The organism is Kosakonia sp. LAM2021, from assembly GCF_016620385.1.
Lineage (GTDB): Bacteria > Pseudomonadota > Gammaproteobacteria > Enterobacterales > Enterobacteriaceae > Kosakonia > Kosakonia sacchari.
On the sequence record NZ_JAENHT010000001.1, the window covers coordinates 1035260 to 1091920 of the forward strand.

Annotated in this window: 53 protein-coding genes, 2 tRNA genes, 6 other RNA genes and 1 pseudogene (2 of these 62 only partly in view); 30 read left to right on the forward strand and 32 right to left on the reverse strand. The window is 53.2% G+C overall.

Translation table 11 applies throughout. The features are described 5' to 3' along the window. Positions 1-387, reverse strand: partial view of a lipoprotein insertase outer membrane protein LolB gene (lolB, locus tag JKP81_RS04910; protein ID WP_200550798.1) — the 5' portion only. Its footprint begins 234 nt before the window's first position; only the first 387 of its 621 coding nucleotides appear in the window; the start codon lies at positions 385-387; the stop codon falls past the left edge of the window. A 198-nt stretch (positions 388-585) separates the two neighbouring features. Here lolB and hemA point away from each other — a divergent pair, with 198 nt between their 5' ends. From hemA to kdsA, 6 genes are read left to right on the forward strand one after another with little or no spacing between them, the layout of a single operon-like run. After that, on the forward strand, positions 586-1842 hold the full coding sequence (gene hemA / locus JKP81_RS04915) for a glutamyl-tRNA reductase (protein WP_200551069.1): 1257 nt from the start codon (positions 586-588) through the stop codon (positions 1840-1842). Between the two features lie 39 nt (positions 1843-1881). Continuing rightward, the gene (gene prfA, locus JKP81_RS04920; protein ID WP_200550799.1) at positions 1882-2964 is read left to right on the forward strand and encodes a peptide chain release factor 1; all 1083 of its coding nucleotides are present in this window, start codon (positions 1882-1884) and stop codon (positions 2962-2964) included. Then, a complete protein-coding gene (prmC, locus tag JKP81_RS04925) occupies positions 2964-3803 on the forward strand; it encodes a peptide chain release factor N(5)-glutamine methyltransferase (protein ID WP_200550800.1) in 840 nt (279 codons plus the stop codon). The genes prfA and prmC overlap by 1 nt, the downstream gene beginning before the upstream one ends. Before the next feature lie 6 nt (positions 3804-3809). Further along, positions 3810-4202 carry an invasion regulator SirB2 gene (gene sirB2 / locus JKP81_RS04930; protein WP_200550801.1) on the forward strand — a complete coding sequence of 131 codons (393 nt, stop codon included), beginning with the start codon at positions 3810-3812 and terminating at the stop codon, positions 4200-4202. A 3-nt stretch (positions 4203-4205) separates the two neighbouring features. Further along, positions 4206-5015, forward strand: coding sequence for an invasion regulator SirB1 (gene sirB1, locus JKP81_RS04935; RefSeq protein WP_016495810.1), 810 nt, complete (start codon positions 4206-4208; stop codon positions 5013-5015). 36 nt (positions 5016-5051) lie between these two features. Next, on the forward strand, positions 5052-5903 hold the full coding sequence (kdsA, locus tag JKP81_RS04940) for a 3-deoxy-8-phosphooctulonate synthase (protein ID WP_200550802.1): 852 nt from the start codon (positions 5052-5054) through the stop codon (positions 5901-5903). Between the two features lie 44 nt (positions 5904-5947). Here kdsA and chaA read toward each other — a convergent pair whose 3' ends face one another. After that, positions 5948-7048: a sodium-potassium/proton antiporter ChaA gene (gene chaA / locus JKP81_RS04945; RefSeq protein ID WP_200550803.1), complete on the reverse strand. Its 1101-nt coding sequence runs from the start codon at positions 7046-7048 to the stop codon at positions 5948-5950. 276 nt (positions 7049-7324) lie between these two features. On the opposite strand from chaA, the gene chaB reads away from it, so the two are divergent. Further along, a complete protein-coding gene (gene chaB / locus JKP81_RS04950) occupies positions 7325-7555 on the forward strand; it encodes a putative cation transport regulator ChaB (protein WP_200550804.1) in 231 nt (76 codons plus the stop codon). 171 nt (positions 7556-7726) lie between these two features. Further along, positions 7727-8415: pseudogene (locus JKP81_RS04955) on the forward strand (gamma-glutamylcyclotransferase). 9 nt (positions 8416-8424) lie between these two features. Here JKP81_RS04955 and JKP81_RS04960 read toward each other — a convergent pair. The 4 genes from JKP81_RS04960 to JKP81_RS04975 all read right to left on the reverse strand — a co-directional run bounded on the left by JKP81_RS04960 (position 8425) and on the right by JKP81_RS04975 (position 11757). Next, positions 8425-8670 (reverse strand): DUF1883 domain-containing protein, encoded by a 246-nt coding sequence (locus JKP81_RS04960; protein WP_016495815.1) that lies wholly within the window; start codon positions 8668-8670, stop codon positions 8425-8427. Between the two features lie 215 nt (positions 8671-8885). Then, a complete protein-coding gene (locus JKP81_RS04965; protein WP_200550805.1) occupies positions 8886-10670 on the reverse strand; it encodes a methyl-accepting chemotaxis protein in 1785 nt (594 codons plus the stop codon). 107 nt (positions 10671-10777) lie between these two features. Continuing rightward, positions 10778-11131, reverse strand: coding sequence for a DsrE/DsrF/TusD sulfur relay family protein (locus tag JKP81_RS04970; RefSeq protein ID WP_200550806.1), 354 nt, complete (start codon positions 11129-11131; stop codon positions 10778-10780). Between the two features lie 77 nt (positions 11132-11208). After that, positions 11209-11757, reverse strand: coding sequence for a YbhB/YbcL family Raf kinase inhibitor-like protein (locus tag JKP81_RS04975; RefSeq protein ID WP_200550807.1), 549 nt, complete (start codon positions 11755-11757; stop codon positions 11209-11211). A 145-nt stretch (positions 11758-11902) separates the two neighbouring features. On the opposite strand from JKP81_RS04975, the gene JKP81_RS04980 reads away from it, so the two are divergent. Continuing rightward, the gene (locus JKP81_RS04980; RefSeq protein ID WP_234455532.1) at positions 11903-13273 is read left to right on the forward strand and encodes a YchO/YchP family invasin; all 1371 of its coding nucleotides are present in this window, start codon (positions 11903-11905) and stop codon (positions 13271-13273) included. A 4-nt stretch (positions 13274-13277) separates the two neighbouring features. On the opposite strand, the gene narL is transcribed toward JKP81_RS04980, so the two are convergent. Beyond that, entirely contained in the window at positions 13278-13928 is a 651-nt protein-coding gene (gene narL, locus JKP81_RS04985) for a two-component system response regulator NarL (RefSeq protein ID WP_016495820.1), read from the reverse strand. Then, entirely contained in the window at positions 13921-15723 is a 1803-nt protein-coding gene (gene narX / locus JKP81_RS04990) for a nitrate/nitrite two-component system sensor histidine kinase NarX (protein ID WP_200550809.1), read from the reverse strand. Before narX ends, narL begins: the two co-directional genes overlap by 8 nt. A gap of 308 nt (positions 15724-16031) precedes the next feature. Between narX and JKP81_RS04995 the strand changes: the two genes are divergently transcribed. The 5 genes from JKP81_RS04995 to narI all read left to right on the forward strand — a co-directional run bounded on the left by JKP81_RS04995 (position 16032) and on the right by narI (position 24479). Beyond that, on the forward strand, positions 16032-17423 hold the full coding sequence (locus tag JKP81_RS04995) for a NarK family nitrate/nitrite MFS transporter (protein WP_200550810.1): 1392 nt from the start codon (positions 16032-16034) through the stop codon (positions 17421-17423). A gap of 396 nt (positions 17424-17819) precedes the next feature. Then, on the forward strand, positions 17820-21563 hold the full coding sequence (locus JKP81_RS05000) for a nitrate reductase subunit alpha (RefSeq protein ID WP_200550811.1): 3744 nt from the start codon (positions 17820-17822) through the stop codon (positions 21561-21563). Then, positions 21560-23095, forward strand: a complete 1536-nt coding sequence (narH, locus tag JKP81_RS05005) for a nitrate reductase subunit beta (RefSeq protein WP_045513502.1) — start codon at positions 21560-21562, stop codon at positions 23093-23095. The genes JKP81_RS05000 and narH overlap by 4 nt, the downstream gene beginning before the upstream one ends. Then, positions 23092-23802 carry a nitrate reductase molybdenum cofactor assembly chaperone gene (gene narJ / locus JKP81_RS05010; protein WP_200550812.1) on the forward strand — a complete coding sequence of 237 codons (711 nt, stop codon included), beginning with the start codon at positions 23092-23094 and terminating at the stop codon, positions 23800-23802. Before narH ends, narJ begins: the two co-directional genes overlap by 4 nt. Then, a complete protein-coding gene (narI, locus tag JKP81_RS05015) occupies positions 23802-24479 on the forward strand; it encodes a respiratory nitrate reductase subunit gamma (protein WP_097405890.1) in 678 nt (225 codons plus the stop codon). The genes narJ and narI overlap by 1 nt, the downstream gene beginning before the upstream one ends. 31 nt (positions 24480-24510) lie before the next feature. Here the strand turns inward: narI and JKP81_RS05020 are convergent, their stop codons facing one another. Next, positions 24511-25398 (reverse strand): DMT family transporter, encoded by an 888-nt coding sequence (locus JKP81_RS05020; RefSeq protein ID WP_200550813.1) that lies wholly within the window; start codon positions 25396-25398, stop codon positions 24511-24513. A gap of 109 nt (positions 25399-25507) precedes the next feature. On the opposite strand from JKP81_RS05020, the gene JKP81_RS05025 reads away from it, so the two are divergent. Then, complete coding sequence (locus JKP81_RS05025) at positions 25508-25951, forward strand: Lrp/AsnC family transcriptional regulator (RefSeq protein WP_200551070.1); 444 nt, start codon at positions 25508-25510, stop codon at positions 25949-25951. A gap of 148 nt (positions 25952-26099) precedes the next feature. Here the strand turns inward: JKP81_RS05025 and JKP81_RS05030 are convergent. From JKP81_RS05030 to JKP81_RS05075, 10 genes are all read right to left on the reverse strand, one after another. After that, positions 26100-26231, reverse strand: a non-coding RNA gene (locus JKP81_RS05030) — RtT sRNA. 44 nt (positions 26232-26275) lie between these two features. Continuing rightward, positions 26276-26407: non-coding RNA, RtT sRNA (locus tag JKP81_RS05035), on the reverse strand. Between the two features lie 43 nt (positions 26408-26450). Continuing rightward, positions 26451-26582, reverse strand: a non-coding RNA gene (locus tag JKP81_RS05040) — RtT sRNA. 43 nt (positions 26583-26625) lie between these two features. Further along, a non-coding RNA gene (locus JKP81_RS05045) (RtT sRNA) lies at positions 26626-26757 on the reverse strand. 45 nt (positions 26758-26802) lie between these two features. Continuing rightward, positions 26803-26887: transfer RNA gene (locus JKP81_RS05050), tRNA-Tyr, on the reverse strand. A 34-nt stretch (positions 26888-26921) separates the two neighbouring features. Further along, positions 26922-27053, reverse strand: a non-coding RNA gene (locus JKP81_RS05055) — RtT sRNA. 43 nt (positions 27054-27096) lie between these two features. After that, positions 27097-27181 (reverse strand) — tRNA-Tyr (locus JKP81_RS05060). Between the two features lie 26 nt (positions 27182-27207). After that, a non-coding RNA gene (locus JKP81_RS05065) (RtT sRNA) lies at positions 27208-27349 on the reverse strand. A 173-nt stretch (positions 27350-27522) separates the two neighbouring features. Beyond that, complete coding sequence (gene purU, locus JKP81_RS05070) at positions 27523-28365, reverse strand: formyltetrahydrofolate deformylase (RefSeq protein ID WP_016495830.1); 843 nt, start codon at positions 28363-28365, stop codon at positions 27523-27525. Between the two features lie 48 nt (positions 28366-28413). Continuing rightward, complete coding sequence (locus JKP81_RS05075) at positions 28414-28872, reverse strand: YchJ family protein (RefSeq protein ID WP_200550814.1); 459 nt, start codon at positions 28870-28872, stop codon at positions 28414-28416. Positions 28873-28982: 110 nt separating this feature from the next. On the opposite strand from JKP81_RS05075, the gene rssA reads away from it, so the two are divergent. From rssA to galU, 3 genes are all read left to right on the forward strand, one after another. Further along, the gene (gene rssA / locus JKP81_RS05080) at positions 28983-29891 is read left to right on the forward strand and encodes a patatin-like phospholipase RssA (RefSeq protein ID WP_200550815.1); all 909 of its coding nucleotides are present in this window, start codon (positions 28983-28985) and stop codon (positions 29889-29891) included. A gap of 90 nt (positions 29892-29981) precedes the next feature. Further along, on the forward strand, positions 29982-30995 hold the full coding sequence (gene rssB / locus JKP81_RS05085) for a two-component system response regulator RssB (protein WP_200550816.1): 1014 nt from the start codon (positions 29982-29984) through the stop codon (positions 30993-30995). Between the two features lie 198 nt (positions 30996-31193). Then, positions 31194-32105 (forward strand): UTP--glucose-1-phosphate uridylyltransferase GalU, encoded by a 912-nt coding sequence (gene galU / locus JKP81_RS05090; RefSeq protein WP_200550817.1) that lies wholly within the window; start codon positions 31194-31196, stop codon positions 32103-32105. Between the two features lie 275 nt (positions 32106-32380). Here galU and hns read toward each other — a convergent pair whose 3' ends face one another. Beyond that, complete coding sequence (hns, locus tag JKP81_RS05095; RefSeq protein WP_017457162.1) at positions 32381-32794, reverse strand: histone-like nucleoid-structuring protein H-NS; 414 nt, start codon at positions 32792-32794, stop codon at positions 32381-32383. A gap of 546 nt (positions 32795-33340) precedes the next feature. Here hns and tdk point away from each other — a divergent pair. Continuing rightward, a complete protein-coding gene (gene tdk / locus JKP81_RS05100; protein WP_200550818.1) occupies positions 33341-33955 on the forward strand; it encodes a thymidine kinase in 615 nt (204 codons plus the stop codon). Positions 33956-34020: 65 nt separating this feature from the next. On the opposite strand, the gene adhE is transcribed toward tdk, so the two are convergent. Further along, the gene (gene adhE, locus JKP81_RS05105; RefSeq protein ID WP_200550819.1) at positions 34021-36699 is read right to left on the reverse strand and encodes a bifunctional acetaldehyde-CoA/alcohol dehydrogenase; all 2679 of its coding nucleotides are present in this window, start codon (positions 36697-36699) and stop codon (positions 34021-34023) included. A 486-nt stretch (positions 36700-37185) separates the two neighbouring features. Between adhE and JKP81_RS05110 the strand changes: the two genes are divergently transcribed. The 6 genes from JKP81_RS05110 (at position 37186) to oppF (ending at position 44298) form a co-directional block, all read left to right on the forward strand. After that, positions 37186-37824: a YchE family NAAT transporter gene (locus JKP81_RS05110; protein ID WP_370447798.1), complete on the forward strand. Its 639-nt coding sequence runs from the start codon at positions 37186-37188 to the stop codon at positions 37822-37824. Positions 37825-38668: 844 nt separating this feature from the next. Beyond that, positions 38669-40300, forward strand: coding sequence for an oligopeptide ABC transporter substrate-binding protein OppA (gene oppA / locus JKP81_RS05115; protein ID WP_200550820.1), 1632 nt, complete (start codon positions 38669-38671; stop codon positions 40298-40300). 128 nt (positions 40301-40428) lie between these two features. Continuing rightward, positions 40429-41349, forward strand: coding sequence for an oligopeptide ABC transporter permease OppB (gene oppB / locus JKP81_RS05120; protein ID WP_200550821.1), 921 nt, complete (start codon positions 40429-40431; stop codon positions 41347-41349). A gap of 14 nt (positions 41350-41363) precedes the next feature. Next, positions 41364-42272: an oligopeptide ABC transporter permease OppC gene (gene oppC / locus JKP81_RS05125; protein WP_200550822.1), complete on the forward strand. Its 909-nt coding sequence runs from the start codon at positions 41364-41366 to the stop codon at positions 42270-42272. Between the two features lie 11 nt (positions 42273-42283). Next, positions 42284-43297, forward strand: coding sequence for an ABC transporter ATP-binding protein (locus JKP81_RS05130; protein WP_200550823.1), 1014 nt, complete (start codon positions 42284-42286; stop codon positions 43295-43297). Continuing rightward, positions 43294-44298, forward strand: coding sequence for a murein tripeptide/oligopeptide ABC transporter ATP-binding protein OppF (gene oppF / locus JKP81_RS05135; RefSeq protein ID WP_200550824.1), 1005 nt, complete (start codon positions 43294-43296; stop codon positions 44296-44298). Before JKP81_RS05130 ends, oppF begins: the two co-directional genes overlap by 4 nt. A 58-nt stretch (positions 44299-44356) precedes the next feature. Here oppF and JKP81_RS05140 read toward each other — a convergent pair whose 3' ends face one another. Continuing rightward, positions 44357-44686 (reverse strand): HI1450 family dsDNA-mimic protein, encoded by a 330-nt coding sequence (locus JKP81_RS05140; RefSeq protein ID WP_016495844.1) that lies wholly within the window; start codon positions 44684-44686, stop codon positions 44357-44359. A gap of 30 nt (positions 44687-44716) precedes the next feature. After that, the gene (gene cls / locus JKP81_RS05145) at positions 44717-46177 is read right to left on the reverse strand and encodes a cardiolipin synthase (RefSeq protein ID WP_200550825.1); all 1461 of its coding nucleotides are present in this window, start codon (positions 46175-46177) and stop codon (positions 44717-44719) included. Between the two features lie 140 nt (positions 46178-46317). Between cls and JKP81_RS05150 the strand changes: the two genes are divergently transcribed. The 3 genes from JKP81_RS05150 to JKP81_RS05160 all read left to right on the forward strand — a co-directional run bounded on the left by JKP81_RS05150 (position 46318) and on the right by JKP81_RS05160 (position 47533). After that, entirely contained in the window at positions 46318-46491 is a 174-nt protein-coding gene (locus JKP81_RS05150; protein ID WP_017457170.1) for a YciY family protein, read from the forward strand. Positions 46492-46556: 65 nt separating this feature from the next. Beyond that, positions 46557-47177: a LysE family translocator gene (locus JKP81_RS05155; protein WP_200550826.1), complete on the forward strand. Its 621-nt coding sequence runs from the start codon at positions 46557-46559 to the stop codon at positions 47175-47177. Between the two features lie 17 nt (positions 47178-47194). Further along, entirely contained in the window at positions 47195-47533 is a 339-nt protein-coding gene (locus JKP81_RS05160) for an SMR family transporter (RefSeq protein ID WP_200550827.1), read from the forward strand. Between the two features lie 200 nt (positions 47534-47733). Here the strand turns inward: JKP81_RS05160 and JKP81_RS05165 are convergent, their stop codons facing one another. After that, positions 47734-48030 carry a YciI family protein gene (locus JKP81_RS05165; RefSeq protein WP_016495849.1) on the reverse strand — a complete coding sequence of 99 codons (297 nt, stop codon included), beginning with the start codon at positions 48028-48030 and terminating at the stop codon, positions 47734-47736. 220 nt (positions 48031-48250) lie between these two features. Here JKP81_RS05165 and tonB point away from each other — a divergent pair, with 220 nt between their 5' ends. After that, positions 48251-48970, forward strand: a complete 720-nt coding sequence (gene tonB, locus JKP81_RS05170; RefSeq protein ID WP_200551071.1) for a TonB system transport protein TonB — start codon at positions 48251-48253, stop codon at positions 48968-48970. A 28-nt stretch (positions 48971-48998) separates the two neighbouring features. On the opposite strand, the gene yciA is transcribed toward tonB, so the two are convergent. From yciA to JKP81_RS05190, 4 genes are all read right to left on the reverse strand, one after another. After that, complete coding sequence (gene yciA, locus JKP81_RS05175) at positions 48999-49397, reverse strand: acyl-CoA thioester hydrolase YciA (RefSeq protein ID WP_017457174.1); 399 nt, start codon at positions 49395-49397, stop codon at positions 48999-49001. A 100-nt stretch (positions 49398-49497) separates the two neighbouring features. Beyond that, positions 49498-50040: a septation protein A gene (locus JKP81_RS05180; protein ID WP_200550828.1), complete on the reverse strand. Its 543-nt coding sequence runs from the start codon at positions 50038-50040 to the stop codon at positions 49498-49500. Between the two features lie 51 nt (positions 50041-50091). Beyond that, positions 50092-50835, reverse strand: coding sequence for a YciC family protein (locus JKP81_RS05185; protein ID WP_200550829.1), 744 nt, complete (start codon positions 50833-50835; stop codon positions 50092-50094). Positions 50836-50859: 24 nt separating this feature from the next. Further along, positions 50860-51264, reverse strand: coding sequence for a YkgJ family cysteine cluster protein (locus JKP81_RS05190; RefSeq protein WP_200550830.1), 405 nt, complete (start codon positions 51262-51264; stop codon positions 50860-50862). Between the two features lie 281 nt (positions 51265-51545). On the opposite strand from JKP81_RS05190, the gene ompW reads away from it, so the two are divergent. After that, positions 51546-52181, forward strand: coding sequence for an outer membrane protein OmpW (gene ompW / locus JKP81_RS05195; RefSeq protein ID WP_200550831.1), 636 nt, complete (start codon positions 51546-51548; stop codon positions 52179-52181). A 288-nt stretch (positions 52182-52469) separates the two neighbouring features. Here ompW and JKP81_RS05200 read toward each other — a convergent pair whose 3' ends face one another. From JKP81_RS05200 to trpCF, 4 genes are all read right to left on the reverse strand, one after another. Beyond that, positions 52470-53711 carry a chloride channel protein gene (locus JKP81_RS05200; RefSeq protein ID WP_234455475.1) on the reverse strand — a complete coding sequence of 414 codons (1242 nt, stop codon included), beginning with the start codon at positions 53709-53711 and terminating at the stop codon, positions 52470-52472. A gap of 133 nt (positions 53712-53844) precedes the next feature. Beyond that, entirely contained in the window at positions 53845-54654 is an 810-nt protein-coding gene (gene trpA, locus JKP81_RS05205; protein WP_200550833.1) for a tryptophan synthase subunit alpha, read from the reverse strand. Continuing rightward, a complete protein-coding gene (trpB, locus tag JKP81_RS05210; protein ID WP_086868667.1) occupies positions 54654-55847 on the reverse strand; it encodes a tryptophan synthase subunit beta in 1194 nt (397 codons plus the stop codon). Before trpB ends, trpA begins: the two co-directional genes overlap by 1 nt. A 12-nt stretch (positions 55848-55859) precedes the next feature. Further along, positions 55860-56661, reverse strand: partial view of a bifunctional indole-3-glycerol-phosphate synthase TrpC/phosphoribosylanthranilate isomerase TrpF gene (gene trpCF / locus JKP81_RS05215; protein ID WP_200550834.1) — the 3' portion only. It continues 557 nt past the right edge of the window; only the last 802 of its 1359 coding nucleotides appear in the window; its start codon lies off the right edge, out of view; the stop codon is at positions 55860-55862.

Sequence of the window (56661 nt, forward strand, 5' to 3'; positions counted from 1 at the left end):
CGGCATGCCGGTCAGTTTGCCAATCATCTCTTCGGCATCATCGGCGGTGTAGCGTTTGCCTTTGTTGTCCACCAGTTGCACGTTACCCGGCTGAGCGTTCAGTTCCAGTTCGGTGCTGCCCAGCGGGTTGGTCAGCAACAGACGATAGCGATCCTGACCGGTTTGCTGCCAGAAGAAACGGGCATATACTTTTTGCTCGTCGGAGATATAAGCGAATGCGCCGCGCGTTTGATACTGATTTAAGCTGCGCACCTGTTGCTGGTGTTCGCGCCACTGCGGCGAATCCGGGCTTTGTCCCGGCCCTTTTGGCGCATTGAGCGTACAAGCGGTTAATACGAGGCTTGCCAGCGGCAGCAGGCGAATAAAGCGAAAGTCTGGCAGAGTCATAACGAGGGGAAATCCTTGCGAGGTTGCAGTATTACGCTTAATGCTAGCGCCGCTCTGAAACAGCGTCTACGTTCAAGTTGTCTTAAATCATTAAATTACCAATTACTCCGAAAGGGTAGTGTCTCTTTTATTGACCTCACTCATCCTGTATGATGCGTGCAGTCTAACCTTATCAACGTTGGTACTATTCCCGCGCTCATGACCCTTTTAGCTCTTGGCATCAATCACAAAACGGCTCCCGTTTCGTTGCGAGAACGCATTGCATTTTCGCCGGAAACGCTTGACCAGGCGTTAGAAAGCCTGCTGTCGCAGCCGATGGTGCAAGGCGGAGTGGTGCTGTCAACCTGTAACCGCACCGAGCTCTATCTGAGTGTTGAAGAGCGGGACAACCTGCAAGAAGCGCTGGTGCGCTGGCTGTGCGATTATCACCATTTGCGTGAAGAAGAAGTGCGCCAGAGCCTCTACTGGCACCAGGATAATGATGCCGTCAGCCATTTAATGCGCGTGGCGAGCGGGCTGGATTCGCTGGTTCTCGGCGAGCCGCAAATCTTAGGCCAGGTGAAAAAGGCGTTTGCCGATTCCCAACGAGGTCATGACAACGCCAGCGATCTGGAGCGCATGTTCCAGAAATCATTCTCCGTCGCCAAGCGTGTGCGCACGGAAACCGATATTGGCGCCAGTGCGGTATCGGTCGCTTTCGCCGCCTGTACGCTGGCGCGGCAAATCTTCGAATCCCTTGCGTCGGTTACCGTGCTGTTAGTGGGCGCGGGCGAAACCATTGAGCTGGTTGCGCGCCACTTGCGCGAGCATAAAGTGCAGAAAATGATCATCGCCAACCGCACGCGTGAACGCGCGCAGGTGCTGGCGGATGAAGTCGGTGCGGAAGTTATTTCTTTAAGCGACATTGATGAGCGCCTGAAAGATGCTGATATCGTGATCAGTTCCACCGCCAGCCCGCTGCCGATTATTGGTAAAGGGATGATGGAACGCGCGATGAAAGCGCGGCGTAATCAGCCTGTTTTGCTGGTGGATATCGCCGTGCCGCGCGATGTTGAGCCTGAAGTGGGCAAAGTGGCGAACGCCTATCTCTATAGCGTCGACGATCTGCAAAGTATTATTCAGCACAACCTGGCGCAGCGTAAAGCCGCTGCGGTGCAGGCAGAAACCATTGTCGCCCAGGAAACCAGTGAATTTATGGCCTGGCTGCGTGCGCAAAGCGCCAGCGAGACGATTCGCGAATACCGCAGCCAGTCTGAAACGGCGCGTGATGAGCTGACCGCCAAAGCGCTTGCCGCGCTGGAGCAGGGCGGCGACCCGCAAGCTATCATGCAAGACCTGGCGTGGAAACTGACCAACCGCCTTATCCACGCCCCAACCAAATCTCTTCAGCAGGCCGCCCGTGACGGGGACGATGAGCGTCTGCATATTCTGCGCAACAGCCTCGGGCTGGATTAGCACAACACTCTCTTATTATTAAAAGGTGCATTTACGCCTATGAAGCCTTCTATCGTTGCCAAACTGGAAGCCCTGCATGAGCGCCATGAAGAAGTTCAGGCGCTGCTCGGTGACGCTCAAACCATCGCCGACCAGGATAAATTCCGTGCGCTGTCGCGCGAATACGCACAGCTAAGCGATGTGTCGCGCTGTTTTACTGACTGGCAACAGGTTCAGGAAGATATCGAAACCGCGCAGATGCTGCTCGACGACCCGGAAATGCGCGATCTGGCGCAGGATGAACTGCGTGAAGCGAAAGAAAAAGGCGAACAACTTGAACAGCAACTGCAGCTGTTGCTGCTGCCGAAAGATCCCGATGATGAACGTAACGCGTTTGTCGAAGTTCGCGCCGGAACCGGTGGCGACGAAGCCGCGCTTTTTGCCGGCGATTTGTTCCGTATGTACAGCCGTTATGCCGAATCCCGCCGCTGGCGCGTTGAGATCATGAGCGCCAACGACGGTGAGCACGGCGGCTTTAAAGAAGTGATCGCCAAAATCAGCGGCGAGGGCGTTTACGGGCGTCTGAAATTTGAATCCGGCGGCCATCGCGTCCAGCGCGTTCCGGCAACGGAATCGCAGGGTCGTATTCACACGTCTGCCTGTACCGTGGCCGTAATGCCAGAGCTACCGGAAGCCGAAATGCCGGATATCAATCCGGCCGATCTGCGTATTGATACCTTCCGCTCTTCCGGTGCGGGCGGTCAGCACGTTAACACCACTGATTCCGCGATCCGTATTACCCACCTGCCGACCGGGATCGTGGTCGAGTGCCAGGATGAACGCTCGCAGCATAAAAACAAAGCGAAAGCCTTGTCTGTGCTCGGCGCGCGCATCCACGCTGCAGAAGCTGCGAAACGCCAGCAGGCAGAAGCCTCAACACGGCGTAACCTGCTGGGCAGTGGCGATCGCAGCGACCGTAACCGCACCTATAACTTCCCGCAGGGTCGTGTGACCGATCACCGTATCAACGTCACGCTGTACCGCCTTGACGAAGTGATGGAAGGCAAGCTGGATATGCTGATCGAACCGATTGTGCAGGAATACCAGGCCGACCAGCTGGCGGCGCTCTCCGAGCAGGACTAATGGATTATCAACAGTGGTTGCGCCAGGCGATAAGTGAGCTGGCCGCGAGCGAAAGCCCGCGTCGCGATGCGGAGATCCTGTTGGGGTTTGTCACTGGCAAATCACGTACGTTTATTCTCGCATTTGGTGAAACCATGCTTGACGCCGGGCAGCAGCAACAGCTGGCGACGTTACTGGCTCGTCGTGTAAATGGCGAGCCGGTGGCGCATCTGATTGGCGTACGTGAGTTCTGGTCACTGCCGTTGTTTGTCTCTCCGGCAACCCTTATTCCACGCCCGGACACCGAGTGCCTGGTAGAACAGGCACTGGCGCGTCTTCCTTCCTCACCGTGTCGCATTCTTGATTTAGGTACCGGCACTGGCGCCATCGCGCTGGCGCTGGCGAGTGAACGCCCGGATTGCATAGTCACGGCGGTCGATCTGATGCCGGATGCCGTGGCGCTGGCACAACGCAACGCTGCACATCTGAACATCACCAATATTGAGATCCTGCAAAGCCGCTGGTTCAGCGCGCTTGAAGGGCAGCAATTTGCCATGATTGTCAGCAATCCGCCTTACATCGATGAGCATGATCCGCATCTTGCGCAGGGCGATGTGCGTTTTGAACCGCTCAGTGCGCTGGTGGCGGCCGACAACGGTCTGGCAGATTTACACACCATCATTGACAATGCCCGCCAGCATGTGTTGCCAGGCGGCTGGCTGCTGCTGGAACACGGCTGGCAACAGGGCGCAGATGTTCGCGCTATCTTCGAACATTACGGCTGGCAGCAGGTTGCAACGTGCCGGGATTACGGTGATAACGAACGCCTGACGCTGGGGCAATGGCCTTTACAGGAGTAACAGGCAATGAATGCTTTTAAGCTTCTGATTACATTGCATTTGACGTCTGTTGTGCTCACCATTAGCCTGTTTGTTTTACGTTACTGGTGGCGTTGGTCGGGTGATCCGCGTATTAACGCCCGCTGGGTGCGGTTGGTGCCGCACACGGTGGATACCGTGCTGCTGCTAAGCGGCGCAGGGTTGATGTGGGTAACAGGCTATTTGCCATTTACGGTTAAAGGCGCATGGCTGACTGAAAAGCTGTTTGGCGTTATCATCTACATCGTTTTGGGTTTTATTGCGCTGGGGCGACATCGCCCGCGCGGCCAGCAAACAGGTTTTATCGCTTTTTTGCTGGGGCTGGTGGTGCTGTACATCATCATTAAACTCGCCGCCACAAAAGTACCGATACTGGGGTAAGACATGAGATCGTTAGCTGATTTCGAATTTAACAAAGCGCCGTTATGCGACGGGATGATCCTTGTTTCCGAGCTGATTCGCGATGACTTTCCTTCACAATATGTGCAAGACGAACTGGAGCGGTTGCTCAGTCTGGCACGTGAGGAGATTGGTCAGGCAAAGCCTCAGGACTGGCAACTGGAAAAACTCGTTGAGCTGTTTTACGGCGAATGGGGTTTTAAAGATACCCGCGGCGTGTACCGTTTATCTGACGCGCTGTGGCTGGATAAAGTGCTGCAAAACCGTCAGGGTAGCGCGGTATCGCTGGGCGCGATTTTACTGTGGGTCGCCGGTCAGCTGGATATTCCCCTGACGCCGGTGATTTTCCCGACTCAGCTCATCCTTCGCGCCGAATGGCTGGATGGCGAAATGTGGCTGATTAACCCTTTTAACGGCGACACGCTGGACGAACACACGCTGGAAGTGTGGCTGAAAGGCAATATCAGCCCGGTTGCTGAGCTGTTTAATGAAGATCTCGATGAAGCCGACAACGCCGAAGTGATCCGCAAGCTGCTGGATACACTGAAGTCGGCGCTGATGGAAGAGCAGCAGATGGAACTGGCGTTGCGCGCCAGTGAAGCGCTGTTGCAGTTTAATCCCGAAGATCCGTATGAGATCCGCGATCGCGGTCTGATTTACGCGCAACTGGATTGTGACCATGTGGCGCTGAATGATTTGAACTACTTTGTAGAGCAGTGTCCTGAGGATCCGATAAGCGAAATGATCCGCGCGCAAATCAATTCGATTGCGCACAAGCAGATTACCCTGCATTAAAGATTTGTTCCGATTCACACTCGATAAGGCGATTTTATGAAACAAAAAGTGGTCAGCATTGGCGACATTAACGTCGCGAACGACCTGCCGTTTGTACTGTTTGGTGGTATGAACGTGCTGGAATCCCGCGATTTGGCAATGCGCATTTGCGAACACTACGTCACCGTGACCCAGAAACTGGGTATCCCGTATGTGTTCAAAGCCTCTTTTGATAAAGCCAACCGTTCTTCCATCAAGTCCTACCGTGGACCGGGTCTGGAAGAGGGGATGAAAATCTTCCAGGAACTGAAACAGACCTTTGGCGTGAAAGTGATCACCGACGTGCACGAAGCGTCGCAGGCGCAGCCGGTGGCTGATGTGGTGGATGTGATCCAGCTTCCTGCGTTCCTCGCGCGTCAGACCGATCTGGTTGAAGCGATGGCGAAAACAGGCGCGGTCATCAACGTCAAAAAACCGCAGTTTGTCAGCCCGGGTCAAATGGGCAACATCGTGGATAAATTCCACGAAGGCGGTAACGATAAAGTCATTCTTTGCGACCGTGGCGCGAACTTTGGTTATGACAACCTGGTGGTCGACATGCTGGGCTTCGGCGTGATGAAGAAAGTCTCCAACAACTCACCGGTGATTTTCGATGTCACCCACGCGTTGCAGTGCCGCGACCCGTTCGGCGCGGCGTCCGGCGGTCGTCGTGCTCAGGTTACCGAACTGGCGCGCGCCGGCATGGCAACCGGCCTGGCAGGCCTGTTTATTGAAGCGCACCCGGATCCGGATAACGCCAAATGTGACGGCCCGTCCGCACTGCCGCTGGATAAACTGGAGCCGTTCTTAAAACAGATCAAAGCGATTGACGATCTGGTGAAAAGCTTCGGCGAACTCGATACCGAGTAAGCATAAAAAAACCCCGCGAACGCGGGGTTTTCTGTTTCTGCCTGTCAGGCAAATATCGTCATCAGGTAGGCGGCAAACAGCGCCAGGTGCGCCGCGCCATTAAGCACATTGGTACGCCCGGTAGAGAACGAGATTTGACACAGCAGCAGCGAGGCGACCATGACAATCATTTCCGGCGCGCCAAGGCCGAACACAAGGTCATTACCGGTTAGCCACGCAATCAGCGTCACAACCGGGACGGTGAGGGAAATCGTTGCCAGTACCGAGCCAAAGAACAGGTTCATTGCGCGCTGTACCTGATTGTTCAGCACCGCTTTTAACGCACCTAACCCTTCCGGCGAGAGGATCAGCAGCGCCACCAGGAAACCGGTAAATGCCACCGGCGCATTCATTTCTGTCAGCAGCGCTTCGAGCGGCGTCGCGTTCATCTTCGTCACGGCAATGACCGCAACCAGATGGATAATCAGCCACAGCGTGTGCCACAGATTACCGTGCGCAGACGGTTTGCCGTGGTGCGGATCGTCATCATCGCTTTCGTCTTCATGCTCATAAACGAACAAGCTCTGGTGCGTTTTGGTCTGGATAAGCAGAAACACGCCGTACATGGCAGCCGAGATCAACGCCACCAGCAGCGACTGACCAATCGTAAAATTGGCCTCTGGCAGCGCCATCGGGAACACCAGCACGATAATCGCCAGCGGAAACAGCGCTATCAGATACTGTTTTATGCCAAACAGATTCATATATTGCGTGGCGAACTTACGCCCGCCCAGCAACAGCGAAAAGCCCACCAGACCGCCGGTGACAATCATGATGATGGAATAGAGCGTGTCACGCATTAGCGTCGGCGCGGCGTCACCCGTTGCCATCAGTGCGGAAATCAGGCTGACTTCGAGGATAACCACCGACAGGCTGAGGATCAGTGAACCATAGGGCTCGCCAAGCCGGTGGGCAAGCACGTCGGCGTGGCGTACCACGCTAAACGCGCTGGATAAGATACCAACCAGTGCTAATAAATTAATGCCGATAACCGCTGGTAGTGACTGCGAACCTCCCCAGAAAAGCAGCACTGCCAGCGCCAGCACCGGGAAAATAAGGGTTGTCTCCTTGTGGCGGGTTTTCACCGCCTCGTGCGTTGTTGTCATTATGATGCTCCATCACAGTGCAGGTGTGTTTGCGAATTATAGATAGAAAAAGAACGGGTCATAAAATAGCAAAAATCGCTGTTTTTATGGGGGTTTTTACGTAGTTTTACCCTCAGCGCTTCGTTTTGTTATCAACTAAATAAAATATCCATTCTCGTTTAATTTGTATTTATCTTACAGTGAGATAGATATTGCTCTCAGGCATTTTATCCCCTCTACTGGCGTACCCGGTGTTTGTCGTCCAGGCTTACTTCTTTAAGCTAAAAGGAGCGTTAAATGCCATATAAAGCGAAGTCCGATCTCCCAGAGAGCGTGCAACATGTCCTGCCAGCGCATGCGCAGGAAATTTATAAAGAGGCCTTTAATAGCGCCTGGGAGCAATATAAGGACAAAGAAGATCGCAAGGGTGATGCCAGCCGCGAGGAGACGGCGCACCGCGTGGCCTGGGCGGCGGTAAAAAACGATTATCAGAAAGGTGACGATGACAAATGGCATAAAAAGAAGTAACGCGCTGAAATAATTACTTTTCGCCATTTATAGCTCTATTCGATGGATTGACGCTATTGCCAGCGGCCTGTGAATTGCATAAGGTCGTAGTAAGCTGCGCTTAAAGCAGCATATGCCGGGAAGGCAGCAGTTGAGCAGTCGCACGGAAGCAGGCAGTGGCGGAGGTAAAAGATGTTAACGCGTGATTTTTTGCGAGCAGCAGATTGCAAAACGGCATTCGGCGATATTGACGAGTCGTTACTTTGGTCGGCGGAGCAGCGAGCGGCATCGCTGGCGGCGACGCTGGCGTGTCGACCAGATGATGGCCCGGTGTGGATTTTTGGCTATGGTTCGCTGATGTGGAACCCGGCGCTGGAGTTTGATGAATCCTGCACCGGTACACTGACGGGCTGGCACCGCGCATTTTGCCTGCGCTTAACCGCTGGTCGCGGCACCGCCTGCCAGCCGGGACGCATGCTGGCCCTGAAAGAGGGCGGGCGTACCACGGGCGTGGCGTACCGGTTATCCGACGAAACCTTGCACGATGAGCTGACGCTGCTGTGGAAACGCGAAATGATCACCGGCTGTTACATGCCAAACTGGTGCTTGATGATGGCCGCACGGTGAATGCACTGGTATTTATTATGGATCCACGCCATCCGCTGTATGAATCCGATACGCGTGCGCAGACCATTGCCCCGCTGATTGCCGCCGCCAGTGGCCCGCTCGGCACGAATGCGCAGTATCTTTTTTCACTGGAACAGGAGCTGCTTAAGCTCGGCATGCAGGATGATTGTCTGAACGATCTGGTGGGGAAAGTGCGTTTGCTGCTGGAGGGTGAAAAACCAGGCCCGGAGATGCAGCCTGGTTTTGCCTGCTAACCGCAGCCGTTAAGCGGCGACGTAGCTGATCGAGTGCTCCAGCGACTGGCTGTGGCTGTCGATCAACACACTCCAGACGCCGCTGTATGGCACAGCCAGATAGGCGCTTGCGCGATTCTGGACACTCAGAATATCTGTTTGAGCGTTCGGCGTTCGGCTCTTCTCGCTCATCAAATGAATGTGACAACTTTCGGAACAACGAACAACTACTGTATCCCCACCAAATAACTTCAGACTTGCTTTTACCACCGCCATTTTTAACCCCGTAGTTTTTTAACAACGCGATCCGTGCGGGAAAGATCCCCGTGCGTGACTTTGTTCACAATTCACTCAGTGCATAACACCAAACGGAGGGGGTTCGAATGCTGATTTTGATCAAATAATGACGTAACGATTAAACAAAAATTACATTATTCGGCAGGGGAAGAAGACGGCGCGTAAAACCGTGGTTAAAACGCGCCGATAAAAGATTAAATGCGGAAATGACCGGCGGTTTCAGCAAGCTCGGTCGCCTGCGAGCGCAGCGCACCAGCGGCAGCCGTTGATTCAACGACCAGTTCCGCGTTTTGTTGCACCATGCGGTCAAGATCAAGCACTGCATGGTTAATTTCCTGGATGCCTTTCATCTGCTCGCTGGTGGCGACGGAGATTTCACGCATGATCACCGACACGCTGTCGATACTGGAGACAATATCCGTCATGCTGTCACCCGCCAGGCGGACAAAACGCGAACCGGTCGCCACGCTTTCGGTGGTGGAGTCGATCAGCGTTTTGATCTCTTTCGCCGCTTGTGCGCTTCGGCTGGCAAGATTGCGCACTTCGCCTGCGACCACCGCGAAACCGCGCCCTTGTTCGCCCGCGCGGGCAGCTTCAACCGAGGCGTTGAGCGCCAGGATATTGGTCTGGAAAGCAATACCGTCAATCACGCTGGTGATATCGCCAATTTTCGCCGAAGCCACTTCAATCGACTGCATCGTATTGATCGCTTGCGTCACCACCTGACCGCCGCGCGACGCCGCTTGTGAGGCTACATGGGCTTGATCGTTGGCCTGTGCTGCCGCGTCTGTAGACTGCGCCACCGACGCCGTGATTTGCTCAACTGCACTGGCCGTTTCGCGCAGGCTGGAGGCGGCTTGTTCGGTTCGACCGGAAAGATCCTGGTTGCCGGCGGCAATCTGTTGCGCGGCCACTTGTACCGAATTGCTGGAATCGCGCAGTTTAACCATCACTACGGAAAGCTTGTCGCTGAAGGCGTTAAAGGCATGAGCTATTTGCGAAACCTCGTCATGTCCATCCACCGGTAAGCGCTGCGAGAGATCGTTGGTGCCGCTGCTGATGGCGTTCATCGCATCGCGCACCGTCAGCAGACGTTTAAGCAGGGTGGAGACAATCCAGTGCATCACTGCGCCTGCAATCAGCACCAGCACAATCAACGACAGTGCGGAGGCTTTAAGCTGCGCGCGCAGTCCTGCGGTCGAGTCAGCGTTATCAAGCGCTACCGCCAGCAACCAGTTGGTGCCTTTGACCGGACTTGCCAGCAGCGCTTTATCTTCGCCGGCATATACACCTGCCACCCGTTTCCCTGCCCGCAACTGTTCGAAGCTGACGCCGCTAATGGCTTCAGTAAAGGGCTTCATGGTCAGCTTATCGTTGGCGGCGGCAATCACTGAACCGTCACTCGCCAGCAACATGCCGGTGCTGTTCGGTGTTGGGCTGATACCGCGTACATTAGCCACCACGCTATCCATCGAGACGTCGCCTGCGACCACGGCTTTTAACGTACCGTTCTCTTTGACCGGGACGGCGAACGTCACCACCAGCGCACCGGTGCTGGCGTCAACATAAGGTGCAGTAACGACAGGCGCGTCGGCTTTTACCACTTGCTGATACCATGGGCGGATTGTCGGGTCGTAATCCGCCGGTACGCCGCCCGGATCGGAGAATTTAGCCGTTTTCGTGGCGTAACCAACATAAACGTTGATAAACCCACCGGCGCGCGCGATCTGCGTGAAAACCGGCACGGGATCGTCGGTTAACGCCACGCTCTGCAAGGAGGCAATCATGTTCATTTTGCTGGCGACCCAGTCGGCAATCGCAATACTGTGACTGGCGCTGGTGCTGGAGAGAATATCCTGCTGGGTTTGTTGGCTGTGCTGGCTGGTTACCTGATAGTTAATGATGGTGTTAAGCAGCAAAGCGCCGGCGAGACACCCCGCCGTTGCTGCAATAATACGGGACTTAATCGATCTGAACATAGTTATAGTACCTGCTGTGTTGTCTTAAAGGGCTATCGGCAACACAGCAGGCAAACTTGATGACGTAACGCCACCCATAAGAAAAAAATATTAAACTCGCCGCAATATTAGAACGTTAACACTTTATCGGCCGCCAGCGTCCACTGCGCCAGTTCCACCAGCGTGCCGATCTCCACGCCGTCAATCAGCGGCAACGCGGTAATGCCACGCCCGTCGGTGCAGGTTTTACACAGTTTCACCGGTACGTTTTGCGCCGTCAGAATTTCCAGCATCTGCTGGATGTTGTAGCCCTCGGCAGGTTTTTGCCCGCGCAACCCGGCGGTTACCGCATCGGACATCAAAAATATCCGCAGTTCAGTGTCGCTATTCTGCTCACGCAGCGCGATGGCCAGCCGTAAGCTGTTGAATAGCGACTCGCTGCCGTACGCCGCGCCATTGGCGATTATCACAATCTTTTGCATCTTCACTCCTTCGATAAATAGACTTGTGGCGCTTATGCTACTGCGCCGGCGCAACGGGCGAAAGGCAGTCACAACAATTACTGACCAAAGCGACCGATAAGCCCGGTGGCGGCAAGCGTGTGGCCTTTCAGTTTTGCGAATAATTCTTCGCGCGTCAGCCCTTCAGGAAGCGTTGGCTTAAGCGACGTTGCGATGAGGGTAAAGGTGTAATGATGCGCGCCGCTGCCCGGAGGCGGGCACGGGCCATGCCAGCGCAGATTCCCCGGCGTGTTCTTACCGCCCGTATAGCCTTTGCCATCGCGCAGATCGTTTTGCGCAAAGCCCGTGCTGGACGGGGCAATGTTATAAGCCACAAGGTGCGTTACGCCCAGTCCGTTCGCGCCTTCGGGATCGTGTACCACCAGCGCATAACTCTGTGTATTGGCTGGCGGGTTGTTCCACACCAGCGACGGCGACAGGTTTTCGCCGGTACAGTTCGGGTTATTGCTGGCGTTGCCGGCGAATTTTTTCTCCATTAAGGCGTTATCGGCAAATGCGGAAGATTGCAGGGTAAACAGCTCGCTGGCGCTGGCCTGCGCGGCATAAAACAGGATCGCACTACACAAAAGTTTATGCTTAGTGTTCATGTCAGCTCTCCGGTAAGGGGTGCATTAACTGTAGCTGCAGCGAAGCGCCGGGATAAGGTTTTTCCTGGTATTTTGTCTGCGGCTGTAAAGCCCTGGCAAAACCGTTAAACTTGACGGTATGAATTATCCTCTCCTTACACTTCTGATGCTGTCACTGATAAGCGGCGTCGCCAGTGCCCGGCAGAATAGCTTCGTACAGCAAGCAGAAAACCCCTTCGATAATGACGGCGACGGTTTGCCGGATCTTGGCATGGCTGCGGAAAATGGCGCGCAGGAAAAGCATTTCGCCGAGATGGCAAAAGCGTTTGGCGAAGCCAGTATGAACGATAACGGCCTGACTACCGGTGAGCAGGCGCGGCAGTTTGCTTTCGGACAATTGCGCGATGTCGTTAGCGACGAAGTGAATCAGCAAGTGGAGTCCTGGCTTTCGCCGTGGGGCAGCGCCAGCGTGGATTTCAAAGTGGATAATGAAGGCGGGTTCACCGGCAGCCACGGCGACTGGTTTGTGCCATTGCAGGATAATAATCGCTATCTCAGCTGGAGCCAGCTTGGGCTGACGCAGCAGGATGCCGGGCTGGTGGGAAATGTTGGCGTCGGTCAGCGCTGGATCGCCGGCGACTGGCTGCTGGGCTACAACACCTTTTACGATAATCTGCTTGATGACAATATTGGCCGCGCCGGGCTGGGTGCCGAAGCGTGGGGCGAATACTTACGCTTTTCGGCAAACTACTACCAACCAGTAAACAGCTGGGAGTATCAGACCGCTACGCTGCAACAGCGCATGGCGCGGGGCTATGATGTCACGGCGCAGGCGCGATTGCCGTTTTATCAGCAGCTCAATACCAGCGTCAGCGTCGAGCAATATTTCGGCAACAGCGTTGATCTGTTTGACACCGGTACGGGCTATCACAACCCGGTGGCGGTGAAGCTGGGGGTGAATTACACGCCGGTCCCGCTGGTGACGCTGACCGCCGAACACCGGCAGGGGGAGAGTGGGGTTAGTCAGAACGATTTAGGGCTGAAAGTGAATTATCGCTTTGGTGTACCTCTGTGGAAGCAACTTTCTGCCAGCGAGGTGGCAGAGAGCCGTTCGCTACGGGGTAGCCGCTACGACAGCCCGACGCGCAACAATGCGCCAGTTTTCGAATATCGCCAGCGTAAAACTCTGTCGGTATTTCTCGCCACACCGCCGTGGGATTTGCAGCCGGGTGAAACGGTGGCGCTGAAACTGCAAATCAACAGCACGCATGGTGTGCGTTCGATAACCTGGCAGGGCGACACTCAGGCGTTAAGCCTTACGCCGCCGGTCAATGGGCGCAGCGGCGATGGCTGGACACTGATCATGCCGCGCTGGGATAGCGCAGAAGGTGCGACTAACCGCTGGACGTTGTCGGCGCTGGTGGAAGACGAGAAAGGGCAGCGCGTGGAGTCAAATCCTATCGAACTGAAGCTGACGGAGCCGGTGATCCCGCCAGCGGAAAACAGTAACACGGGCTGGACGCTGCCAGACCCGTAACCTGTCAGAAAATACGTTCCTGATGCACCCAAACTGCGGCTTCGACGCGGGATTTCAGTTTCATTTTCTTCAGCATGTGTTTGACGTGAACTTTAACCGTGCTTTCGGTGATGTCCAGTCGACGGGCAATCATTTTGTTCGGCAGCCCCTGGGCAATCAGCTTGAGAATATCGCGTTCGCGTGGCGTAAGTTGCGTGATATCTCGGTCAGTGGTGGCGCGGTTGGCGCGCAGGCTGGCGGCCAGCACTGGGGTGAGCGCTTCGCTGAGCACCATTTCGCCCGCCGCGGCTTGTTGCAGCGCTTTCAGCAGATCTTCCGGCTCCATATCTTTCAGCAGGTAGCCATCAGCGCCGCGTTTTAATGCGGTCACCACGTCTTCTTCATGATTGGAAACGCTAAACACGACAACGCGGCCTGACAGGGTTTTTTCCCGCAGCTTATCCAGCGTTTCCAGCCCGTTCATGCCTGGCATGTTGAGATCCAGCAAAATCAAATCCGGGTCCAGCGATTCCGCCAGTTCAATGCCTTGCTCCCCGTTGCTGGCTTCGCCGACCACGGTGATGTCGGGAGCCATGCTGATTAACTGCTTCACGCCGGTTCGCAGCATTGGATGGTCGTCGATCAGGAGGATGGTGGCCGGATCCTGATTACTCATGGGTATCTCCTTGCATGGATGAGAGAAACGTCTCTGGTATAAACGTCACGACGACCTCGGTGCCGCCGGATGCTCCGGGGCGAACCTGGCAATCGCCGCGCAGGCTTTGCGCGCGGTCACGCATAATTATCAATCCATAATGGTTCGTCCTTTCAGCATTGACCGGGATGCCGCAACCATTGTCGGTGATGCGCAATATTACCCGGTTTTCCTGCTGTTGCACTGCGACGCTGACCGCGGTTGCGCCGGAGTGTTTTAATGCATTGCTCAGAGCCTCGCGGGCTATCTGTAACAGGTGAATTGCCTGATGTGCAGGCACCAGCCGGGGCGGGAGCTGGTAATCAAGACGCACCTGGAAACCGAAACGACCGCTGTACTCCTGGCAACTGGACTCCAGCGCCGGGCGCAGCCCTGGTTCGGTTAATTGTAAACGAAACGTGGTCAGCAACTCGCGCAGCTGCGCCCACGAGGTATTCAGCTCGTTGCGGATCTGTCCCAGCAACTGCTGGCTGTTTTCCGGCAGCGCGTCGCCCTGCATTTGCAGGCAACTCACCTGCATCTTCATGCAGGAGAGGGACTGCGCGATGGAGTCGTGTAATTCGCGGGCTATGGTGGCGCGCTCTTCCATGACCATCAACTGTTGCTGCCTGTCCTGATGGCGATCGAGCGCCAGCGTCGCGGTGAGTTGTTCCACCAGTGTGTCGACCAGTTGCTGCTGGTCATGACTTAAATGGCGACCCGGCGGCAGCGTTGCCAGCAGCAAACCATATTGCATGTGCGCATCCGCCAGCCGCCATTTCAGCGTGGTGCCAAACCCGCTGGATTCGGTGAGAATACCGTTGCGCGGGCATAAATGGCAGCCTTTGTCATCGCAACTGGCATCAGACTGGCAGGTAAAATCCTGATGGTTTTCCTCATCTTCCAGATCGTACACCCGCAGCTCAATATCGTGCAGCAGGGTTAAATTCTGCAAGCCATTCAACACCGGCGACAGGCGCTCGCACATCGGAATACGTGAATGCAGCCGGTGGTTAGCCTGCCATAAAAAAGAAAGGATCTGGTTTTTTTGCTCAAGCCCGGCGGTTTTTTCCTGGACGCGGCGTTCCAGTATCGCGTAGCTCTCACCCAGCTCGGCAGACATGTTATTTAACGCCTCGCCAAGCGTCGCCATTTCGTTACGCCCGCTGATGTGCGCGCGCTGGGTAAAATCACGTTGGCTGACCGCACGCGCCATGCTCAATAACTGCTGCCACGGACGGAGTAGACGCGCCCGCAGCCAGACCACGGCAAACAGCAATAACAGGCCCATCACTATCGCCATGAGGCGGTGCATCACCACCACTTGTTCAATACGGTGTTCGGTGCTGCGGTCAAATGAGGTCACCAGCCGGTCGATTCGTCCCACGAAAATCGCAATAATTTCGGCCGCTTGCGCTGGTTGTTGCGCCTGTTTTATCGCCGGGACGACTTCGCTGCGCCAGTAGTTTTGCAACGCAGCGAGTTGCGCTTGCTGGCCGTCGCGCTGTGCCGCCTGCGCCAGTTCCGGGCTGAATGCGGTGTACTCCATTTCGTCGAGCAAATATTGCTCGTCTTCATGCAGCGGAATGGCGGACAACAAGCGGTAACTCTGCATACGCAGTGAACCGGCTTTGTTGATCGCATGAGCGCTGCCCTGAACGCCTTGTACCAGCCAGCCGGATATCGCCATGCCCGTCACACCGATAGCGGTCGACAGCAACATCAACAACGCCAGTTGGTTAACCAGCGAGATCGGTGAAAAAAGGCGTTTTAGCATACGTGATTAAGGCTCCTCGGCCGCGTGCGGTGCGGATGGCGCTATTGTCAGCCATCGCCTGGGGTATACCCATACCTCTAAAGGATTACTCCTTTATTGCCAGCGAGCCGACAAGAGTGGGAACAATCTGAGTAGAGAAGGTCAGAACCGTGAAAAACCACACCTTTTTTGCCAGTAAACGCTACTCATAAATGAGCATGGTGATTTTTCGCTCGTGAAATGGGCTGCTTTTCCTTTGATTTATATCAACTTAACTACCGCTATAAAAACTAAGGTGGCAGGCATCAAACCGATCAGCAGAGGTGTATATGCAGCACTCAACCATCCCGGGAAAAAGTTCGTCAGCGCGGGTTATTACCGACTGGCGTCCTGAAGAACCGGCATTCTGGCAACAGCAGGGCCATAAGATTGCGAGCCGCAACTTGTGGATCTCCGTGCCTTGTCTTCTTCTGGCTTTCTGCGTCTGGATGCTTTTTAGCGCAGTCGCCGTCAATCTCCCGAAAGTGGGTTTTCAGTTTACTACCGACCAGCTCTTTATGCTGACAGCGTTGCCATCGGTGTCCGGCGCACTGTTACGCGTACCGTACTCTTTTATGGTGCCGGTGTTTGGCGGTCGTCGCTGGACAGCTTTCAGTACCGGGATCTTAATCATTCCGTGCGTGTGGTTGGGTTTTGCCGTACAGGATCTGAGCACGCCGTTTAGCACGTTTATCATTATCTCGCTGCTGTGCGGTTTCGCGGGTGCGAACTTTGCTTCCAGCATGGCAAATATCAGCTTCTTTTTTCCGAAACAGAAGCAGGGTGGCGCGCTCGGCATCAACGGTGGCTTTGGCAACCTCGGCGTGAGTGTGATGCAGTTGATTGCACCGCTGGCGGTGTCGTTTTCCATTTTTGCCGCCTTTGGCGGTACCGGTGTTGCACAACCCGATGGTTCGTTGTTGTACCTCGAAAACGCCGCCTGGATATGGGTACCGTTACTGGCGGTGTTTACCCTGGCTGCCTGGTTCGGGATGAATGAGCTGGCGACCTCTAAAGCCTCGCTTAGCGCGCAACTTCCGGTACTCAAGCGTTCGCACCTGTGGATTATGAGCTTCCTTTATCTGGCAACTTTCGGCTCGTTTATCGGCTTTTCAGCCGGTTTTGCGATGCTGTCGAAAACCCAGTTCCCGGAAGTGCAAATCCTGCATTTCGCCTTCTTCGGCCCGCTAGTGGGCGCACTGGCACGCTCCGCAGGGGGTGCGATTTCTGACCGTCTGGGCGGAACTCGCGTAACGCTGGTTAACTTCGTGGTGATGGCCATTTTCAGCGCCTTACTGTTCCTGACCCTGCCTTCCGGCGGCACTGGCGGCAATTTCACCGCGTTCTTCTGCGTCTTCCTCGTGCTGTTCCTGACGGCCGGGCTGGGTAGTGGTTCGACATTCCAGATGATTTCGGTGATTTTCCGCAAAAAAACCATGGAACGCGTACAACAACGCGGCGGTAGTGAAAGCGAAGCAATGCGTGAAGCCGCCACCGAAACAGCCGCAGCGCTGGGCTTTATCTCGGCAATTGGCGCAATTGGCGGTTTCTTTATTCCGAAAGCATTCGGCACTTCACTGGCGTTGACCGGCTCACCGGCAGGCGCGATGAAAGTGTTTCTCGTGTTCTATATCGCCTGCGTGGTCATCACCTGGGCGATATATGGGCGAAAAAAACAATAACACTCAGTAAATGTTGATTATCCTTGCGCGGTGAAAGCCGCGCTTTTTTTTACACCTTTTTTAGTTACAACATACTATAAATTATCACTACGCCGTGCTGCGGAAACCTCTGTAACAGACATCACTTTGCAGGTTCATCTACCCCTTAATACCCCGGAACGCGGAATTATCTGCTTGTGCCGCTGCGAGTTCATATAAAACCATTATTTATCAATGGCTTAAAAAATAGAAATCCCTAACTCTTTGTGGGTACTTCATCGAATGCGAGCAGAAACGAAGCTTGAGCAGCTTGATCACCATCAATTCTCTTTGTCTTTGTGGGGGTTACCTTCGCCGCAATTGCAGCAATGTCGATTTACCAAGAGAGCCTGACAGGCTCCAACAGGAGAACCCCCGATGAGTAAATTCCTGGACCGGTTTCGCTACTTCAAACAGAAAGGCGAAACCTTTGCCGATGGGCACGGCCAGCTCTTAAACACCAACCGGGACTGGGAGGATGGATACCGTAACCGCTGGCAGCACGACAAAATCGTGCGTTCTACCCATGGCGTAAACTGCACGGGCTCGTGCAGCTGGCAGATCTTCGTGAAGAACGGTCTGGTCACCTGGGAAACCCAGCAGACTGACTACCCACGCACCCGCCCGGATATGCCGAACCACGAACCGCGTGGCTGCCCGCGTGGCGCCAGCTACTCCTGGTACCTCTATAGCGCGAACCGCCTGAAATACCCCCTGATGCGTAAACGCCTGATCAAACTATGGCGTGAAGCGAAAGCGCAGCACAGCGATCCGGTTAATGCCTGGGCTTCCATCATCGAAGATGCGGAAAAAGCGAAGAGCTTTAAACAGGCGCGTGGTCGCGGTGGTTTCGTGCGTTCCTCCTGGCAAGAAGTGAACGAGCTGATTGCTGCTTCGAACGTTTACACCGTGAAAACGTACGGCCCGGACCGTGTCGCGGGCTTCTCGCCAATCCCGGCAATGTCGATGGTGTCTTACGCTTCTGGCGCGCGTTATCTCTCGCTGCTGGGCGGCACCTGCCTGAGTTTCTACGACTGGTATTGCGACTTGCCGCCAGCTTCTCCGCAAACTTGGGGTGAGCAGACCGACGTGCCGGAATCTGCCGACTGGTACAACTCCAGCTACATTATCGCCTGGGGCTCTAACGTTCCGCAGACCCGTACGCCGGACGCGCACTTCTTTACCGAAGTACGCTACAAAGGCACCAAAACCGTTGCGGTAACGCCGGACTACGCCGAAATCGCCAAACTGTGTGATTTGTGGCTGGCACCGAAGCAGGGTACCGATGCGGCAATGGCGCTGGCGATGGGCCACGTCATGCTGCGTGAATTCCACCTCGATAAACCGAGCCAGTACTTCACCGATTATGTTCGCCGTTATACCGACATGCCGATGCTGGTGATGCTCGAAGAGCGCGACGGTTACTATGCGGCAGGCCGCATGCTGCGCGCCGCCGATCTGGTGGATGCGCTGGGCCAGGAAAATAATCCGGAGTGGAAAACCGTTGCGCTTGATAGCGAAGGCAATCTGACTGCGCCAAACGGCTCCATTGGCTTCCGCTGGGGTGAAAAAGGCAAGTGGAACCTTGAGCAGCGCGATGGCAACAGCGGTGAGGATGTTGAGCTGAATCTCAGCCTGCTGGGTAAACACGACGATATCGCGCAGGTCGGTTTCCCGTACTTCGGTGGCGACAACACCGAGCATTTCGCTGGTGTTGAACTTGATAATATCCTGATGCACAAACTGCCGGTTAAACGCCTGCAATTAGCTGACGGTTCCACCGCGCTGGTGACTACGGTTTACGACCTGACCATGGCGAACTACGGCCTGGATCGCGGTCTGGGTGATGAAAACTGCGCAACCCGTTATGACGAAGTCAAAGCTTACACACCGGCCTGGGCTGAGAAAGTCACCGGGGTTTCACAGGCGCAAATTATTCGTATCGCCCGTGAATTCGCCGATAACGCCGATAAAACGCACGGCCGTTCTATGGTTATCATCGGCGCCGGGATGAACCACTGGTATCACCTCGATATGAACTACCGTGGGATCATCAACATGCTGGTCTTCTGCGGTTGCGTGGGACAGAGCGGCGGCGGCTGGGCGCACTATGTTGGTCAGGAAAAACTGCGCCCGCAAACCGGCTGGCAGCCGCTGGCATTTGCCCTCGACTGGCAGCGTCCGGCGCGTCACATGAACAGCACCTCCTACTTCTATAACCACTCCAGCCAGTGGCGTTACGAAACAGTAACTGCGCAGGAATTCCTGTCGCCGTTAGCGGATAAATCCCGCTATACCGGCCATCTGATCGACTTTAACGTGCGCGCTGAGCGTATGGGCTGGCTGCCGTCCGCGCCGCAACTGGGCACCAACCCGCTGCGTATCGCCGCTGAAGCAGAAAAAGCAGGTATGAGCGCGGTCGATTACACCGTTAAATCACTGAAAGACGGTTCGCTGCGTTTCGCAGCGGAACAGCCGGAAAACGGCAAAAACCACCCGCGTAACCTGTTTATCTGGCGCTCCAACCTGCTGGGTTCTTCCGGTAAGGGGCACGAGTTTATGCTCAAGTACTTGCTGGGCACCGAACACGGTATTCAGGGCAAAGATCTGGGCAAACAGGGCGGCGTGAAACCGGAAGAAGTGGAATGGCATGACAACGGCCTCGACGGCAAACTGGATCTGGTGGTGACTCTCGACTTCCGCCTGTCCAGCACCTGTCTCTACTCGGATATTGTGCTGCCAACCGCAACCTGGTACGAAAAAGACGACATGAATACCTCGGATATGCATCCGTTTATTCATCCGCTTTCTGCCGCTGTTGACCCGGCATGGGAATCCAAAAGCGACTGGGAAATCTACAAAGGTATCGCCAAATCCTTCTCCGCGCTGTGTGTAGGACATTTAGGCAAAGAGACCGATGTCGTGACGCTGCCGATTCAGCATGATTCCGCCGCTGAACTGGCGCAGCCGCTGGGTGTGAAAGACTGGAAGAAAGGCGAATGTGATCTGATCCCGGGCAAAACCGCGCCGCATATTATTCCGGTGGAACGCGACTACCCGGCAACCTACGAGCGCTTTACCTCTATCGGCCCGCTGATGGAAAAAATCGGCAACGGCGGTAAAGGCATCGCCTGGAATACCCAGAGCGAAATGGATCTGCTGCGTAAGCTGAACTACACCAAAGCGGACGGCCCGGCGAAAGGGCAACCAATGCTCAATACCGCCATCGATGCGGCGGAAATGATCCTCACGCTGGCACCGGAAACCAACGGCCATGTGGCAGTTAAAGCCTGGGCAGCGCTGAGTGAATTTACCGGCCGCGATCATACGCATCTGGCCACGAATAAAGAGGAAGAGAAGATCCGCTTCCGCGATATTCAGGCTCAGCCGCGCAAAATCATCTCCAGCCCGACCTGGTCAGGCCTTGAAGATGAGCACGTTTCCTACAACGCCGGTTACACCAACGTGCATGAGCTGATCCCGTGGCGTACTCTCTCTGGTCGTCAGCAGTTGTATCAGGATCATCAGTGGATGCGTGACTTCGGCGAAAGCCTGCTGGTTTACCGTCCGCCGATTGATACCCATTCGGTGAAAGAAGTGATGGGTACGAAATCCAACGGTAACCCGGAAAAAGCGCTGAACTTCCTGACGCCGCACCAGAAATGGGGCATCCACTCCACCTACAGCGACAACCTGCTGATGCTGACGCTGGGGCGCGGTGGTCCGGTGGTGTGGATGAGCGATAAAGATGCCAAAGAGATCGGCATTGAGGATAACGACTGGATCGAAGTCTTTAACGCTAACGGTGCGTTGACGGCTCGTGCGGTTGTCAGCCAGCGTGTGCCGGCCGGTATGACCATGATGTACCACGCGCAGGAACGTATTGTGAACCTGCCGGGTTCAGAGATTACCGGGCAGCGCGGCGGTATCCACAACTCCGTTACCCGTATTACCCCGAAACCGACCCATATGATCGGCGGCTACGCCCAGCTGGCTTATGGCTTTAACTACTACGGCACGGTCGGTTCCAACCGCGATGAGTTCGTGGTGGTGCGTAAGATGAAGAACATTAACTGGTTGGATGGCGAAGGCAATGACCAGGTACAGGAGAGCGCAAAATGAAAATTCGTTCACAAGTCGGCATGGTGCTGAATCTCGATAAGTGCATCGGCTGTCATACCTGTTCAGTGACCTGTAAAAACGTCTGGACCAGCCGGGAAGGGATGGAGTACGCGTGGTTCAACAACGTAGAAACCAAACCGGGCACCGGTTTCCCGACCGACTGGGAAAACCAGGAAAAATGGAAGGGCGGTTGGATCCGCAAAATCAACGGCAAACTGCAACCACGCATGGGTAACCGTCCGATGTTGCTGGGTAAAATTTTCGCTAACCCGCACATGCCGGAAATTGATGATTACTATGAGCCGTTTGATTTTGACTACCAGCGCCTGCATAACGCGCCGGAAGGCAAACATCAGCCGATTGCCCGCCCGCGTTCAGTAATAACCGGTCAGCGGATGGACAAAATCACCGCAGGCCCGAACTGGGAAGATGATTTGGGCGGTGAGTTCGACAAGCTGAGCCGCGATCAGAACTTCGAGAACATGCAGAAGGCGATGTACGGCCAGTTTGAAAACACCTTCATGATGTATCTGCCGCGCCTGTGCGAACACTGCCTGAACCCGGCCTGTGTCGCGACCTGCCCGAGCGGTGCTATCTACAAGCGTGAAGAAGACGGCATTGTACTGATCGATCAGGATAAATGCCGCGGCTGGCGCATGTGCGTGACCGGCTGCCCGTACAAAAAAATCTACTTCAACTGGAAGAGTGGCAAATCCGAGAAGTGCATTTTCTGCTACCCGCGCATTGAAGCGGGCATGCCGACAGTCTGCGCGGAAACCTGTGTGGGCCGTATTCGTTACCTCGGCGTTCTGCTGTACGACGCCGACGCGATTGAAAATGCCGCCAGCACCGAGAGTGAAAAAGATCTCTACCAGCGTCAACTGGATGTGTTCCTCGATCCAAACGACCCGGCGGTGATTGCTCAGGCGCTGGAAGATGGCGTGCCGCAGAGCGTGATTGACGCGGCGCAGAAATCGCCGGTTTACAAAATGGCGATGGACTGGAAACTGGCGCTACCGCTGCACCCGGAATATCGCACCTTGCCGATGGTCTGGTACGTGCCGCCTCTGTCACCGATTCAGTCTGCCGCTGATGCGGGTGAACTGGGCAGCAACGGGATTCTGCCGGATGTGGAAAGCCTGCGTATTCCGGTGCAGTACCTGGCGAATCTGCTGACCGCAGGCGATACCGGTCCGGTTCTGCTGGCGCTGAAACGTATGCTGGCAATGCGCCACTTCAAACGTGCGGAAACGGTTGATGGCGTTGAAGATACCCGCGCGCTGGAAGAAGTTGGCCTGACAACTGCCCAGGCACAGGAGATGTACCGTTACCTTGCGATTGCTAACTACGAAGATCGTTTCGTGGTGCCGTCGAGCCACCGTGAGCTGGCGCGTGAAGCCTTCCCGGAGAAAAACGGTTGTGGCTTTAGCTTTGGCGATGGTTGCCACGGTTCGGACACCAAATTCAACCTGTTCAACAGCCGTCGTATTGACGCGGTGGATGTGACAGTGAAAACGGAGCCGCATCCATGATTGAACTGGTGGTTATTTCCCGTTTGCTTGAATACCCGGATGCTGCCTTATGGCAGCACCAGCAGGAAGTTTTCGATGCGCTGGCGTCGGGTGAAAACCTGACCAAAGCCGACGCTCAGCAGGTTGGCGTCTTCCTGCGTGATCTGACGTCTCAGGATCTGCTGGACGCGCAAGCGAACTACAGCGAATTGTTCGATCGTGGTCGCGCAACCTCACTGCTGCTGTTCGAACACGTCCACGGTGAGTCCCGCGATCGCGGGCAGGCGATGGTCGATCTGCTGGCGCAATATGAGCACCACGGCTTGCAACTCGATAGCCGTGAGTTGCCGGATCATCTGCCGCTCTATCTGGAATATCTGGCGCAGTTGCCCCTGGTTGAAGCTATCGGTGGTTTGCAGGATATCGCGCCGATCCTCGCGCTGTTAAAAGCGCGTTTAGCGCAGCGCGAAAGCCACTATGCAACGCTGTTCGATGCGTTGTTGTCGCTGGCGAATACACAGGTGGATAACGCGCAGGTCGCGGAAAAAATTGCCGGTGAAGCACGCGATGATACGCCGCAGGCGCTGGATGCCGTGTGGGAAGAAGAGCAGGTGAAATTCTTCGCCGAACAGGGCTGCGGTGATTCTGATATCACCGCGCATCAGCGTCGTTTTGCGGGTGCCGTTGCGCCGCAATATCTGAATATCACAACAGGAGGAGAGCGCTAATGCACTTCCTTAATATGTTCTTCTTTGACATCTATCCGTATATTGCCGGGGCAGTTTTCCTGCTCGGCAGTTGGCTGCGCTACGACTATGGTCAGTACAGCTGGCGGGCGGGCTCCAGCCAGATGCTGGATCGTAAAGGGATGACGCTGGCTTCGAACCTGTTCCATATCGGTATTCTGGGGATTTTTGCCGGTCACTTCCTCGGTATGTTAACGCCGCACTGGATGTATGAATCGTTCCTGCCGATTGAAGTGAAACAGAAGATGGCAATGATTGGTGGCGGTGCCAGCGGTGTGCTGTGTCTGGTTGGCGGTTTGTTGCTGCTGAAACGCCGCTTGTTCAACCCGCGTATTCGCGCGACTTCAACCACGGCGGATATCCTGATCATGTCGCTGCTGATGGTGCAGTGTGCGCTGGGGCTGCTGACCATTCCGTTCTCTGCGCAGCATATGGACGGCAGCGAAATGATGAAACTGGTTGGCTGGGCACAGTCGGTGGTGACGTTCCATGTCGGCGCTTCCGCGCATCTTGAGGGCGTTGCTTTTATTTACCGTGTGCATCTGGTGCTGGGCATGACACTGTTTGTGCTATTCCCGTTCTCCCGCCTGGTGCATATCTGGAGCGCACCGGTGGAGTACCTGACACGCAAATACCAGATTGTTCGCGCCCGTCGCTAATCAGCCAAGACCCCGCATTGCGGGGTTTTTTTTACTGTCGCGTTGGCACTATCGCTGGCGCGCTTTTTCGCTCGCCCCAGCCAAGATTATTGCCTGCGGCAGCCAGCAGAATTAACACACCTCCCGCCATTTGTACCGCGCTTAATGTATGCCCGAACAGCGCGTTATCCACCACAATCGCCACCAGCGGATAGATAAACGACAGCGAGCCAATCAGCGGGGTGGGGAGCTTTTGGATCGCGCTATACAATAGTTGATACATCACGCCGGTATGTACAATGCCGAGCGTTAGCAGAATACCCCATGGCAATGTCCCGCCGGAGGTAGGCAGATGAACCAGCGGCAATAACATCACCGTGCCGGTCAATACCTGAATCAGGGCAATGTGCTGCGGCGGAAGTTGCTTAAGGTGGCGGGTGATTAACGCGGTGACAGCATAGAAAAAAGCAGCGCCCAGCGCCATGGCAATACCGATAAGCCACTGGGTGTTCGGGTGATGCAATTCACTGAGCAGCAGAAGCACAACGCCGGAAAATGCTGCCAGCAGCCATCCCCACTTCATAAGCGTAACACGCTCGCCGAGCAACATGCTCATCAGCACCAACATAAAAGGCTGGGTATTGTAGACCACGGTGGCCAGCCCTATTGAAATGCGGCTGTAAGCAGCGAACAGCAGCAGCCAGTTAATCACCAGCGCGATACCGCCCGCTATCGCCAGCAGTAACACCGGCAACGCAAGACGTGTGAACGGTAGTCTGCTAAAGCGGATAAAAAGAAATAGTGCGCCGGCGCCTATCAGGCAGCGCCAGAAAACGACATCAATTACCGGCAGACCGCTAAGCAGCACAAATGCGCCAATCGACCCGGAAATCAGCATTGCCAGGCTCATCTGCCAGGCGCCATTAGGGATAGTTTTCATTTTTCATCTCCTGAAGGTTGTTGGCATATTGTGAAAAAACGGCGGCCAGCTTTATATGGTTGTTGTAAGGTGTATGGCGATTAATTCCTTTAAAAATTAGGTGAAGATGATGGATTACCTTATTGACGATATCGACAGAGCAATTCTGGCCTCTCTGGCAGAGGATGCCCGCCAGTCATTGAAGGTGTTAAGTGCGAGAGTAGGGCTGACGTCACCGAGCACGGCAGAGCGCGTGAAACGGCTGGAGGAGCGCGGCGTGATTGAAGGCTATGGCGCGCGCGTAAACCTGACCGCACTGGATTACCGCTTGCAGGCGCTGGTGCGTGTTCGCCCGATGCCAGGCATGTTGCAGAAGGTGGATAAAATGCTCCAGGCGCTGCCGGAATGCATCGAATGCGACAAAGTGACAGGAGAAGACTGTTTTGTTATGCGGCTGGTGGTGCGCTCGATTGAGCAACTGGATACGTTGCTGGATGGTATTGCCGAATATGCGCAGTGTAATACGTCGATAGTGAAAAGCTCGCCGGTTAAACGGCGGTTACCGCCGCTGTGAGGCTCATCTGCCAGCCGCGCGGAGCGCCATCTTTTGCCGTTGTGGCAAGGTTTGCTCGCCTCGCCTGGGTCGAAGGTTCTCGTCCTTTTTGGCTCGGCAATACGATAAGAACAGAGCGGTTTGAAGAACTGGGTTTCATAAGATGAGAGGGTGGTGGGGGAAGGATTACTCGTCACTTCGTTCCTCGCCCTTCGGGCTGTTGCCTGCGGCAACGTTCTCTCGCATGCGCTCGAGTCGAACCTTAATCGAAGCTTCTCGTCCTTCCCGGATCGGTAATACATGCAGGAACTGAGAAGCTTGGGAATAGGGATTTATTTGAAAAGATGGTGGTGGGGGAAGGATTACTCGTCACTTCGTTCCTCGCCCTTCGGGCTGTTGCCTGCGGCAATGTTCTCTCGCTTTCGCTCGAGTCGAACCTTAGTCGAAGGTTCTCGTCCTTCCCCAAACGGTGAATGTGAAGGATTGGCGCAATTATTGAAACTGAGGATTTATTTAAAGATGGTGGTGGGGGAAGGATTACTCGTCACTTCGTTCCTCGCCCTTCGGGCCGTTGCCTGCGGCAACGTTCTCTCGCATGCGCTCGAGTCGAACCTTGGTCGAAGGTTCTCGTCCTTCCCCAAACGGAGAATGTGAAGGATTGGCGCAATTATTGAAACTGAGGATTTATTTAAAGATGGTGGTGGGGGAAGGATTACTCGTCACTTCGTTCCTCGCCCTTCGGGCCGTTGCCTGCGGCAACGTTCTCTCGCATGCGCTCGAGTCGAACCTTAGTCGAAGGTTCTCGTCCTTCCCCAAACGGTGAATGTGAAGGATTGGCGCAATTATTGAGACTGAGGATTTATTTGAAGAGATGGTGGTGGGGGAAGGATTCGAACCTTCGAAGTCGATGACGGCAGATTTACAGTCTGCTCCCTTTGGCCGCTCGGGAACCCCACCAGGGGAAAATCAAATTGTCGATGCAAGATGTAGATGGTGGTGGGGGAAGGATTATTCGTCACTTCGTTCCTCACCCTTCGGGTCGTTGCCTCTGGCAACGTTCTCTCGCCTTCGCTCGAGTCGAACCTTAATCGAAGGTTCTCACCCTTCCCGATAAGTGCAAGCATCAAAACCACTTAACGGTGTTATCACATCGCTGTGATGAATAATGGTGGTGGGGGAAGGATTCGAACCTTCGAAGTCGATGACGGCAGATTTACAGTCTGCTCCCTTTGGCCGCTCGGGAACCCCACCACGGGGCTACTACATTGTTGTGATGTTACGAAAGGGAAGGATTATTCGGAGCAAATGCTCCTCACCCTTCGGGCCGTTGCCTCTGGCAACGTTCTCTCGCTGGCACTCGAGTCGAACCTTCGAAGTCGATGACGGCAGATTTGCAGTCAGCTACCTTATGATCGCTCGGGAACCCCACCACGGGGTAAAGCTATTTGTTACTGGCCTGCTTCCATCTCGGGAAGCGCGGCGCATCATATCAAATGACGCGCCGCTGTAAAGCGTTGAAACGAGAAAAATGAATCAGTTGTCTGCTTTTTGCCCGTAACGATGCAAAGCCGAACAACGCATTAAATTAATGGTTAAAGAATAATCGTGCGATTGCCGTAAACGAACACGCGTTGTGCTAACACCTGATACAGCGCGCGGCTCAACACGTTCTTCTCGACATCCCGACCCGCGCGCATCATATCCTCGGCGGTATAGGTGTGATCCACATGAATCACGTCCTGCATAATGATTGGGCCTTCATCCAGATTGTCATTCACATAGTGCGCAGTAGCACCGATAATCTTCACGCCGCGCTCGTAAGCCTGATGATAAGGGCGGGCGCCAATGAAAGCGGGAAGGAATGAGTGGTGAATATTGATAATTTTATTCGGGAAGCGAGAGACAAACTCTGGCGTTAATACACGCATATATTTCGCCAGTACCACGTAATCCGGCTGGTGCGCTTCAATGGCCTGCGCCATCTGCTGGTCATGGGCCTCACGCGTCAGGCCTTCATGGCTAACCAGTTCAAACGGAATATCAAAACGCTCAACCAGAGAACGCAGCGTTTCATGGTTGCCAATCACGGCGGCAATATCGACATCCAGTCCGCCATAATTTGCTTTCATCAGCAAATCGCCAAGGCAGTGCGCCTCTTTGGTGACCAGAATGACAACGCGGCGACGACCGGCTGGATTCAGCTCGCGTACCGAACCTTCCGGGAGCGCGCTATCGAGATCCGCAAGCAATGTGGCATCGTTAAAAATACCTTCGAGCTCGGTACGCATAAAGAAACGCCCGGTGCGGTGATCGACAAATTCATTATTCTGCACAATGTTCAGTTCGTGCTTGTAACAAATATTGGTGATTCGCGCGATGAGGCCTTTCTGGTCTGGGCAAATGGTGCGCAAAATTTTACGTTGTGTTGAATGCATTGCCGGGTAAATCCTGTTGATGGTGTTTGCTATAAGGTGCTGGCAGGCTTATTGTCCGCAGCACTTTTTGAATTTTTTACCTGACCCGCAAGGGCAGGGATCGTTACGACCAAATTGCGGCCGCGTTCCGTCGATATAGTACCACTGGCCGTTCTCCTTTAAGAATCGGGAACGTTCGATAATTGCGCCGTCTTTACCGTGCTCATTAAACCGCGCCACAAAGCTGACGAAGCCTTCATTATCATTTTCGCCGTAAGCATGTTCAAATATCGTCAGTCCGCGCCATGTGGTCGCCGCGAAGCCCGCTTCAATTTGCTGGCGGAACGCCTCAGCGCCACAAGATGGGTGCCAGGTTTTTACCAGGTATTCTGACTGATGTAACACAAAAGCCGTATAGCGCGATCGCATCAAGCGTGACGGATCCGGCGCAACCTGCGTACCAGACAGATAAGGCTGGCAACATAGGCTATACTCCAGAGCGCTACCGCAAGGGCAAGACTGTGACAAAATAGCATTCCAGGAATAAAAATAACGGCGCGTTGGCGCCAGGGTAGCGATATGTTAACTGAGCCGTAGCGCTGTGGCTACAGTAAGCCGGGGGAAGTAAAATACGCGTAATGAGAAAGGTAAAAATTGGTCTGGCGCTAGGTTCCGGCGCGGCCAGAGGTTGGTCGCATATCGGCGTGATTAACGCATTACAACGCGCGGGTATCGAAATTGATATTGTGGCAGGGTGTTCCATTGGCTCACTGGTTGGTGCTGCTTACGCGTGTGGACGTCTGCCGTCGCTGGAAAAATGGGTACGCTCTTTTCGTTACTGGGATGTGCTGCGGCTGATGGATCTCTCCTGGCAGCGTGGTGGTCTGTTACGCGGTGAACGCGTGTTCAATCAGTATCGCCAGTTGTTGCCGTTCGCGGATTTTAGCCATTGCCAGAAACGCTTCGGCGCTGTGGCAACCAACCTTAGCACCGGGCGCGAGCTATGGTTCACCGAAGGGGATTTGCATCATGCTGTTCGCGCCTCCTGTAGTATGCCCGGGTTAATGTCACCGGTTCCGCATAATGGTTACTGGCTAGTGGATGGCGCGGTAGTGAATCCCGTACCGGTTTCCCTTACCCGCGCGTTAGGCGCGGATGTGGTGATTGCGGTGGATTTGCAGCATGACGCACACCTGATGCAGCAAGATCTGCTGTCGGTGAATCTTTCAAATAATGATAAAGACAGCGACGCGGTTGCCACGCAGCGCTGGCATCAACGCCTGCGTGAACGGCTGGGGCGGATAACGCCAAAACGGCCAATCGCGCCCACAGCAATGGAAATCATGAGCACCTCGATTCAGGTGCTTGAAAACCGGCTCAAACGTAATCGTATGGCTGGCGATCCGCCAGATATTCTGTTGCAACCTCTTTGCCCACAAATTTCGACACTCGATTTTCATCGGGCAGATGCCGCTATTGCAGCAGGGCAACTGGCGACAGAAAAGAAAATGGATGAGTTGCTTCCGTTAGTACGGACCCTTTCGTAAGTAGAGTTTTTATAGACTTCAGCAAATTCTGACAGGCGATTATCGGCGAAGCATGCCACTATTGATCTATCGTCAGGCAGGGGAGATAAGATGACGCAGCCGTTGACCGGAAAACAGATACTGATCGTTGAAGACGAGCCCGTTTTCCGCTCTCTGCTGGATTCGTGGTTGCAATCTTTAGGCGCGCTAACCCTGCTGGCGGAAGATGGGGTTGTCGCTCTTGAACTGTTGGTAGCTAATAATCCCGATCTTATGATTTGCGATCTTGCAATGCCGCGGATGAATGGCCTTGTTCTCATTGAGACGTTACGCAATCGGGGAATGCAAACACCGGTGCTTGTGATATCGGCGACAGAAAACATGGCGGATATCGCCAAAGCATTGCGTCTTGGCGTTCAGGATGTTGTTCTTAAACCCGTTAAAGATCTTAATCGATTAAAAGAAACGCTCTTCGCCTGTCTTTATCCCAATATGTTTAATTCACGCGTTGAGGAAGAGGAGCGTTTGTTCCAGGACTGGGACGCGCTGGTCGATAATCCACAGGCCGCGGCGAATTTATTGCAGGAACTTCAGCCACCGGTACAACAAGTTATTTCCGGTTGTCGGGTTAATTATCGCCAACTGGTTTCTGTTGAAAACCCCGGTCTGGTGCTGGATATCGCGCCGATATCAGGCCAGGATCTCGCGTTTTATTGCCTGGACGTGACGCGGGCAGAAAATAACGGCGTGCTGGCGGCGCTGCTGCTGCGCGCCTTATTTAATGGGTTACTACAAGAACAACTTTCTCACCAGCGTCAGCGTTTACCCGAGATGGGCGCGCTGCTCAAGCAGGTAAATCAATTATTGCACCAGGCTAATTTACCCGGCCAGTTTCCGCTACTTGTGGGTTATTACCACAGTGAATTGAAAAACCTGATACTCGTTTCGGCTGGTCTTAACGCAACGTTAAATACCGGCGATCATCAAATTCAAATCAGCAATGGGGTGCCTCTCGGTACGCTTGGCAATACCTATTTTAATCAGCTGAGCCAGCGTTGCGACTCCTGGCAATGTCAGGTATGGGGCGCTGGCGGGCGTCTGCGTTTAATGTTGAGCGCGGAATGAGCGATCGAATCATACATTGCAGATAGATTTACCCACCGCATAAAAACGGGTGGTACTATCGCCGCAGTTTATGCGTATTAGTCCTAATTAGATGTAAGCGCGTCCTTTTCAGACCTGGTCGATGGGTTGGTACTGATATACTCAGACGCGAGTTAATTCATGAACATGTTCAAGCATGGACAGTCCAGGAGATTTTCAATGGCTGCAATAAATTCGAAAGTGACTAAAGCAGTAATCCCGGTTGCGGGATTGGGAACCAGGATGTTACCAGCGACTAAGGCAATTCCTAAAGAAATGTTACCGCTGGTTGATAAGCCATTAATTCAGTATGTCGTAAATGAGTGTATCGCTGCCGGCATTACTGAAATCGTTCTGGTAACACATTCATCTAAAAACTCTATCGAAAACCACTTCGATACCAGCTTCGAACTCGAAGCAATGCTGGAAAAACGCGTAAAACGTCAGTTGCTGGAAGAAGTGCAGTCTATTTGCCCTCCGCACGTAACTATTATGCAGGTGCGTCAGGGGCTGGCGAAAGGGCTGGGTCATGCCGTATTGTGCGCGCACCCGGTTGTAGGTAACGAACCCGTAGCGGTTATTCTGCCCGACGTTATTCTGGATGAATTTGAATCCGATCTCTCCCAGGATAACCTGGCAGAGATGATTAAACGTTTTGACGAAACCGGTGCCAGCCAGATCATGGTTGAACCTGTGGATGATGTTACCGCTTACGGCGTGGTGGATTGCAAAGGCGCAACGCTGAATCCGGGTGATAGCGTTCCAATGGTGGGCGTGGTTGAAAAACCGAAAGCTAACGTGGCACCTTCTAATCTTGCCGTTGTAGGTCGTTATGTTCTGAGCGCAGAAATTTGGCCGCTGCTGGCGAAAACACCTCCGGGAGCGGGTGATGAGATCCAGCTTACCGATGCTATCGATATGCTAATCGAAAAAGAAACCGTAGAAGCCTATCACATGAAAGGCAAAAGCCATGACTGCGGTAATAAACTTGGCTATATGCGCGCATTCGTAGAGTACGGTATTCGTCACAATTCGCTGGGCGAGGAATTTAAAGCCTGGCTTGAAGAAACCGTCGGCGCCGGGAAAGCATAATACGCTTTCTTTAGTCTGAATAAGGCAGGAGTTAATAGTGCATTGCACTGCTTATCTCCTGCCTTTTTTATTTATGAATGTTCCGAATGAAAAGATTACGGCAAAGCTGCGCAGAAGATATCGCACAAAACAATAAATGAATTGACCAGGATTTGAGCAATAAGCATTTGAGAAACGTATATTCCAAACGCCATACACTATATTTGTGAAGAGAATGTGTGCTTTGTCAAAAAAAATCCCGCCAGTTGGCGGGATCCTTTTGAAATCTGGCTTGATTACTCTTCGATCAGGAAATCGTCAAGTTGTTTGCCTTGTTCGTCCATTGCTTTTTTGATTACTGCCGGAGTACGACCCTGACCCGTCCAGGTTTTGGTCTCGCCATTTTCATCAACATAGCTATATTTAGCCGGGCGTGCTGCACGTTTTGCTTTAGTACCGGTTTTAGCGGTAACCATGCTGTTCAGCAATTCGTTCGGATCAATACCGTCAGCGATGAGCATTTCACGATATTGCTGTAATTTACGCGTACGCTCTTCAACTTCAGCTGCGGCAGCGCTTTCTTCCTCGCGGCGCTCATTAACCACAACTTCTAATTTCTCCAGCATCTCTTCGAGCGTTTCCAGAGTGCATTCTCTTGCTTGCGCACGAAGAGTACGGATGTTGTTCAGAATTTTAAGTGCTTCGCTCATTGTAGTAATCTCAAACTTATATTGGGGTGGTTTGTCGGGCTAATAATAGAGCGTTAATTTCGCCAGTGCAATAGCTGTGAATGTAAGGAATTCAAAATGCCGCTTTATTAAGTCGATTTATAAATATCGCTAACTTAAATTTTTCTTGAAGAAACGCACAAAAAACATCTTATACCGATGTACTGGCAGCGCCTTTGACGGCGTGTTTATGCATAAACTTCTGATTAATCTGATCCGCGTTTATAGCCGTTATGGATAAATATCGACCTTGAGTATTCCAGCGTTGAATGTGCTTCTTCCTTAAATTATTAATAATTTCCGTATACTGGGGTGAGAATGTTCCGATTAAAAAAATTTGTAAGATCATGAATTTCTTATTGCTGTTTCTTTGGCAGTAACAACTCAGATGATTAACTATTGGAATATCTATGAGTCTGCTATCGGGGATTGATTTACTTCAATCGCGGAGCAACGGCAGGATGACCAGATAAAATATGGTACACTCCGCGCCGGGAATATCACACTTTGATTGGGGTTTTGCACGCAATGGCACAGCTTTATTTCTACTATTCAGCAATGAATGCGGGGAAATCAACGGCGTTATTACAATCCTCTTACAATTATCAGGAAAGAGGGATGCGCACGGTGGTTTACACCGCCGAAATTGACGATCGCTTCGGAGCAGGCAAGGTTAGCTCTCGTATCGGCTTATCTTCACCAGCGCGTTTGTTTAATCACAACTCATCGCTGTTTGACGAAATCAACGCTGAGCATCAACAACAAGCTGTGCATTGTGTGCTGGTCGACGAGTGCCAGTTTTTAACGCGCGAGCAGGTGTATGCGTTATCTGAAGTTGTCGATCAACTGGATATTCCGGTGCTCTGTTACGGTTTGCGCACGGATTTTCGCGGTGAGTTATTTGTGGGTAGCCAATATTTGCTGGCCTGGTCAGATAAACTGGTCGAGCTGAAAACTGTCTGTTTCTGTGGGCGTAAAGCCAGTATGGTGCTGCGCCTTGATCAAGAGGGGCGTCCTTATAACGAAGGCGAACAGGTGGTTATTGGCGGCAATGAACGCTATATTTCCGTGTGCCGCAAACACTACAAAGAAGCCCTGCAAGAGGGATCTCTAACGGCGATTCAGCAACGCGTCAGAGGTTAGCTTTTCGCTTCTTCTCTTTAGCAATAAAAAACCCGCCGAAGCGGGTTTTTTATTAGCATTAACAATTAAGCGGGTTTCTTCGCTTTTTTGTCTGTTTTAACGGGAGCAGCTTCAGCTTTCACTACCGCCACTTCACCTTCTTTGTACTCACGACCGTAGAAAGTATCCAGCAGGATCTGTTTAAGTTCGGAGATCAGCGGGTAGCGCGGGTTCGCACCAGTACACTGGTCATCAAACGCATCTTCAGACAGCTTATCCACGTTTGCCAGGAAGTCAGCTTCCTGTACACCAGCTTCACGGATAGATTTCGGAATACCCAGTTCAGCTTTGATGCTTTCCAGCCAAGCCAGCAGTTTTTCGATTTTCGCTGCGGTACGGTCACCGGCAGAAGTCAGACCTAAATGGTCGGCGATTTCTGCATAACGGCGGCGCGCCTGCGGGCGGTCATACTGACTGAACGCAGTCTGTTTAGTCGGGTTGTCGTTCGCGTTATAGCGAATAACGTTACAGATAAGCAGGGCGTTAGCCAGACCGTGCGGAATATGGAACTGCGAACCCAGTTTGTGCGCCATGGAGTGGCACACACCAAGGAAGGCGTTGGCAAAGGCGATACCAGCGATGGTAGCGGCGCTATGCACGCGTTCACGAGCAACCGGGTTTTTTGAGCCTTCGTTGTAAGAGGCTGGCAGGTTCTCTTTCAGCAATTTCAGCGCTTGCAGTGCCTGGCCGTCAGAGAACTCAGAAGCCAGTACGGAAACGTAAGCTTCCAGTGCATGAGTTACCGCATCCAGGCCACCGAAGGCACACAGGGATTTCGGCATATCCATCACCAGGTTGGCATCGACAATCGCCATATCCGGCGTCAGAGCATAGTCTGCTAGTGGATATTTCTGACCTGTTGCATCATCGGTTACTACCGCAAACGGCGTAACTTCAGAACCGGTACCGGAAGTAGTGGTGATAGCGATCATTTTCGCTTTCACGCCCATTTTCGGGAACTTATAGATACGTTTACGGATATCCATAAAGCGCAGCGCCAGCTCTTCGAAATGGGTTTCCGGATGTTCGTACATCACCCACATAATTTTCGCGGCGTCCATCGGGGAACCGCCACCCAGAGCGATAATTACGTCTGGTTTAAACGAGTTCGCCAATTCAGCGCCTTTACGCACGATGGTCAGTGTTGGGTCTGCTTCAACTTCAAAGAACACTTCGGTTTCAACGCCAGCCGCTTTCAGCACAGAAGTGATCTGGTCTGCATAACCGTTGTTGAACAGGAAACGGTCAGTCACGATAAGCGCGCGTTTGTGACCATCAGTAATCACTTCATCCAGCGCGATTGGCAGAGAGCCACGGCGGAAGTAGATAGATTTCGGAAGTTTGTGCCACAACATGTTTTCAGCTCGCTTAGCAACGGTTTTCTTGTTGATCAGGTGTTTCGGACCAACGTTTTCAGAGATGGAGTTACCACCCCAGGAACCACAACCCAGAGTCAGGGAAGGCGCGAGTTTAAAGTTATACAGGTCACCGATACCACCCTGAGAAGCCGGGGTGTTAATCAGGATACGCGCGGTTTTCATCTTCTGACCGAAGTGAGCAACGCGATCCGGCTGGTTATCCTGGTCGGTATACAGGCAAGAGGTATGACCGATACCGCCCATAGCGACAAGTTTCTCTGCTTTTTCGACCGCGTCTTCGAAATCTTTCGCGCGGTACATGGCAAGCGTCGGTGACAGTTTTTCGTGGGCGAACGGCTCACTCTCATCGACAACTTTCACTTCACCAATCAGGATCTTAGTGGTCGTTGGAACGGTGAAACCGGCCAGTTCAGCGATTTTATAAGCAGGCTGACCAACAATAGCGGCGTTGAGCGCGCCATTTTTCAGGATAATGTCCTGAACTGCTTTCAACTCTTTACCCTGAAGCAGGTAACCGCCGTGGCTTGCAAAACGCTCACGGACCGCGTCATAAACAGAGTCAACTACGACAACGGACTGTTCAGAAGCACAGATAACGCCGTTATCGAAGGTTTTAGACATCAGTACAGATGCCACTGCACGTTTGATATCGGCAGTTTCATCAATCACAACCGGGGTGTTACCCGCGCCTACACCGATAGCCGGTTTACCGGAACTGTACGCTGCTTTCACCATGCCCGGACCGCCAGTAGCGAGGATCAGGTTGATATCCGGGTGATGCATCAGTGCGTTAGACAGTTCTACAGACGGTTGATCAATCCAGCCGATGAGATCTTTCGGGGCACCAGCCGCAATGGCTGCTTGCAGTACGATATCGGCAGCTTTGTTGGTCGCATCTTTAGCGCGAGGATGTGGAGAGAAGATGATCGCGTTACGGGTTTTCAGGCTAATCAGCGATTTAAAGATAGCGGTAGAGGTTGGGTTAGTGGTCGGAACGATACCACAGATAATGCCGATTGGTTCTGCGATGGTAATTGTGCCGAAGGTGTCATCTTCTGACAGCACGCCGCAGGTTTTCTCATCTTTATACGCGTTATAAATATATTCGGAAGCGAAGTGGTTTTTAATCACTTTGTCTTCAACGATACCCATGCCAGATTCGGCAACCGCCATTTTTGCCAGCGGGATACGAGCATCTGCGGCAGCCAGAGCGGCAGCACGGAAGATTTTATCTACTTGCTCTTGAGTAAAGTTGGCATATTCACGCTGGGCTTTCTTCACGCGTTCAACGAGTGCGTTAAGTTCAGCGACATTAGTAACAGCCATAATGCTCTCCTGATAATGTTTAAACTCTTTTAGTAAACCAGCTGCCTAATTGGAAAGTATAGACAGACCGGCTGCAGGTTGCGTAAATTTCATAAAAACAAAGAGTTAACGCTAAACCATCCACCACTGATTTACTGAAAGAGCCTCGAGGATACAACGCACTTACTGACACTTTTGAGCTCTTTTCGTGCCATCAAGATTACCCACTTCTGAGTAAGCAATGCGTGATCTACATCAAATTTCAGCGAAGCTGACACCTTTCAGCAGCCCATTTTTGGGCGTTTGTAGCAAATGTTAATGGCATATGGCCAGGCGCGCTCTAAGATTATCACAATTCCCACAACTGAATAACATGCTGTATTGCTGCGAATTTCCACGGAAATCATGATGAACTACGCGGCGAAAACGCGTATCTTCTGCATGGATTTTCCTGTCGCGCCGATAGGTTATTTATCTGACAACGTTACGAAACCTACTGTGGAGCACATCGTGTTCGATCTTCCCCTCTATTTTAAATTTTTTATTGGCCTGTTTGCGTTGGTCAACCCGGTCGGCATTATTCCGGTCTTTATCAGCATGACCAGCTACCAGATGACCGCCGCGCGGAATAAAACGAATCTCACCGCCAATCTGTCCGTGGCCATTATTCTCTGGACGTCGTTGTTTCTTGGTGATGCCATATTGCAGCTGTTTGGTATTTCGATCGATTCGTTTCGTATAGCCGGGGGCATTCTGGTGGTGACTATCGCCATGTCGATGATCAGCGGGAAACTGGGGGAAGATAAGCAGAATAAACAAGAAAAGTCAGAAACGGCCATCCGCGAAAGTATCGGCGTGGTACCACTCGCTTTGCCTTTAATGGCGGGGCCGGGGGCAATCAGTTCTACCATCGTTTGGGGAACACGCTATCACACCGTTGAGCATTTGATCGGTTTCACCGTGGCGATCGCGCTGTTTGCGCTCAGCTCCTGGGGGCTATTTCGTATCGCGCCCTGGCTGGTGCGTTTGCTTGGGCAAACGGGTATCAACGTCATCACACGTATTATGGGGTTATTACTTATGGCGCTGGGTATTGAGTTTATTGTCGCGGGGGCGAGATCGCTTTTTCCTGGTTTGCTGAACTGATTCACTTCTTCCTTTAATAAGGAAATAAAAGGCTATCGTTATGCTTTCATTTATATAGCGATAACCGTTTTATATTGCAAATATGGCTGTAAAGGAACGCGCAAAATCAGCAAAACATATGACGAAACCGCAAAACGGCGGGAAGTATAATAAATTACACTAATCAGAAAATCTGTTTTCTATCAGTGAATTATAAGTATAACGAATCTCCTCTGTGCGGAATTCGCGCAATCGCACCTGTTATTTCTGTCACATAATACTATTGGGCTTGCCGTGACATAATTGAAATGATATTAGTACTTTCAATCTTCTCGCAGATGAATGTGCTAAAAAGTAGTCAATTGTTGCTTTTTTGTGCAAAAAAGCACAGCATCAGTCGAAAAACATCACATGGCGGTGATGTTCATTTATCTCATTGATAATAATAGATAAAAAAGTAACAGGGAGGCTGAAAAGCTATCGCCTGTCGGTTGATGCTGTGTCGTAAAAGAGAAATGGTTAACAAATTTGCAAAATGTATTGGCGACAGAAGAGGGCATTTGTTATTTTCCGCCCATTATGTTTCTCGACCTTATAATTTGCAGAATAAACAGCTCAGATGAGAATCGTTTTCATATAAAACGGTTGTCATAGTGAATACAGCGCGCCTCGACAGGGGAGGCGCGTAACAGAATCGACGCAAGATTGCCGTTTGAGCAGTCCGTAATAAAAAAGTCGGTGATAGCAGCAGTAAAAAAAGATGTCTGATAGCGCCAAAAAGCTCCTGCGCTATACAGGCCCCCAACAGGGGATGAAACACGCTGACGTGAACGTCAGTAATTATAATGAGTGGAGTAACAACACAATGTCCATCATCACTAAGAAAAGTCTGGTAGCTGCGGGGATTTTGACTGCACTGATTACCGGTAACGCGGCAATGGCTGCCGATGTACCGGCAGGAGTTCAACTGGCGGATAAGCAAACGCTGGTGCGTAACAACGGTTCTGAAGTTCAATCTCTCGACCCGCATAAAATCGAAGGGGTTCCTGAATCCAATATCAACCGCGACCTGTTTGAAGGTCTGCTGATTTCCGATGTTCAGGGTCATCCAACAGCCGGTGTTGCAGAGACGTGGGATAATAAAGATTTTAAAGTTTGGACCTTCCATCTGCGTAAAAATGCGAAATGGTCCGACGGTACGCCTGTAACGGCGCATGATTTTGTTTATAGCTGGCAGCGTCTGGCGGATCCGAAAACCGCTTCTCCGTATGCGAGCTATCTGCAGTACGGCCACATCGCCAATATCGACGATGTTATCGCTGGCAAAAAACCGACCAGCGATCTTGGCGTAAAAGCAATAGATGATTACACCTTTGAAGTCACCCTGAGCGAGCCGGTTCCTTATTTCTATAAACTGCTGGTTCACCCATCTGTTTCCGCTGTGCCTAAAGCCACCATTGAGAAATTCGGCGAAAAATGGACGCAACCAGCTAACATCGTGACCAACGGTGCATACAAACTGAAAGATTGGGTGGTCAACGAACGTATCGTTCTTGAGCGCAACACCAATTACTGGGATAACGCGAAAACCGTTATTAACCAGGTTACTTACCTGCCAATCTCTTCTGAAGTAACAGACGTTAACCGCTACCGCAGCGGCGAAATCGACATGACTTATAACAACATGCCGATCGAACTGTTCCAGAAGCTGAAAAAAGAGATCCCTAAAGAAGTACACGTCGACCCGTACCTGTGTACTTACTACTATGAAATCAACAACCAGAAAGCCCCGTTCACTGACGTTCGCGTTCGTACCGCGCTGAAACTGGCGCTGGATCGCGACATCATCGTCAACAAAGTGAAAAACCAGGGCGATCTGCCGGCATACAGCTACACACCGCCATACACCGATGGTGCAAAATTGACTGAACCGGCCTGGTTCAAAATGACCCAGGAACAGCGCAACGCTGAAGCGAAAAAACTGCTGGCCGAAGCTGGCTACACCGCAGACAAACCGCTGTCGTTCAGTCTGCTGTATAACACCTCCGATCTGCATAAAAAACTGGCGATCGCTGTGGCTTCCATCTGGAAGAAAAACCTCGGCGTAGACGTTAAGCTTGAAAACCAGGAGTGGAAAACCTTCCTCGACACGCGTCATCAGGGCACCTTTGATGTTGCACGTGCGGGCTGGTGTGCGGACTACAACGAGCCGACCTCCTTCCTGAACACCATGCTTTCTGACAGCTCCAACAACACCGCGCACTATAAGAGCCCGGCGTTTGACAAGCTGATCGGCGACACGCTGAAAGTCACTGACGAAGCACAGCGCAGTGAGCTTTATTCCAAAGCTGAACAGCAACTGGATAAAGACTCGGCGATCGTTCCGGTTTACTACTACGTGAACGCCCGTCTGGTGAAAACCTGGGTTGGTGGCTACACCGGTAAAGACCCGATGGATAATATCTACGTTAAAAACTTGTATATTATCAAGCATTAATGGCAATGAGTGGGGCAGGGCGTCCTGCCCCACAGTGTCTTATTTTATCGCACCAGAACACACATCGGTCGCAGGCTTAACCGCCTGAAAGAGAATGTGTAAAAGGCACAGGCCAGAAGGTACGGGCAATGTTGAAATTTATCCTACGTCGCTGTCTTGAAGCGATCCCAACACTTTTCATTCTTATTACCATCTCGTTCTTTATGATGCGTCTCGCGCCGGGAAGTCCATTTACCGGTGAACGTGCGCTGGCGCCAGAGGTCATGGCGAATATTGAAGCGAAATATCATTTAAACGACCCAATCACCACGCAATATTTCAGTTATCTGAAACAGCTGGCGCATTTCGATTTCGGGCCGTCATTCAAATACAAAGACTACACGGTGAATGACCTGGTAGCGGCAAGCTTCCCGGTTTCCGCAAAATTAGGTGCGGCGGCCTTTATTCTGGCCATTGTCTTTGGCGTTACGGCCGGTGTTATCGCCGCGCTTAACCAAAATACCAAATGGGATTATACGGTGATGGGGTTGGCAATGACCGGGGTTGTTATCCCGAGTTTTGTTGTCGCACCGTTATTGGTGATGATCTTTGCCATCGTACTGAAGTGGCTGCCTGCGGGTGGCTGGAACGGCGGGGCGTTGAAATTCATGATCCTGCCGATGGTGGCGTTGTCTCTGGCCTATATCGCCAGCATTGCACGTATCACCCGTGGTTCGATGATAGAAATTCTGCACTCCAACTTTATCCGCACAGCGCGTGCGAAAGGGTTGCCGATGCGCCGAATCATTTTCCGCCATGCGCTCAAACCTGCGCTTTTGCCGGTGCTCTCCTACATGGGGCCTGCGTTCGTCGGCATCATTACCGGTTCCATGGTTATCGAGACCATTTATGGTCTGCCGGGTATCGGCCAGCTGTTCGTTAACGGCGCGCTGAACCGCGACTATTCTCTGGTATTAAGCCTTACTATTCTGGTCGGCACGCTGACTATCATGTTTAACGCGATTGTTGATGTGCTCTATGCCGTTATCGATCCGAAGATTCGTTATTAATACTGGAGTTCGCCATGATGTTAAGTAAGAAAAACAGCGAGGCGCTGGAAAACTTCAGTGAGAAACTTGAAGTCGAAGGACGAAGCCTGTGGCAGGACGCACGCCGTCGCTTTATGCATAACCGCGCTGCGGTAGCTAGCCTGGTCGTATTACTACTGATTGCTTTATTTGTGACTCTGGCACCGATGCTGTCGCAGTTTAGTTATTTCGATACCGACTGGGGCATGATGTCGAGCCAGCCGGATATCGAGTCCGGTCACTATTTTGGTACAGACTCTTCCGGTCGCGACCTGCTGGTGCGCGTGGCAATCGGCGGGCGTATCTCGTTGATGGTCGGTATTGCCGCCGCGCTGGTGGCCGTTATCCTGGGCACGCTGTACGGTTCACTTTCAGGTTATCTGGGCGGCAAAACAGACTCAGTGATGATGCGTTTGCTGGAGATCCTCAACTCCTTCCCATTCATGTTCTTCGTGATCCTGCTGGTGACGTTCTTTGGGCAAAACATTCTGCTCATCTTTGTTGCTATCGGTATGGTGTCCTGGCTCGATATGGCGCGTATTGTGCGTGGCCAGACTTTGAGCCTGAAACGTAAAGAGTTTATCGAAGCGGCGCAGGTCGGCGGGGTTTCTACCGCTAATATCGTTGTGCGCCACATTGTGCCAAACGTACTGGGCGTGGTGGTGGTGTATGCCTCACTGCTGGTGCCAAGCATGATCCTGTTCGAATCCTTCCTGAGCTTCCTCGGCCTGGGTACCCAGGAGCCGCTGAGCAGCTGGGGCGCGCTGTTAAGTGATGGTGCGAACTCGATGGAAGTGTCGCCGTGGTTACTGCTGTTCCCGGCAGGTTTCCTGGTTATCACTTTGTTCTGTTTTAACTTTATCGGCGATGGCCTGCGTGATGCCCTCGATCCGAAAGACCGTTAAGGAGTGCTGTTATGAGCATAACTGAAACCTCATTCGCGTCGGTGACGCAGCAGCAATCCAATCTCCTGCTGGACGTGAAAGATCTGCGTGTAACCTTCCAGACCCCGGATGGCGATGTCACGGCGGTGAATGACCTGAACTTCTCGCTGCGTGCTGGTGAAACGCTGGGTATCGTGGGCGAATCAGGTTCCGGTAAATCCCAGACTGCATTTGCGCTGATGGGGTTACTGGCGGCGAACGGACGCATTGGCGGCTCGGCAACGTTTAACGGCAAAGAGATCCTTAACCTGCCGGAGCCGGCGCTCAACAAACTGCGCGCCGAGCAGATCTCGATGATTTTCCAGGATCCAATGACCTCGCTGAACCCATATATGCGCGTGGGCGAGCAGTTGATGGAAGTCCTGATGTTGCACAAAGGCATGAACAAAGCGGAAGCATTTGAAGAGTCGGTTAAAATGCTCGACGCGGTGAAAATGCCGGAAGCGCGTAAACGCATGCGCATGTACCCGCACGAGTTTTCTGGTGGTATGCGCCAGCGCGTAATGATCGCAATGGCGTTATTGTGTCGACCAAAACTGCTGATTGCCGATGAACCGACCACCGCGCTGGACGTGACTGTACAGGCGCAGATCATGACCCTGTTGAACGAGCTGAAACGTGAATTCAACACCGCAATCATTATGATCACCCATGACCTTGGCGTTGTCGCCGGCATCTGTGACAAAGTGCTGGTGATGTACGCTGGTCGTACCATGGAGTATGGCAAAGCGCGCGATGTGTTCTACCAGCCATCGCATCCGTACTCTATCGGCCTGCTGAATGCGGTACCGCGCCTCGACACTGAAGGCGAAGCGTTGTTGACCATTCCTGGCAACCCGCCGAACCTGCTGCGCCTGCCAAAAGGCTGCCCGTTCCAGCCGCGCTGCCCGCATGCGATGGAAATCTGTAACAGTGCTCCACCGCTGGAGGAGTTTGCCCCGGGCCGTTTGCGCGCCTGCTTTAAATCGGTGGAGGAATTGGTATGAATGCCGCGATTGATGAGAGAAAAGTGCTACTGGAAATCGCCGATTTAAAGGTGCATTTCGACATTAAAGATGGCAAACAGTGGTTCTGGCAACCGCCGAAAACGCTGAAAGCAGTTGATGGCGTCACGCTGCGTCTGTACGAAGGGGAAACTCTTGGCGTGGTGGGTGAATCCGGTTGCGGTAAGTCGACTTTTGCCCGCGCCATCATTGGCCTGGTGAAAGCCACCGACGGAAAAGTGGCCTGGTTGGGTAAAGATCTGCTGGGCATGAAGCAGGAAGAGTGGCGCGCTGTACGCAGCGATATCCAGATGATTTTCCAGGATCCGCTGGCATCACTGAACCCACGTATGACCATCGGTGAAATCATCGCCGAACCGCTGCGCACCTATCATCCGAAAATGTCGCGCCAGGAAGTGCGCGATCGCGTTAAAACGATGATGATGAAAGTGGGACTGCTGCCGAACCTGATTAACCGCTATCCGCACGAGTTCTCCGGTGGTCAGTGTCAGCGTATCGGTATTGCCCGCGCGCTGATCCTCGAACCGAAGCTGATCATTTGTGATGAACCGGTTTCCGCGCTGGATGTATCAATCCAGGCGCAGGTCGTTAACCTGTTGCAACAACTGCAACGTGAAATGGGGCTGTCGCTGATCTTTATCGCTCACGACCTGGCGGTAGTGAAGCATATCTCCGACCGTGTGCTGGTAATGTACCTCGGCCATGCGGTAGAGCTAGGCACTTATGATGAGGTGTATCAGAACCCGCTGCACCCGTATACCAAAGCGCTGATGTCGGCGGTGCCGGTTCCGGACCCGGATCGGGAAAAGAACAAGACGATACAGTTGCTGGAAGGGGATTTGCCGTCACCAATCAACCCGCCGTCGGGCTGCGTGTTCCGTACTCGCTGCCCGATTGCCGGGCCTGAGTGCGCACAGACACGTCCGGTGCTGGAGGGCAGCTTCCGTCATGCGGTCTCCTGCCTGAAAGTCGACCCGCTATAATCCACCCATATAAAAAGGGCTGACAGTTGTCAGCCCTTTTTCTTTTCTCTTTCCGCGCTTATTCGCGCCAGAGAATATGGCAAAGTTTGTGATCTTTTTCGCGGCACAGTAATACGCGTGCGAAAATGTCATTGATCTCGCCGCCATCGGTATCCGCAAGGCCAATGACCACTTCAGCGAAGAAGTCCGGGTTTAAATCGTAATCCACATGTTCCTGCCAGTCTTCGCCCGGATCAAACAACTCAGCGCCGCCACGCTCTTCAAACTGTAAGTTGAAAAGAATGATGTCCGCCGGGTCGAGATTATCCGCTGCCAGTTCGAGGAAGATGTCGTAAGCCTGCTCAAGGGTTTCGTCTTCGGTCAGGCGATTATTCAGATCCATTTCCATGATTACCTCTTCACGTCTGTTGGGCACGTTTTACAGCAACGGGCTGAAGAAGTAAAACAGTCGTTCAGCAATGCGGTGCCAGAACGGCCGTTTTACCCACAAACGCGCGTCAAGTAAGCGGGAGCGGGAGATGTAATCATCCTGCACGGCCGCCAGATCGCCACCAAAGCCGGCATCGTCAATCACCAGCGTGATTTCGAAATTGAGCCACAGGCTACGCATATCCAGATTTACGGTACCAATGAGGCTCAGTTCGCCATCCACCAGCACGCTTTTGGTGTGCAGCAACCCGCCTTCGAACTGATAAATCTTTACGCCTGCGGCCAGCAACTCGCCAAAAAATGCCCGACTGGCCCAGCCAACCAGCAGCGAGTCATTTTTACGCGGCAAAATGATACTCACGTCCACACCGCGCTGCGCCGCAGTACAAATCGCATGCAGCAGGTCGTCGCTGGGCACGAAATAGGGCGTGGTCATAATTAAATATTCGCGTGATGCGTAGACGGCAGTCAGCAACGCCTGGTGGATCAGATCTTCGGGAAACCCAGGTCCGGAGGCAATGGTGTGAATGGTGTGCCCGCTGGCTTCCTCAAAAGGCATGATATTGGCGTCAGGCGGCGGGGGAAGAATGCGTTTTCCGGTTTCTATTTCCCAGTCGCAAGAGTAAATAATCCCCATTGCCGTGGCGATCGGACCTTCCATCCGCGCCATCAAATCGACCCATTGACCGACGCCAGCATCTTGCTTAAAGAAGCGCGGATCGACCAGATTCATGCTGCCGGTGTAGGCGATGTAATTGTCTATCAAAACGATTTTTCGATGCTGGCGTAAATCCATGCGGCGCAGAAAAACACGCATTAAATTCACCTTCAGCGCCTCGACTACTTCAATGCCGGAGTTTCGCATCATGGTTACCCACGGGCTGCGAAAAAACGTCACGCTGCCCGCGGAATCCAGCAACAGGCGACAGTGCACGCCACGGCGCGCTGCAGCCATTAACGATTCGGCCACCTGATCCGCCATTCCGCCGGGTTGCCAGATGTAAAACACCATCTCGATATTGTGGCGGGCGAGCTGAATATCACGAATCAATGCCTGCATCACATCATCAGTCGAGGTGAGTAACTGCAACTGGTTACCCTTAACCCCGGCGATCCCCTGGCGTCGCTCGCAGAGCTTGAAAAGAGATGACGCCACGCCGCTGTTTTCGGTCGCAAAAATGTGCTTGAAATTTTTTAGATCATTCAGCCACTTGGCGGTAGAAGGCCACATAGCGCGAGCGCGCTCGGCGCGACGTTTTCCGAGGTGAAGTTCGCCAAGGGAAAGATAGGCGATGATCCCAACCAGCGGCAGGATATAAATAATCAATAACCACGCCATCGCGGAGGTGACCGCGCGGCGTTTCATCAATATGCGCAGTGTTACACCAGCAATCAGTAGCCAGTAACCTAAGACAATCAGCCAACTCATTACCGTGTAAAAAGCGGACATAGATAAAAATCCTTTTAAAAAACCGTATCTCATGAGTGTACGCATCCGCATTCATCTGGCAAATAAAAACGCCGAAAAGCGCTGGCCTGGCGAAGTTGACGGACTATAATGGCGTTTCTGTTAAGTTTTGAGTTGTAAAAATGAAGCGTAGTCGAACGGAAGTGGGGCGCTGGCGTATGCTGCGGCAGATGAGCCGCCGTAAAGCGCGCTGGCTGGAAGCGCAGTCACGACGCAATATGCGCATCCACGCCATCAGGAAATGTGGCGTAAACCGTCATCGTAATGTGCTGTTATTCGCTATTTACGATCTTTAATATCCGGGCACCGAACAGGTGCCCGCGATCGTTTCTGGGCTTAATGCTAAAGAGGGAGTTGCCGTATGTCGGTAATGGATAGTCTGTTGGCTTTTACCTTCGCCGCCACGCTTTTGACATTAACACCGGGGCTGGATACAGCGCTGATACTACGCACCGCGACAGTTGAAGGGCGCAAAGAGGCTTTTAAAGCGCAGATGGGGATCAACACCGGTTGTCTTATCTGGGGCGCAATGGTGGCGTTTGGTCTGGGCGCACTGATCGCAGTCTCTGAGCTGGCGTACAATATCCTGAAATATTGCGGCGCTGCCTATTTATGCTGGTTGGGTCTGAACATGCTGCTGCGCCCGCGCAGATCGTTTGCTGCGGTGGACGCAAGCGATACGAAATCGCAGAACTGGTTTATCAAAGGGATGTTCGGCAACGTACTTAACCCGAAAGTGGGCATTTTTTATGTCTCATTTCTGCCACAGTTTATCCCGCAGGGGCAACCGTTGATCGCGTGGACTTTTGGCCTGGTTTTTATTCATCTTTTACTGGGCACCTGCTGGTCGACGCTGCTGATTTCTGCCACGCGCCCATTGGCGTCATTCCTGCGTAAAGAAAAAGTCATACGCTGGATGGATCGCTGCACTGGGATGGTCTTTTTGCTGTTTGCCACCCGTCTGGCGCTGAGTAAACGTTAATATGTCCGGTAACCCATATGAATAAAGAAGCCTTTATCTTTCTCGGTATTGCCATTGTGATGGAAGTGATTGCCACCACGGCGCTGAAATCTTCCGACAGCTTTACCCGTTTGTTACCCGGCATTATCAGTATTGCCGGGTATTGCATTGCATTCTGGTGCCTGACAATTACTATGCGCACTCTTCCGACCGGGGTGATTTATGCCATCTGGTCCGGTGCAGGTATTGTGCTGATAGGTCTTGCCGGCTGGCTTGTACATGGGCAAAAACTGGATATGCCGGCAATCATGGGGATGGGGTTAATTATCGCCGGGGTGGTGATTATTAATCTTTTTTCCAAAAGCGTTGGGCATTAAATAATAAACCGCCAGACTTCAGCGATCTGCCTGTTAAAAAATCTCTTTCGCAACAGACGGGCATATATATCGGTGTCGGGCGAGTTCGTTAATACGCCGCGATTTGCGCAGGCGCTGAACTCACCAGCCGGATGTAAAGTGCCGCCAGGTTCTGAAGCAGCCTTTAAAGTAAAAGACCCGCCGTGGCGGGTCTTTTCTTTTTAGAATACTTTTTTGAACGGTTTCACCGTCACGTTCTGATAAACCCCGGCAGCAACGTAGGGATCGGCTTCTGCCCAGGACTTCGCCGCTTCCAGCGATTCAAACTCAGCAATCACCGTCGAGCCAGTGAAACCCGCCGCTCCCGGATCGTTGCTGTCGACAGCAGGCATTGGGCCAGCTGTCAGCAGGCGTCCTTCATCGTGCAGCAGTTGCAGTCTTGCCAGATGGGCAGGGCGCACGGACAAACGTTTTTCGAGCGAGTCAGCAATATCTTCAGCAAAAATAACGTACAGCACGGGCGGAACTCCTAACAGATAAGAAAGCCATACCCTATGTGAAAGGCGAAACGACTGCAATGTAAAGATGGTAATGGCGGTAACATCCTTGCAAAATATGCGGCTTTTTTGCCCGTTTACCTGACTAAATTGCCCGCGCATGCGATGGCTTGTTGAATATGATTGCTATTTGCATTTAAAATCTAGTTCTGGATTTTTAACTGACACGATTATGACTTCAATGACCCTCGATTTACCTCGCCGCTTTCCCTGGCCGACGCTGTTATCTGTTGGTATCCACGGCGCCGTCGTGGCGGGTCTGCTCTATACATCGGTACATCAGGTTGTTGAACTGCCCGCACCTGCGCAGCCCATTACAGTCACGATGGTGGCGCCTGCCGATCTGGAACCGCCTCAGGTTGCTCAACCGCCGGAGCCGGTGGTCGAGCCGGAACCCGAGCCAGAACCGGTTCCTGAGCCACCGAAAGAAGCGCCAGTGGTGATTGAAAAGCCCAAACCGCAGCCCAAACCGAAACCAAAGCCGAAACCGGAGAAAAAGGTCGAGCAGCCGAAGCGCGAAACGAAACCCGTAACGCCGCAACCGGCCTCGCCGTTCCAGAATAACGCGCCCGCGCGCCCGGTCGCGAATCCAACACCGTCGGCGGCAACCCAGCCAGCGCCGGCTGTTCCTGCCGGTCCGCGCGCGTTGAGCCGCAATCAGCCGCAGTATCCGGCCCGCGCGCAAGCGCTGCGTATCGAAGGTCGGGTAAAAGTGAAGTTTGACGTCACCTCAGATGGCCGTGTGGAGAATGTCGAAGTGCTGTCAGCGCAACCGGCGAATATGTTTGAACGTGAAGTAAAAGCGGCAATGCGCAAGTGGCGTTATGAGGCCGGAAAACCGGGTTCGGGATTAATTGTGAATATTGTGTTCCGCCTGAACGGTGGCGCCTCAATGGAATAAAAAAAGCCTCCGTAAGGAGGCTTTTTTCTTATGCCTGAGGTAACGGGCGCGGTTTACCTTCATTATCCACTGCGACGTAAATAAACAGCGCTTCCGTTGCTTTATACCGCTGACCAATGGGCTCAGATGAGACTTTCTTCACCCACACTTCAATATTAATCGTCACTGACGTGTTGCCCCGTTTAACGCAGCGTGCGTAGCAGCACACCACGTCGCCCACCGCGACCGGGCGAAGAAACGTCATGCCGTCAACGCGCACCGTCACCACGCGACCATGCGCAATTTCCTTGGCTTGTATTGCCCCGCCAATATCCATTTGTGACATTAACCAGCCGCCGAAGATATCGCCGTTGGCATTGGTGTCTGCTGGCATTGCTAATGTGCGTAAAACAAGATCTCCCTGGGGAGTGTCCTGAAGGGTTGTCATTGTTATCTCTTCTGCTATGAGGGATTTATGGCGGGATGCTACTACGAATGCGGGACGTTCGGAAAGAAAAAAGCCAGGCGCGATAGCCTGGCTTTCAGTCTCAGGATTTATCGTCCTGCGCGGGCATGTGGCGGTAGATATAAACGCCGCTCAGCACGGTGAAGAGAAGGGTCAGGGCGGTTAAGCCAAACACTTTGAAATTCACCCAGATATTCTGCGGCAGCCAGAAGGCGATGTAGATATTTGCCAGACCACACAGAATAAAGAACAGCGCCCAGGCGATGTTCAGTTTGCCCCAAACCGCCTCCGGCAGCGCGATCTCTTTGCCGAGCATGCGCTGGATCAGCGGCTTTTTCATTACCCACTGACTGAAGAGCAGCGCTGCAGCGAACAGGGCATAAATCACCGTCACCTTCCATTTGATAAACTCATCGTTATGGAAGAAAAGGGTCAACCCGCCGAATACGGCGACCAGCGCAAAAGTTATCAACGCCATCTTTTCCACTTTACGATAGCGCACCCAGCTGTAAATCAGCACGATAGCGGTCGCGATAATCAGCGCAGTGGTCGCCGCATAGATATCGTACAGTTTGTAAAAAGCGAAAAAGACCACCAACGGCAGAAAATCAAGAAACTGCTTCATTCTACGATTCCATCATAAGGGGTTGCCCGCAGACGCAGGCAACCGGAACAATCACGAACGCATCAACATATAGAGGCGGAACAGATAAACCAGCAGCGCCGCTGAAATCAGGTTGCTCAACGTATTGGCAATCACTTCGCCGCCTTCCACAGTGAACACCGCAAAGTTATGTGCGAACAGCAGCAGGACTGTTTTTGCCAGCAACCAACCTATTACCGCCGGAGCCACAAGACGCATATTCGCCCAGGCAAGGCGCATGCTGTTACGCATGGCAGCGAAAATCCCTGTTTTATCCTGCACCACTATCACCGGGGCGAACGCGAGCAGGATCGCCAGAATGACGCCTGGGACAATCACAAACATGATGCCAATTTGCACGATAAACGTGGTCAGCAGGATCAGTAAAAATAGCTTCGGCAACAGTGGCGCACTGGCACCAATCGCCCGCAAGGCGCTGATACGCTGACCCGCAGAAATCATCTGGATCATCAGCAGCACACCACCGACGAGAATGGCGTTGCCCACAAGCCCGGAAAATGTCGACGCCGCAGAGGCGCGCAGCAGCACTTGTTGCTGCTCCGGCGTCATATTCTGCACCAGTTCAAACAACCCGACGCTGCCTGCGAGATTATCCCCTTCACTTAAAATGGAGAGCTGCTCTTCACTGGGCTTAAAGGCGCTCCCCAGCAAGAACGTGATAAACGCACAAAGCAACGCGATCAGTAAAATGGTAACGAACTGATTACGAAAAAAATTCCCCGTGTCACGGTAAACGGACTTCGCCGTGATAGACATGCACTCTCCTTGAGTATAGCGGTGTTAAATTGCGGGCAATTGTACCCCGAATACACTCTCAGTGGCAGCATCGCTGCTTGTATGGAAAAGCATATCTTTGTAAAGAGGCGCTAAACCGTAGCGCGCTCGCGCCCGATCGCAGGCCTCATTGACCTTTCCCTCTTCGCCGGACATCGCAAATTCCCGGCAGGGCGACGGTCTGTTCGCATAAATACTGCAACTAGCCGACTCGCCGGGCGTGCCTTGCAGCGCCGTGCAACGGCTCTGCTTTTGGTTGGTTCCGCTCATGCAGCGCAGAAAGGGGGTTAGCGGCTCGGTGAGTTGAGCCGGGACAGGGCCGCCAGCGTCATCCGCTTCTGCCCAATAGAAAGAGACTCGAAAATACGCACAACAGGCTCCGCACGACATGCACGGATTGATATCACTCATAGCGCACCTGCATTTAACGACGCATCAACATAAATTGTCAGGCCAATAAATTATCGCTGCCGAAGAATGCGCACAAGATGGGCGAACAGGTATTTTTTTAACCACCTCACAAAGCGAAAATTGATTTAAATACAAAAGTTAATGAGTGTAACGAGTGGTGAAAATTAACCCAGATCAATGAATGTTAAATTACGGGGTCAAGTGTGATCTGTGTTGGATCACTTTGTACTCAGTTATAGGTATATTCACGGCGCGATAAAAACCTTAAACATGGAGTGGATATGAAGAAGTTAGCCGTGGCAGCATTGATCCTGAGTAGTCTTTCTACAGGTGTATACGCGCATGAAGCTGGCGAGTTTTTCATTCGAGCCGGTTCCGCGACGGTACGTCCGACGGAAGGTTCAGATAACGTTTTAGGCGCTCTGGGCAGTTTTAATGTCAGCAACAACACCCAACTTGGTGTGACGATGAGCTGGATGGCGACCGACAATATCGGCGTTGAATTACTGGCCGCGACGCCGTTTCGCCACCGCGTTGGCACCGGTCCAACCGGCGACATCGCCACTGTGCACCACCTGCCGCCGACATTAATGGCGCAGTGGTATTTCGGTGATTCACAGAGCAAATTGCGCCCATACCTTGGGGCAGGCGTAAACTACACCACTTTCTTTGATGAGAAATTTAACGATACCGGGAAAGAGGCCGGGTTGTCGGATTTGAGCCTGAAAGACTCCTGGGGCGTGGCGGGGCAAGCCGGTCTGGATTACTTAATCAACCGCAACTGGCTGATTAACATGTCCGTATGGTGGATGGATATCGATACGGATGTGCGTTTTAAAGCGAATGGTGAGCAACAAAGCGTACATACTCGCCTGGATCCGTGGGTGTTTATGTTCTCTGCCGGTTATCGTTTTTAAGCGCATTGTGGAAACTGGTTTCGCGATAACCAGTTTCCACGCATTTCTGCACCACATCACTATGCGGGCATCTTTCAGCTTATAAAACACCATCGCGCTGCGCACATCAGACACAGAGACACCGTAAGCAGCGGTTAATCTCATTTGTTCAGACACGATGTTGCGCAACCGAAGGCGAAATGACGTATTACGAATGCCAACATCTGACTTTCTTTCACGTAGCTATTGGCGCATTCACAACAAGCCCGCGGACACATTCAGCGCCATAAACGAACGCCCCGAAACGCGCTACTCGCAATAGCGGCAGGTCATATACGCACCCGCGACGCAGAGCGTTAGCGGCACAAAAAAGCTGAAATCCATGCCGGTGAATTCCATCAGCAGCACAATGGCAGTGAGCGGCATTTGCATCGACGAGGCGAGAAAAGCCGCGCCGCCGGTCAATGCGAATTCCGCCATACTGCCATCGGGGAAAAACTGTCCTACCAGAAGGAGCATCAGTGCACCCAGCAGGGCACCGATCGCCAGCCCTGGCGTGAGCAGGCCGCCTTCGGCTCCGCTGCGCAGCACCATCCAGATACTCAACACTTTTAACCCAATCAACATTGCCGCCAGCGGCAGCGTAACGCCTCCGCCAAAACTGAGCTGTACCGGACCGCGGCCGTTGCCTGGTAATTGCGGAAACCAGATTGCGAACAAGCCGAGACAGGCAAAAGCGATAAAACAGAAGACCGGCATTTGCCAGTTGGTTTTCACCTGCGCCCGCGCGTTTTTGGTCATCCGCCGGAACAGACTGGCAGCATAGCCGAACAACGGGCCGGACAAGGTTGCCCAGATAATCAGAGAGAGGGGCGCAGCGGAGGCGGCAAACAGATACTGCCGCTCGTTGCCCAGTACCAGCGATGCCACAAACGCGGCGAGGGCGGAGGTGACAATGGCGGCAATGACCGCATCCCAACTGATTGTGACCAGCAGTACCTCAAGGGTAAAAATCGCGCCCGCCAGCGGGACGTTATACACCGCCGCCAGTCCGGCACCGGCGCCGCAGGAGATCACCAGCCGGGTTTCTTGTGCATTTAACCCGATATGCCGTGCGATCCCACCGCCAAACAGGGCACCGACTTCACGCGGCGCACTTTCTCGCCCGAGCGGCGAGCCCATTGCCACGGTGACAACTTGCAAGAGCGCATGAGTTATGGTGGTGAAAGCAGGCATCGGGCGTTGAACATCTTTTAGCGCAGCGCCAACACTGCCGCGTTTTTTTGCATAGCGTGCCAGGAGCCACCAACCCCAGCCAGCCACCACACCCGCCGCAGCAAGAGAAGCAAAACGGCGCAGGGCGCTGGCATCCGTTACGCCCTGCAGGAACGGCGCGCCGCCAATCAGCGATTGCTGGCTATAACCAAAAGCGAGGTGCTGGCTGGCATGCAGAAGAAGAGCAATCAGCATGCCAGCCGCACCGGAAAGTAGCCCGGTCAGCAGCAGGGCCAGCCAGCGACGTTGCCAGCAGGAATCAGGGAACTCACGCATGGTGTATTTATCGGTCTCATAATTTTTAGGATTATTATTCCACAGAAAATATGAACCTTTTAACAATGCGTCAGGAAAAACATGCGGATAAACAGAAAAGTACACCGCCTGAATCAACAGGCGGTGCGGGAGGTTAACGCGGCAAAGTAGCACCTTTCAGGCTCTGCACAAAGGCTTTCAGTTCAGCCAGCATAGCCGTTGGGTTGGCGAGGTTTTTCTCAATGATTTTCACAATCGCGGAACCGGAAATCGCGCCGGCGGCACCTGCTTCTACGGCAGCGCTAACCTGCTCCGGTGCGGAAATACCGAAGCCCTGCAGCGCAGGCGCAGCGTGATACTCGGTAAGTTTTTCCACCAGATGGTGCAGTGGCAGCGCCGCACGGTTTTCCGCGCCAGTTACCCCGGCGCGCGAAAGCAGGTAAGTGTACCCCCGACCATAGGAGGCAATCTGGCGCAGCAGATCATCGTCCGCGTTTGGCGGGCAGATAAAGATGGGCGCGATATTGTGGCGCAAAGCCGCCTGGCGGAATGGCGCGGACTCTTCAATCGGCACATCCGCCACCAGCACAGAATCGACGCCGACTTTTGCGCACTGGGCATAGAATTCGTCAATTCCCCGGCTGAAAACCAGGTTAGCGTACATCAGCAAGCCAATGGGGATCGTTGGGTGCTTCTGACGAATGGCCGCCAGCATTTCGAAACATTGTGACGGTGTCACGCCTGCGGCAAAGGCGCGCAGCGTGGCGTTTTGAATGGTCGGACCGTCTGCCAGCGGGTCGGAAAACGGGATCCCCAGCTCAAGTGCATCCGCACCCGCCTCAATCAGCGTATCGATGATTTTTAGCGACTGTTCCGGGGACGGATCGCCCAGCGTGACGAAGGGAACGAATGCACCTTCTTTGCGCGCGCTCAGCTGTTTAAATACATTGTCATAGCGTTCCATCAGATTTCCCCTCGCGCTTTCAGGATGTCATGTACGGTAAAAATGTCTTTGTCGCCGCGCCCGGAAAGGTTAACCACCAGCAACTGCTCTTTGTCCGGGTTCTCGCGCATCATTTTTAGCGCATGAGCGAGGGCGTGCGAGGATTCCAGCGCCGGAATGATGCCTTCATGGCGGCACAGAGTTTTGAAGGCGTCCAGCGCTTCGTCATCGGTGATGGAAACATAATCGGCACGACCCGTACTGTTAAGATACGCATGTTGCGGCCCGACAGACGGGAAGTCGAGACCCGCAGAGATAGAGTAAGACTCTTCAATCTGGCCTTCATCTGTCTGCATCATCGGCGATTTCATACCAAAATAGATGCCCACGCGGCCATGCTTCAGCGGCGCGCCATGCTCGCCAGTTTCGATACCGTGACCCGCTGGTTCCACCCCGATCAGGCCAACAGACGTTTCGTCGATAAAGTCGGCGAACATGCCAATAGCATTAGAACCACCGCCCACGCAGGCGATAACGGCATCCGGCAGACGCCCCTCTTTTTCCAGGATCTGTGCTTTGGTCTCTTCGCCGATCATGCGCTGGAACTCGCGCACAATGGTCGGGAACGGGTGCGGACCCGCCGCAGTTCCCAGCATATAGTGCGCGGTTTCATAGCTACCAGACCAGTCGCGCAGCGCCTCGTTACAGGCATCTTTCAGCGTGGCGGAACCGCTATGCACCGGGATCACTTCCGCGCCCATTAAGCGCATGCGGAACACGTTTGGTGACTGGCGTTCCACATCTTTTGCGCCCATATAGATGCGACATTTCAGACCCAGCAGCGCGCTCGCCAGCGCTGAAGCCACGCCATGCTGACCGGCCCCCGTTTCGGCGATAATTTCGGTTTTACCCATGCGTTTCGCCAGCAACGCCTGGCCCAACACCTGGTTGGTTTTGTGCGCGCCGCCATGCAGCAAATCTTCACGCTTGAGGTAAAGTGTGGTGCGCGTACCGGCGGTAATATTCTGGCATTTGGTCAGTGCGGTCGGGCGTCCGGCGTAGTTTTTCAGCAGGTCGTTGAATTGTTGCTGAAACTCAGCATCGCTCTGCGCGCTGACAAAGGCTTCTTCAAGCTGGCGCAGCGCCGGCATCAGGATCTGCGGAACGAACATTCCGCCAAACTCGCCAAAATAGGGATTCAGTAGTGTCGTCATTATCTTCTTTCCTTAATAAGCGCGCAGTGTGTGGAAAACCGAGGCCAGTTTGCTGGCATCTTTGATACCCGGTTCCGACTCCACGCCTGAATTAAAATCGAGTCCGGCACAGCCGGTTTTGGCCGCCTGTACGCAGTTGTCTGCGCTCAGGCCACCAGCAAGAATCACGTTATCCAGCGGTTCACCTGCCAGTAACGACCAGTCGAAACTTTTGCCGCTGCCGCCCTGGCCGTTATCAAACACATATTTATCAACCTGCTGAAAGCGCCGCTCGGGCAGGTTGTCGCCAACGCTGAGCGCTTTCCAGATTTGCGTCTTCGCCGGGAGACGCTCGCGAAGCGAATCGATATAGGCCTGGTCTTCTTCGCCGTGCAGTTGGACGGCAACCAGATTCAGTGCGTTAACTTTTGCCACCACCTCTTCGGGCGCGGCATTACGGAACACACCGACATATTGCAGCGGCGCGGCCTGCATCACCGTTTGTGCTTGCGCTTGCGTTACGGCGCGTGGGGAGCTGGCCACGAAGATCAAGCCGCCATAAATTGCACCGGCCTGATGTGCCGCCTGCGCGTCCTGCGGGCGGGTCAGCCCGCACACTTTGTTTTCACCCAGCAAAACGCGTTTCACTGCCGCATCGAGATCGTCATGGGACATCAGCGCGGAGCCAATCAGGAAACCATTGGCAAAATGGCTGAGTTCACGCACCTGAGCATAGGTATTGATGCCAGATTCGCTGATGACCGTCACACCTGTGCCAAGGCGCGGTGCGAGCTCACGGGTGCGGTTCAAATCGATGGAAAGGTCGCGCAGGTCA

What these genes read in the sequence shown, in the direction of transcription:
- hemA (WP_200551069.1), top strand. Translation starts at nt 586, where the DNA reads ATGACCCTTTTAGCTCTTGGCATCAATCACAAAACGGCTCCCGTTTCG.
- prfA (WP_200550799.1), top strand. Translation starts at nt 1,882, where the DNA reads ATGAAGCCTTCTATCGTTGCCAAACTGGAAGCCCTGCATGAGCGCCAT.
- prmC (WP_200550800.1), top strand. Translation starts at nt 2,964, where the DNA reads ATGGATTATCAACAGTGGTTGCGCCAGGCGATAAGTGAGCTGGCCGCG.
- sirB2 (WP_200550801.1), top strand. Translation starts at nt 3,810, where the DNA reads ATGAATGCTTTTAAGCTTCTGATTACATTGCATTTGACGTCTGTTGTG.
- sirB1 (WP_016495810.1), top strand. Translation starts at nt 4,206, where the DNA reads ATGAGATCGTTAGCTGATTTCGAATTTAACAAAGCGCCGTTATGCGAC.
- kdsA (WP_200550802.1), top strand. Translation starts at nt 5,052, where the DNA reads ATGAAACAAAAAGTGGTCAGCATTGGCGACATTAACGTCGCGAACGAC.
- chaA (WP_200550803.1), bottom strand. Translation starts at nt 7,048, where the DNA reads ATGACAACAACGCACGAGGCGGTGAAAACCCGCCACAAGGAGACAACC.
- chaB (WP_200550804.1), top strand. Translation starts at nt 7,325, where the DNA reads ATGCCATATAAAGCGAAGTCCGATCTCCCAGAGAGCGTGCAACATGTC.
- JKP81_RS04960 (WP_016495815.1), bottom strand. Translation starts at nt 8,670, where the DNA reads ATGGCGGTGGTAAAAGCAAGTCTGAAGTTATTTGGTGGGGATACAGTA.
- JKP81_RS04965 (WP_200550805.1), bottom strand. Translation starts at nt 10,670, where the DNA reads ATGTTCAGATCGATTAAGTCCCGTATTATTGCAGCAACGGCGGGGTGT.
- JKP81_RS04970 (WP_200550806.1), bottom strand. Translation starts at nt 11,131, where the DNA reads ATGCAAAAGATTGTGATAATCGCCAATGGCGCGGCGTACGGCAGCGAG.
- JKP81_RS04975 (WP_200550807.1), bottom strand. Translation starts at nt 11,757, where the DNA reads ATGAACACTAAGCATAAACTTTTGTGTAGTGCGATCCTGTTTTATGCC.
- JKP81_RS04980 (WP_234455532.1), top strand. Translation starts at nt 11,903, where the DNA reads ATGCTGTCACTGATAAGCGGCGTCGCCAGTGCCCGGCAGAATAGCTTC.
- narL (WP_016495820.1), bottom strand. Translation starts at nt 13,928, where the DNA reads ATGAGTAATCAGGATCCGGCCACCATCCTCCTGATCGACGACCATCCA.
- narX (WP_200550809.1), bottom strand. Translation starts at nt 15,723, where the DNA reads ATGCTAAAACGCCTTTTTTCACCGATCTCGCTGGTTAACCAACTGGCG.
- JKP81_RS04995 (WP_200550810.1), top strand. Translation starts at nt 16,032, where the DNA reads ATGCAGCACTCAACCATCCCGGGAAAAAGTTCGTCAGCGCGGGTTATT.
- JKP81_RS05000 (WP_200550811.1), top strand. Translation starts at nt 17,820, where the DNA reads ATGAGTAAATTCCTGGACCGGTTTCGCTACTTCAAACAGAAAGGCGAA.
- narH (WP_045513502.1), top strand. Translation starts at nt 21,560, where the DNA reads ATGAAAATTCGTTCACAAGTCGGCATGGTGCTGAATCTCGATAAGTGC.
- narJ (WP_200550812.1), top strand. Translation starts at nt 23,092, where the DNA reads ATGATTGAACTGGTGGTTATTTCCCGTTTGCTTGAATACCCGGATGCT.
- narI (WP_097405890.1), top strand. Translation starts at nt 23,802, where the DNA reads ATGCACTTCCTTAATATGTTCTTCTTTGACATCTATCCGTATATTGCC.
- JKP81_RS05020 (WP_200550813.1), bottom strand. Translation starts at nt 25,398, where the DNA reads ATGAAAACTATCCCTAATGGCGCCTGGCAGATGAGCCTGGCAATGCTG.
- JKP81_RS05025 (WP_200551070.1), top strand. Translation starts at nt 25,508, where the DNA reads ATGGATTACCTTATTGACGATATCGACAGAGCAATTCTGGCCTCTCTG.
- purU (WP_016495830.1), bottom strand. Translation starts at nt 28,365, where the DNA reads ATGCATTCAACACAACGTAAAATTTTGCGCACCATTTGCCCAGACCAG.
- rssA (WP_200550815.1), top strand. Translation starts at nt 28,983, where the DNA reads ATGAGAAAGGTAAAAATTGGTCTGGCGCTAGGTTCCGGCGCGGCCAGA.
- rssB (WP_200550816.1), top strand. Translation starts at nt 29,982, where the DNA reads ATGACGCAGCCGTTGACCGGAAAACAGATACTGATCGTTGAAGACGAG.
- galU (WP_200550817.1), top strand. Translation starts at nt 31,194, where the DNA reads ATGGCTGCAATAAATTCGAAAGTGACTAAAGCAGTAATCCCGGTTGCG.
- hns (WP_017457162.1), bottom strand. Translation starts at nt 32,794, where the DNA reads ATGAGCGAAGCACTTAAAATTCTGAACAACATCCGTACTCTTCGTGCG.
- tdk (WP_200550818.1), top strand. Translation starts at nt 33,341, where the DNA reads ATGGCACAGCTTTATTTCTACTATTCAGCAATGAATGCGGGGAAATCA.
- adhE (WP_200550819.1), bottom strand. Translation starts at nt 36,699, where the DNA reads ATGGCTGTTACTAATGTCGCTGAACTTAACGCACTCGTTGAACGCGTG.
- oppA (WP_200550820.1), top strand. Translation starts at nt 38,669, where the DNA reads ATGTCCATCATCACTAAGAAAAGTCTGGTAGCTGCGGGGATTTTGACT.
- oppB (WP_200550821.1), top strand. Translation starts at nt 40,429, where the DNA reads ATGTTGAAATTTATCCTACGTCGCTGTCTTGAAGCGATCCCAACACTT.
- oppC (WP_200550822.1), top strand. Translation starts at nt 41,364, where the DNA reads ATGATGTTAAGTAAGAAAAACAGCGAGGCGCTGGAAAACTTCAGTGAG.
- JKP81_RS05130 (WP_200550823.1), top strand. Translation starts at nt 42,284, where the DNA reads ATGAGCATAACTGAAACCTCATTCGCGTCGGTGACGCAGCAGCAATCC.
- oppF (WP_200550824.1), top strand. Translation starts at nt 43,294, where the DNA reads ATGAATGCCGCGATTGATGAGAGAAAAGTGCTACTGGAAATCGCCGAT.
- JKP81_RS05140 (WP_016495844.1), bottom strand. Translation starts at nt 44,686, where the DNA reads ATGGAAATGGATCTGAATAATCGCCTGACCGAAGACGAAACCCTTGAG.
- cls (WP_200550825.1), bottom strand. Translation starts at nt 46,177, where the DNA reads ATGTCCGCTTTTTACACGGTAATGAGTTGGCTGATTGTCTTAGGTTAC.
- JKP81_RS05150 (WP_017457170.1), top strand. Translation starts at nt 46,318, where the DNA reads ATGAAGCGTAGTCGAACGGAAGTGGGGCGCTGGCGTATGCTGCGGCAG.
- JKP81_RS05155 (WP_200550826.1), top strand. Translation starts at nt 46,557, where the DNA reads ATGTCGGTAATGGATAGTCTGTTGGCTTTTACCTTCGCCGCCACGCTT.
- JKP81_RS05160 (WP_200550827.1), top strand. Translation starts at nt 47,195, where the DNA reads ATGAATAAAGAAGCCTTTATCTTTCTCGGTATTGCCATTGTGATGGAA.
- tonB (WP_200551071.1), top strand. Translation starts at nt 48,251, where the DNA reads ATGACCCTCGATTTACCTCGCCGCTTTCCCTGGCCGACGCTGTTATCT.
- yciA (WP_017457174.1), bottom strand. Translation starts at nt 49,397, where the DNA reads ATGACAACCCTTCAGGACACTCCCCAGGGAGATCTTGTTTTACGCACA.
- JKP81_RS05180 (WP_200550828.1), bottom strand. Translation starts at nt 50,040, where the DNA reads ATGAAGCAGTTTCTTGATTTTCTGCCGTTGGTGGTCTTTTTCGCTTTT.
- JKP81_RS05185 (WP_200550829.1), bottom strand. Translation starts at nt 50,835, where the DNA reads ATGTCTATCACGGCGAAGTCCGTTTACCGTGACACGGGGAATTTTTTT.
- JKP81_RS05190 (WP_200550830.1), bottom strand. Translation starts at nt 51,264, where the DNA reads ATGAGTGATATCAATCCGTGCATGTCGTGCGGAGCCTGTTGTGCGTAT.
- ompW (WP_200550831.1), top strand. Translation starts at nt 51,546, where the DNA reads ATGAAGAAGTTAGCCGTGGCAGCATTGATCCTGAGTAGTCTTTCTACA.
- JKP81_RS05200 (WP_234455475.1), bottom strand. Translation starts at nt 53,711, where the DNA reads ATGCGTGAGTTCCCTGATTCCTGCTGGCAACGTCGCTGGCTGGCCCTG.
- trpA (WP_200550833.1), bottom strand. Translation starts at nt 54,654, where the DNA reads ATGGAACGCTATGACAATGTATTTAAACAGCTGAGCGCGCGCAAAGAA.
- trpB (WP_086868667.1), bottom strand. Translation starts at nt 55,847, where the DNA reads ATGACGACACTACTGAATCCCTATTTTGGCGAGTTTGGCGGAATGTTC.